56 protein-coding genes, 1 other RNA gene, 1 pseudogene and 1 other annotated feature (1 of these 59 running past the window's edge) are annotated in these 57671 nt (G+C 37.2%); of the genes and pseudogenes, 20 read left to right on the forward strand and 38 right to left on the reverse strand.

Features of this window, described 5'->3' with window-relative positions:
- Window positions 1-134: 134 nt before the first annotated feature.
- The 3 genes from AB3I72_RS10080 to AB3I72_RS10090 all read right to left on the reverse strand — a co-directional run bounded on the left by AB3I72_RS10080 (window position 135) and on the right by AB3I72_RS10090 (window position 3184).
- Window positions 135-1745 (reverse strand): CTP synthase, encoded by a 1611-nt coding sequence (locus tag AB3I72_RS10080; protein ID WP_002357995.1) that lies wholly within the window; start codon window positions 1743-1745, stop codon window positions 135-137.
- Window positions 1746-2052: 307 nt separating this feature from the next.
- Entirely contained in the window at window positions 2053-2670 is a 618-nt protein-coding gene (gene rpoE / locus AB3I72_RS10085) for a DNA-directed RNA polymerase subunit delta (protein WP_002357996.1), read from the reverse strand.
- Window positions 2671-2746: 76 nt separating this feature from the next.
- Window positions 2747-3184: a DUF1934 domain-containing protein gene (locus tag AB3I72_RS10090; RefSeq protein ID WP_002382132.1), complete on the reverse strand. Its 438-nt coding sequence runs from the start codon at window positions 3182-3184 to the stop codon at window positions 2747-2749.
- A gap of 331 nt (window positions 3185-3515) precedes the next feature.
- Between AB3I72_RS10090 and AB3I72_RS10095 the strand changes: the two genes are divergently transcribed.
- The 3 genes from AB3I72_RS10095 to yidA are packed head-to-tail and all read left to right on the forward strand — an operon-like array spanning window position 3516 to window position 6529.
- Window positions 3516-4331 carry a lipoate--protein ligase family protein gene (locus AB3I72_RS10095; RefSeq protein ID WP_002390086.1) on the forward strand — a complete coding sequence of 272 codons (816 nt, stop codon included), beginning with the start codon at window positions 3516-3518 and terminating at the stop codon, window positions 4329-4331.
- On the forward strand, window positions 4328-5698 hold the full coding sequence (locus tag AB3I72_RS10100) for a dNTPase (protein WP_002357999.1): 1371 nt from the start codon (window positions 4328-4330) through the stop codon (window positions 5696-5698). Before AB3I72_RS10095 ends, AB3I72_RS10100 begins: the two co-directional genes overlap by 4 nt.
- A gap of 18 nt (window positions 5699-5716) precedes the next feature.
- On the forward strand, window positions 5717-6529 hold the full coding sequence (yidA, locus tag AB3I72_RS10105; RefSeq protein WP_002361624.1) for a sugar-phosphatase: 813 nt from the start codon (window positions 5717-5719) through the stop codon (window positions 6527-6529).
- A 63-nt stretch (window positions 6530-6592) separates the two neighbouring features.
- Here yidA and AB3I72_RS10110 read toward each other — a convergent pair whose 3' ends face one another.
- Entirely contained in the window at window positions 6593-7039 is a 447-nt protein-coding gene (locus tag AB3I72_RS10110; protein WP_368023893.1) for an NUDIX hydrolase, read from the reverse strand.
- A 148-nt stretch (window positions 7040-7187) separates the two neighbouring features.
- On the opposite strand from AB3I72_RS10110, the gene AB3I72_RS10115 reads away from it, so the two are divergent.
- Window positions 7188-7562 carry a VOC family protein gene (locus AB3I72_RS10115; protein WP_002358003.1) on the forward strand — a complete coding sequence of 125 codons (375 nt, stop codon included), beginning with the start codon at window positions 7188-7190 and terminating at the stop codon, window positions 7560-7562.
- Between the two features lie 142 nt (window positions 7563-7704).
- On the forward strand, window positions 7705-8427 hold the full coding sequence (locus AB3I72_RS10120; protein WP_002397795.1) for a gamma-glutamyl-gamma-aminobutyrate hydrolase family protein: 723 nt from the start codon (window positions 7705-7707) through the stop codon (window positions 8425-8427).
- A gap of 50 nt (window positions 8428-8477) precedes the next feature.
- Here the strand turns inward: AB3I72_RS10120 and AB3I72_RS10125 are convergent, their stop codons facing one another.
- Both AB3I72_RS10125 and AB3I72_RS10130 read right to left on the reverse strand, forming a co-directional pair.
- Entirely contained in the window at window positions 8478-9350 is an 873-nt protein-coding gene (locus tag AB3I72_RS10125; RefSeq protein WP_308687231.1) for an aldo/keto reductase, read from the reverse strand.
- A 28-nt stretch (window positions 9351-9378) separates the two neighbouring features.
- Window positions 9379-9741: a hypothetical protein gene (locus AB3I72_RS10130; protein WP_181035315.1), complete on the reverse strand. Its 363-nt coding sequence runs from the start codon at window positions 9739-9741 to the stop codon at window positions 9379-9381.
- Window positions 9742-9910: 169 nt separating this feature from the next.
- On the opposite strand from AB3I72_RS10130, the gene AB3I72_RS10135 reads away from it, so the two are divergent.
- The gene (locus tag AB3I72_RS10135; protein ID WP_002382128.1) at window positions 9911-10831 is read left to right on the forward strand and encodes a mechanosensitive ion channel family protein; all 921 of its coding nucleotides are present in this window, start codon (window positions 9911-9913) and stop codon (window positions 10829-10831) included.
- Window positions 10832-10875: 44 nt separating this feature from the next.
- Here the strand turns inward: AB3I72_RS10135 and AB3I72_RS10140 are convergent, their stop codons facing one another.
- The 10 genes from AB3I72_RS10140 to ulaG form a co-directional block, all read right to left on the reverse strand.
- On the reverse strand, window positions 10876-12045 hold the full coding sequence (locus AB3I72_RS10140; RefSeq protein WP_002419856.1) for an N-acetyldiaminopimelate deacetylase: 1170 nt from the start codon (window positions 12043-12045) through the stop codon (window positions 10876-10878).
- Between the two features lie 36 nt (window positions 12046-12081).
- Window positions 12082-12783, reverse strand: a complete 702-nt coding sequence (gene dapD, locus AB3I72_RS10145; protein ID WP_002358012.1) for a 2,3,4,5-tetrahydropyridine-2,6-dicarboxylate N-acetyltransferase — start codon at window positions 12781-12783, stop codon at window positions 12082-12084.
- 80 nt (window positions 12784-12863) lie between these two features.
- Complete coding sequence (gene cbpB, locus AB3I72_RS10150) at window positions 12864-13352, reverse strand: cyclic-di-AMP-binding protein CbpB (RefSeq protein ID WP_002382126.1); 489 nt, start codon at window positions 13350-13352, stop codon at window positions 12864-12866.
- A gap of 257 nt (window positions 13353-13609) precedes the next feature.
- On the reverse strand, window positions 13610-14320 hold the full coding sequence (locus AB3I72_RS10155) for an L-ribulose-5-phosphate 4-epimerase (protein ID WP_002382125.1): 711 nt from the start codon (window positions 14318-14320) through the stop codon (window positions 13610-13612).
- Window positions 14310-15170 (reverse strand): L-ribulose-5-phosphate 3-epimerase, encoded by an 861-nt coding sequence (locus AB3I72_RS10160; RefSeq protein WP_002382124.1) that lies wholly within the window; start codon window positions 15168-15170, stop codon window positions 14310-14312. Before AB3I72_RS10160 ends, AB3I72_RS10155 begins: the two co-directional genes overlap by 11 nt.
- A 4-nt stretch (window positions 15171-15174) precedes the next feature.
- A complete protein-coding gene (locus tag AB3I72_RS10165; protein WP_002381985.1) occupies window positions 15175-15813 on the reverse strand; it encodes a 3-keto-L-gulonate-6-phosphate decarboxylase UlaD in 639 nt (212 codons plus the stop codon).
- A gap of 13 nt (window positions 15814-15826) precedes the next feature.
- The gene (locus AB3I72_RS10170) at window positions 15827-16126 is read right to left on the reverse strand and encodes a PTS sugar transporter subunit IIB (protein ID WP_002358018.1); all 300 of its coding nucleotides are present in this window, start codon (window positions 16124-16126) and stop codon (window positions 15827-15829) included.
- A gap of 14 nt (window positions 16127-16140) precedes the next feature.
- Window positions 16141-17628, reverse strand: coding sequence for a PTS ascorbate transporter subunit IIC (locus tag AB3I72_RS10175; protein WP_086317784.1), 1488 nt, complete (start codon window positions 17626-17628; stop codon window positions 16141-16143).
- A 12-nt stretch (window positions 17629-17640) separates the two neighbouring features.
- A complete protein-coding gene (locus AB3I72_RS10180) occupies window positions 17641-18099 on the reverse strand; it encodes a PTS sugar transporter subunit IIA (protein ID WP_002365501.1) in 459 nt (152 codons plus the stop codon).
- A 17-nt stretch (window positions 18100-18116) separates the two neighbouring features.
- Window positions 18117-19184, reverse strand: a complete 1068-nt coding sequence (ulaG, locus tag AB3I72_RS10185) for an L-ascorbate 6-phosphate lactonase (protein ID WP_368023894.1) — start codon at window positions 19182-19184, stop codon at window positions 18117-18119.
- Window positions 19185-19377: 193 nt separating this feature from the next.
- Here ulaG and AB3I72_RS10190 point away from each other — a divergent pair, with 193 nt between their 5' ends.
- Window positions 19378-20142, forward strand: a complete 765-nt coding sequence (locus AB3I72_RS10190; RefSeq protein WP_368023895.1) for a DeoR/GlpR family DNA-binding transcription regulator — start codon at window positions 19378-19380, stop codon at window positions 20140-20142.
- 93 nt (window positions 20143-20235) lie between these two features.
- Here AB3I72_RS10190 and AB3I72_RS10195 read toward each other — a convergent pair whose 3' ends face one another.
- Genes AB3I72_RS10195 through racE form a run of 3 tightly spaced genes read right to left on the reverse strand, consistent with a single transcriptional unit; the run spans window position 20236 to window position 22936 of the window.
- The gene (locus AB3I72_RS10195; RefSeq protein ID WP_002381991.1) at window positions 20236-20748 is read right to left on the reverse strand and encodes a metallophosphoesterase; all 513 of its coding nucleotides are present in this window, start codon (window positions 20746-20748) and stop codon (window positions 20236-20238) included.
- Window positions 20749-20760: 12 nt separating this feature from the next.
- Window positions 20761-22116, reverse strand: coding sequence for a ribonuclease PH (rph, locus tag AB3I72_RS10200; protein WP_002369622.1), 1356 nt, complete (start codon window positions 22114-22116; stop codon window positions 20761-20763).
- Window positions 22109-22936, reverse strand: coding sequence for a glutamate racemase (gene racE / locus AB3I72_RS10205; RefSeq protein WP_002358027.1), 828 nt, complete (start codon window positions 22934-22936; stop codon window positions 22109-22111). The genes rph and racE overlap by 8 nt, the downstream gene beginning before the upstream one ends.
- 264 nt (window positions 22937-23200) lie before the next feature.
- On the opposite strand from racE, the gene AB3I72_RS10210 reads away from it, so the two are divergent.
- From AB3I72_RS10210 to AB3I72_RS10225, 4 genes are read left to right on the forward strand one after another with little or no spacing between them, the layout of a single operon-like run.
- Window positions 23201-23932: an amino acid ABC transporter ATP-binding protein gene (locus AB3I72_RS10210; RefSeq protein WP_002377841.1), complete on the forward strand. Its 732-nt coding sequence runs from the start codon at window positions 23201-23203 to the stop codon at window positions 23930-23932.
- A gap of 34 nt (window positions 23933-23966) precedes the next feature.
- Window positions 23967-24794, forward strand: a complete 828-nt coding sequence (locus AB3I72_RS10215) for a transporter substrate-binding domain-containing protein (protein ID WP_002360586.1) — start codon at window positions 23967-23969, stop codon at window positions 24792-24794.
- Between the two features lie 45 nt (window positions 24795-24839).
- Window positions 24840-25553 (forward strand): amino acid ABC transporter permease, encoded by a 714-nt coding sequence (locus tag AB3I72_RS10220; protein WP_002366455.1) that lies wholly within the window; start codon window positions 24840-24842, stop codon window positions 25551-25553.
- A gap of 11 nt (window positions 25554-25564) precedes the next feature.
- The gene (locus AB3I72_RS10225; RefSeq protein WP_002384721.1) at window positions 25565-26230 is read left to right on the forward strand and encodes an amino acid ABC transporter permease; all 666 of its coding nucleotides are present in this window, start codon (window positions 25565-25567) and stop codon (window positions 26228-26230) included.
- A gap of 52 nt (window positions 26231-26282) precedes the next feature.
- On the opposite strand, the gene pheT is transcribed toward AB3I72_RS10225, so the two are convergent.
- From pheT to AB3I72_RS10270, 9 genes are all read right to left on the reverse strand, one after another.
- Window positions 26283-28706, reverse strand: a complete 2424-nt coding sequence (pheT, locus tag AB3I72_RS10230; RefSeq protein WP_002366454.1) for a phenylalanine--tRNA ligase subunit beta — start codon at window positions 28704-28706, stop codon at window positions 26283-26285.
- Between the two features lie 7 nt (window positions 28707-28713).
- The gene (gene pheS / locus AB3I72_RS10235) at window positions 28714-29760 is read right to left on the reverse strand and encodes a phenylalanine--tRNA ligase subunit alpha (protein WP_002358034.1); all 1047 of its coding nucleotides are present in this window, start codon (window positions 29758-29760) and stop codon (window positions 28714-28716) included.
- Between the two features lie 56 nt (window positions 29761-29816).
- Window positions 29817-30035, reverse strand: a binding site (T-box leader).
- Window positions 30036-30078: 43 nt separating this feature from the next.
- Window positions 30079-30423: a helix-turn-helix domain-containing protein gene (locus AB3I72_RS10240; protein WP_002358035.1), complete on the reverse strand. Its 345-nt coding sequence runs from the start codon at window positions 30421-30423 to the stop codon at window positions 30079-30081.
- 69 nt (window positions 30424-30492) lie between these two features.
- Entirely contained in the window at window positions 30493-34287 is a 3795-nt protein-coding gene (addA, locus tag AB3I72_RS10245) for a helicase-exonuclease AddAB subunit AddA (protein WP_368023896.1), read from the reverse strand.
- Complete coding sequence (locus AB3I72_RS10250; RefSeq protein WP_368023897.1) at window positions 34280-37870, reverse strand: PD-(D/E)XK nuclease family protein; 3591 nt, start codon at window positions 37868-37870, stop codon at window positions 34280-34282. The genes addA and AB3I72_RS10250 overlap by 8 nt, the downstream gene beginning before the upstream one ends.
- A 110-nt stretch (window positions 37871-37980) precedes the next feature.
- Window positions 37981-38529, reverse strand: coding sequence for a signal peptidase I (gene lepB, locus AB3I72_RS10255; protein ID WP_002358039.1), 549 nt, complete (start codon window positions 38527-38529; stop codon window positions 37981-37983).
- A gap of 220 nt (window positions 38530-38749) precedes the next feature.
- The gene (locus AB3I72_RS10260; RefSeq protein ID WP_002361597.1) at window positions 38750-39469 is read right to left on the reverse strand and encodes a lactate utilization protein C; all 720 of its coding nucleotides are present in this window, start codon (window positions 39467-39469) and stop codon (window positions 38750-38752) included.
- A complete protein-coding gene (locus AB3I72_RS10265) occupies window positions 39462-40934 on the reverse strand; it encodes a LutB/LldF family L-lactate oxidation iron-sulfur protein (protein ID WP_002419849.1) in 1473 nt (490 codons plus the stop codon). The genes AB3I72_RS10260 and AB3I72_RS10265 overlap by 8 nt, the downstream gene beginning before the upstream one ends.
- A gap of 12 nt (window positions 40935-40946) precedes the next feature.
- Window positions 40947-41708, reverse strand: coding sequence for a (Fe-S)-binding protein (locus tag AB3I72_RS10270; protein WP_002360596.1), 762 nt, complete (start codon window positions 41706-41708; stop codon window positions 40947-40949).
- Between the two features lie 369 nt (window positions 41709-42077).
- Between AB3I72_RS10270 and AB3I72_RS10275 the strand changes: the two genes are divergently transcribed.
- From AB3I72_RS10275 to AB3I72_RS10290, 4 genes are all read left to right on the forward strand, one after another.
- Window positions 42078-42365: a hypothetical protein gene (locus AB3I72_RS10275; protein WP_261998531.1), complete on the forward strand. Its 288-nt coding sequence runs from the start codon at window positions 42078-42080 to the stop codon at window positions 42363-42365.
- A 179-nt stretch (window positions 42366-42544) separates the two neighbouring features.
- The gene (locus tag AB3I72_RS10280) at window positions 42545-42730 is read left to right on the forward strand and encodes a hypothetical protein (RefSeq protein ID WP_002358046.1); all 186 of its coding nucleotides are present in this window, start codon (window positions 42545-42547) and stop codon (window positions 42728-42730) included.
- Window positions 42731-42900: 170 nt separating this feature from the next.
- Window positions 42901-44253, forward strand: coding sequence for an amino acid permease (locus tag AB3I72_RS10285; RefSeq protein WP_202578805.1), 1353 nt, complete (start codon window positions 42901-42903; stop codon window positions 44251-44253).
- 109 nt (window positions 44254-44362) lie between these two features.
- Window positions 44363-44764 (forward strand): YxeA family protein, encoded by a 402-nt coding sequence (locus tag AB3I72_RS10290; RefSeq protein ID WP_002358048.1) that lies wholly within the window; start codon window positions 44363-44365, stop codon window positions 44762-44764.
- Here the strand turns inward: AB3I72_RS10290 and AB3I72_RS10295 are convergent.
- From AB3I72_RS10295 to ace, 3 genes are all read right to left on the reverse strand, one after another.
- Window positions 44761-45495 carry a methyltransferase domain-containing protein gene (locus AB3I72_RS10295; RefSeq protein ID WP_368023898.1) on the reverse strand — a complete coding sequence of 245 codons (735 nt, stop codon included), beginning with the start codon at window positions 45493-45495 and terminating at the stop codon, window positions 44761-44763. The two genes, AB3I72_RS10290 and AB3I72_RS10295, sit on opposite strands and share 4 nt — an antisense overlap.
- A 69-nt stretch (window positions 45496-45564) precedes the next feature.
- Complete coding sequence (locus AB3I72_RS10300) at window positions 45565-47160, reverse strand: ATP-binding cassette domain-containing protein (RefSeq protein ID WP_368023899.1); 1596 nt, start codon at window positions 47158-47160, stop codon at window positions 45565-45567.
- A gap of 124 nt (window positions 47161-47284) precedes the next feature.
- Window positions 47285-49309, reverse strand: coding sequence for a collagen-binding MSCRAMM adhesin Ace (gene ace, locus AB3I72_RS10305; protein ID WP_368023900.1), 2025 nt, complete (start codon window positions 49307-49309; stop codon window positions 47285-47287).
- A 334-nt stretch (window positions 49310-49643) separates the two neighbouring features.
- On the opposite strand from ace, the gene AB3I72_RS10310 reads away from it, so the two are divergent.
- From AB3I72_RS10310 to AB3I72_RS10320, 3 genes are all read left to right on the forward strand, one after another.
- Complete coding sequence (locus AB3I72_RS10310; RefSeq protein WP_368023901.1) at window positions 49644-49949, forward strand: DUF898 family protein; 306 nt, start codon at window positions 49644-49646, stop codon at window positions 49947-49949.
- A 139-nt stretch (window positions 49950-50088) separates the two neighbouring features.
- Window positions 50089-50455, forward strand: a transfer-messenger RNA (tmRNA) gene (ssrA, locus tag AB3I72_RS10315).
- Between the two features lie 182 nt (window positions 50456-50637).
- Complete coding sequence (locus tag AB3I72_RS10320; protein WP_176944879.1) at window positions 50638-50928, forward strand: XRE family transcriptional regulator; 291 nt, start codon at window positions 50638-50640, stop codon at window positions 50926-50928.
- 258 nt (window positions 50929-51186) lie between these two features.
- Here the strand turns inward: AB3I72_RS10320 and AB3I72_RS10325 are convergent.
- From AB3I72_RS10325 to AB3I72_RS10340, 4 genes and pseudogenes are all read right to left on the reverse strand, one after another.
- Window positions 51187-51396 (reverse strand): annotated as a pseudogene (locus AB3I72_RS10325) (CatB-related O-acetyltransferase); the annotation flags it as partial.
- An 886-nt stretch (window positions 51397-52282) separates the two neighbouring features.
- Window positions 52283-52468, reverse strand: coding sequence for a hypothetical protein (locus tag AB3I72_RS10330; RefSeq protein WP_142957583.1), 186 nt, complete (start codon window positions 52466-52468; stop codon window positions 52283-52285).
- A complete protein-coding gene (entV, locus tag AB3I72_RS10335; protein ID WP_104806105.1) occupies window positions 52453-52965 on the reverse strand; it encodes an enterococcin EntV in 513 nt (170 codons plus the stop codon). Before entV ends, AB3I72_RS10330 begins: the two co-directional genes overlap by 16 nt.
- Window positions 52966-53323: 358 nt before the next feature.
- Window positions 53324-53527 carry a DUF378 domain-containing protein gene (locus tag AB3I72_RS10340; RefSeq protein WP_002381996.1) on the reverse strand — a complete coding sequence of 68 codons (204 nt, stop codon included), beginning with the start codon at window positions 53525-53527 and terminating at the stop codon, window positions 53324-53326.
- Between the two features lie 194 nt (window positions 53528-53721).
- Between AB3I72_RS10340 and AB3I72_RS10345 the strand changes: the two genes are divergently transcribed.
- The gene (locus AB3I72_RS10345) at window positions 53722-54015 is read left to right on the forward strand and encodes a hypothetical protein (protein ID WP_010817161.1); all 294 of its coding nucleotides are present in this window, start codon (window positions 53722-53724) and stop codon (window positions 54013-54015) included.
- Between the two features lie 13 nt (window positions 54016-54028).
- Window positions 54029-54307 (forward strand): hypothetical protein, encoded by a 279-nt coding sequence (locus tag AB3I72_RS10350; RefSeq protein ID WP_368023902.1) that lies wholly within the window; start codon window positions 54029-54031, stop codon window positions 54305-54307.
- A gap of 21 nt (window positions 54308-54328) precedes the next feature.
- Here the strand turns inward: AB3I72_RS10350 and srtC are convergent, their stop codons facing one another.
- From srtC to ebpB, 3 genes are all read right to left on the reverse strand, one after another.
- Window positions 54329-55186 (reverse strand): Ebp pilus assembly class C sortase, encoded by an 858-nt coding sequence (gene srtC / locus AB3I72_RS10355; RefSeq protein ID WP_033600800.1) that lies wholly within the window; start codon window positions 55184-55186, stop codon window positions 54329-54331.
- 234 nt (window positions 55187-55420) lie between these two features.
- Window positions 55421-57304, reverse strand: a complete 1884-nt coding sequence (gene ebpC, locus AB3I72_RS10360; protein WP_002382090.1) for an endocarditis and biofilm-associated pilus major subunit EbpC — start codon at window positions 57302-57304, stop codon at window positions 55421-55423.
- Window positions 57301-57671, reverse strand: the 3' portion of a protein-coding gene (gene ebpB, locus AB3I72_RS10365; RefSeq protein WP_016614403.1) for an endocarditis and biofilm-associated pilus minor subunit EbpB. The gene runs 1060 nt beyond the window's last position; only the last 371 of its 1431 coding nucleotides appear in the window; its start codon lies beyond the right edge, outside the window — the gene reads right to left on this strand; the stop codon is at window positions 57301-57303. Before ebpB ends, ebpC begins: the two co-directional genes overlap by 4 nt.

A 57671-nucleotide genomic window follows, 5' to 3' on the forward strand; every position in this document is an offset into this window, starting at 1 on the left:
GCCAATTTAAATACGCCCCCAAAGTTAGATTTTTTGGTCTAACTTTGGGGGCGCACTACAGGCTCATGATGAGCCCCGTACTTTTTTAGATTAAAAATGGACGAAGTGAACTGAATCACTTCGTCCATTTTTACTTATTTACTTTCTTTATTTGCCAAAGCTGCACCAACGAATCCTTTGATTAAGCGTTGTGGGCGATTTGGACGAGAAATTAATTCTGGGTGGAATTGACAAGCCACAAAGAATTGTTTTTCAGGAATTTCAACAATCTCAACTAAACGATTATCTGGTGAAACTCCAGAGAAGACTAAGCCATTTTCTTCAAATAATTGACGGTATTTGTTGTTAAATTCATAACGATGACGGTGACGTTCTTGGACAACATCTTCATTTCCGTATGCTGCCGCAGTTTTCGTTCCTTTTTTCAATTTACATGGATATAAACCTAAACGTAGTGTACCACCTAAATTCTCGATGTTTTCTTGATCTGCCATTAAATCAATAATGTTATTTGTCACGTCAGGATTAGTTTCTGCAGAACCAGCATCTTCTAAGCCCACAACGTTACGACCAAATTCTACACAGGCCATTTGCATACCTAAGCAAATGCCAAGGAATGGTACGTCATTTTCGCGAGCAAAACGAATCGCTTCAATTTTTCCTTCAATTCCACGATCACCAAAACCACCAGGAACCAAAATACCATCTGCTGAACCAATTCTTTCAGCGACATTTTCAGCAGTTAATTCTTGTGAATCAACCCAATCAATTTCGATATCTGAATCAAAATCAAACCCAGCATGTTTTAATGCTTCTACAACAGAAATATAGGCATCTGGTAATTCAACATATTTACCAACCAGCGCAATTTTTGTTTTCTTTTTCAAGTTAAGAACTTTTTCTTCTAATGCACGCCACTCAGTCATGTCTGCAGCCGGTGCGTCCAATTTTAAATGATCACAAACAATTTGATCCATGTTTTGTGCTTGAAGTGCTAATGGAATGGAATACAATGTTTCAACATCACGAGATTCAATTACCGCTTCTGGATTAACATCACAGAATTGTGCTAATTTGTTTTTAGTGTTTTGAGAAACAGGTAATTCCGTACGAACCACTAAAATATTTGGTTGAATCCCTAAACTTCTTAATTCTTTGACACTATGTTGTGTTGGTTTAGTTTTCATTTCGCCAGCCGCTTTTAAGTAAGGAATCAAGGTTGTATGGATGTACATTACGTTGTCACTACCCATATCAGCTTTCATTTGACGCAATGCTTCTAGGAAAGGTAATGATTCGATGTCGCCGACAGTACCACCTACTTCTGTGATAATCACATCGGCATCCGTCATTTTCGCTGCACGCATGATTTTTTCTTTGATTTCATTGGTAATGTGTGGAATAACTTGCACTGTTGCACCTAAGTATTCCCCTTTACGTTCTTTACGTAAGACTTCTGAATAAATTTTTCCAGTGGTTACGTTTGAGTATTTATTTAAGTTAATATCAATAAAACGTTCATAGTGACCTAAGTCCAAGTCTGTTTCGGCACCATCATCTGTGACAAAAACCTCTCCATGTTGGTAAGGACTCATTGTCCCCGGATCCACATTAATATATGGATCGAATTTTTGAATCGTTACTTTTAATCCACGATTTTTTAATAATCGTCCTAAAGATGCTGCGACAATCCCTTTTCCGATAGAAGAAACCACGCCACCTGTAACAAAGATGTATTTTGTCATAATAGTTAAAAACCCTTTCTTTGATAATATTTTGTAGAGAGAAGTAAAACAACTTTGAAACTCTTACGTTTCTCCAAATAAAAAAGAAACAAAAATAGAAAAGCTCCCTATCCATTACGAATAGGGAGCTTGTAAGTTCGTTCAAACTTCTGACCTTCTTAAAGGTGCCCAAGTAGTATAATACAAGCAAACGGACATCAGGTCAAGTACTTCTATTCAAGAAAATAATTTTTTCTATTTTCTCATTTTTCTTGGACATTCAACTAAAAAGCTTGACTCCTTCTTAGGAATCAAGCTTTTTGGTTTCTTACTCTTCAGAATATTCGTCATCAAAATCGTCTTCATCTTCAACATCATCGTCATCAATGATTGTTAAATCTTCTTCGATTTGTGGAATGTCTTCTTCATCATCGTCTGAATCTGCACCAATCTCTTGTAAGTCAGAGTTGTATGCTTTGATTTCTTCATCTTCATCTTCTTCATCATCGTACAAGATGTCTTCTTCATCATCATTTGTTAATTCAGCATCTTCTGGATCGTCATCGTTATAGTCAATTACATCTTCATCGTTTGGATTAGTGATGAAGGCATTTACTTTTTTACGTTTTCTACGACGTGGTGCATCTTCTTCGTCTTCTTCCAAGCCATGTGTAACTTCTTCATCGATTGAATCGATTGGATACCATGAACGTAAGCCCCAACGATTGTCTCCCAATGAGATAAAGCTACCGTCGATGTTTAAATCTGTATAAAATTGTGCTAATTGGTCACGAATTTCACTATCAGACTTGCCAAGATAATTTTGGATTTGGTTAACTAAATCAGAAAAATCCATTACATCTGCATGTTGTTCTAAAATAGCGTGTGCTACTTCAATCATGGATAATTCTTTTTTGTTTAACCCTTCAAATACATTAATTTCCAAGAGGTACACGTCCTTTCACAGTCTACTCCTTATCATACAAAAACATTGAAAAAAAATCAATTCTATTCTGCAATATTTATGCAGTAAATTCTAATTCTAAATGATATTCTCCGATTCGCTCTGTTTGAGAGTATAAATCATAATCAACTAAAATCTTACCAGACATTGGTTGGTCTTTTAAACTAACACGCAAATTATGGGTAAACGTACTAATCTGCAGCAAGCCATAAGGGGTTCGATAACTTGTATCTAATTTTTCCTGATAGCCAAATCTTAAACGCATCCGTAATTCGCCGGCACGAATCAGCTGAACATGCCCGTCTGGTTCAATTTTAATGGTTACGGGGGTTGGTTCTGTATCCTCTAATAATTCTTCTTTGTAACGAATGTATAATGTATCACCCATTTTTACTAATTGACCTTCTAAGTCAAAGAAAAAATCTTTTTGTTCGTTGCCTTGTTGGACAATCGTTTTTAGTTGAATCGATACAGGAACGCCTGTTGATAAATCCATAATGGTCACTCCTTTTCCAAAATATAACTTTCTTATTGTTGACTTTTTCAATGTATTTGTCAACTAAAGTCAATTTTTCCTTGCTTATGTACCTTTTCTTATTGTATAAGCTCTTTTCACGGGTTGCAAGCATTTGTTTCATCTATTTAATAAGAAAACCGTTTACTATTTTAGAGAATTCCTTCAGAATTCGTTTATATAACATGCTTTTTTGCGTTTTTTGTATATAATATAAGAGAGAGTAAGAAAATAAACGTATTAAATGACGTAATTATAAATAGACAGGACGTTTTTTATGAGCACAACTTTTCCCCTTCACACTGAATCCTTTATGCTCCTTGATTCAGGTTGTTTAACAAACAGTGACTATTTTTTACCTTTTGCTTTGACCGATGTTTTAACTACTTTTTCAGGAATGCAGCACCAACCAATCATTCATTTCTGGCAATTGGATCAAGCAATGATTCTTGGCATGAAAGATACCCGTGTACCACATCTAAAAGAAGGCATCGCTTCTCTGCAAGAAAACGATTATTCTGTAGTCGTTCGCAATGCCGGCGGTTTAGGGGTGATTGCCGATTCGGGTATTTTAAATGTTTCACTTATTTTACCAAATAATTCTGAACACAAATTAAGTATCGATGCGGCTTATGAATTAATGTGGGCTTGGCTCCGTCAGAGTTTTCCGGAGAAAGAGATTGACGCCTTTGAAATTACTACATCCTATTGTCCCGGTACTTATGATTTAAGTATTGGCGGTCAAAAGTTTGCAGGGATTGCCCAACGACGCGTCAAAGACGGTATTGCTGTCATGATTTACATCAGCGTTAACGGCAATCAACTTGCTCGTGGAGAAGTGGTTCGAGACTTTTACCTTGCTGGCTTACAAGAACAATTTGGTGAAAATGGCTATCCACCCGTTGATCCAGCAGTGATGGCAAATTTAGAAACGCTGATTGAGACTCCATTAACAATAGACGCCGTAAAAACCCGTTTAATCGAAGCATTACCTCAACAATTTGAAAAATCTATTGATCCAAACTTAACCGAACCAATTATAACCTCAGAATGGTTCCAAACAAATTTAACTGTCCAGCTGGAAAAAATGGCGCAACGAAACGCCTTAATTAAAGGAGAGATCGTATGACGATTCCGTATAAAGAGCAACGATTACCAATCGAAAAAGTTTTTCGTGATCCCGTCCATAATTATATTCATGTCCAACATCAAGTGATTTTAGACCTTATTAATTCTGCCGAAGTGCAACGATTACGTCGCATTAAGCAACTAGGCACTTCTTCTTTTACGTTTCACGGTGCCGAACATAGTCGTTTTTCCCATTCTTTGGGTGTTTACGAAATTACACGTCGGATTTGTGAGATTTTCCAACGTAACTACTCTGTGGAACGATTAGGTGAAAACGGCTGGAATGACGACGAGCGCCTGATTACGCTTTGCGCAGCTTTATTACATGATGTCGGTCATGGTCCTTATTCACATACATTCGAGCATATTTTTGATACAAACCATGAAGCAATCACGGTCCAAATCATCACCTCACCAGAAACGGAAGTTTATCAAATTTTAAATCGTGTTTCGGCAGATTTTCCTGAAAAAGTCGCCAGCGTTATTACTAAACAATACCCAAATCCTCAAGTGGTGCAAATGATTTCTAGTCAAATTGATGCCGATCGTATGGACTATCTGTTACGTGATGCTTACTTTACAGGGACTGAATACGGAACCTTCGATTTAACTAGAATTTTACGTGTGATTCGACCCTACAAAGGAGGCATTGCCTTTGCTATGAATGGGATGCATGCGGTGGAAGACTATATCGTTAGTCGTTACCAAATGTATGTCCAAGTCTATTTCCACCCTGTTTCTCGTGGGATGGAAGTGATTCTTGATCATTTATTGCATCGGGCGAAAGAATTATTTGAAAACCCTGAATTTGACTATGATTTACAAGCCTCTCTGCTTGTACCATTCTTTAAAGGGGACTTCACCTTACAAGAATATTTAAAATTGGATGATGGCGTCCTCTCTACGTACTTTACACAATGGATGGATGTGCCTGATTCAATTCTAGGTGATTTAGCCAAACGTTTCCTTATGCGTAAGCCTCTGAAGTCAGCCACCTTTACGAACGAAAAAGAGAGCGCAGCAACGATTGCTTATTTAAGGGAATTGATTGAAAAAGTTGGTTTCAACCCTAAATATTATACTGCCATTAATTCAAGCTATGATTTACCTTACGATTTTTATCGTCCAAATAAAGACCGTCATCGTACACAAATTGAATTGATGCAAAAAGATGGTTCATTAGTGGAATTGGCAACGGTCAGTCCCCTAGTTGCAGCACTTGCTGGTCAGAGTCAAGGAGATGAACGTTTCTATTTCCCTAAAGAAATGCTTGACCAAGGAAATAAAAAACATTACGATTTATTTGATGAGACGTATCGTGAGTTTTCAAGTTACATTCATAATGGTGCGTTAGTTTTAAAAAAATAGGTTTTCTAGGAGGATTCTATGTCAATTAAGTTAGTTGCTATTGATATCGACGGAACATTGCTAAATTCACAACACAAGATTACCCCACGGGTCAAAGAAGCGCTCCAAAAAGCAAATGATCAAGGCGTTCGTATTGTTTTATGTACAGGCCGTCCTTTGCCAGGCGTGAAAGAACAATTGGATGAATTAGCCTTATATGGTGAAAATGATTTCGTGATTACCTACAACGGTTCGCTTGTCCAAGCAACCAAAGATAATACGATTATTTCACGCTATACCTTGAGTTATGAGGATTTTTTAGAAATTGAAATGTATTCTCGTAAAGTCGGCGCTCACTTGCATACAATTGATGATTCCGCTATTTACACTGCCAATCGCAATATTGGTAAATATACGATTCACGAAGCATCTTTAGTGAACATGCCTTTGAAATATCGTACGGTGGATGAAATGACACCAGAGATGAACATTATTAAAATGATGATGATTGATGAGCCGGAAGTTTTAGATCCTGCCATTGCAAAATTACCATTACATTTTACTGAAAAATATACGACTGTTAAAAGTACGCCTTTTTACTATGAAATCATGAATAAAAATGCTAGCAAAGGCAATGCTCTAGCAAAATTGGCAGACCATTTAGGCTTAAATAAAGACGAAGTGATGGCCATTGGTGACAATGAAAATGACTTATCCATGATTGATTACGCTGGGATTGGTGTTGCGATGGGCAATGCGACAGAAAATGTTAAAACAATTGCCGATGTGCATACCACTAGTAATGACGAAGATGGTGTCGCTCAAATTATTGAAAAAATGGTTTTAATTTAAACATTCTTTTCAATAACAATAACCCTCAATCTAATCAACATAGATTGAGGGTTATTCGTTATTTTATGATGCTGCCGCTAGCCATTTTTCAACGGCCCAACGGTGGCTTCCTCTTTTTAATAAACGGACTGCTTCTTCTGGTGCAACCCAGTGTAAAGTATTGGTCCTTTCTAAGGGTTCGCTAAGTTGCCGCCAAGTATTCGCTACATAAAAATATCCAGGATTATAATAGGCAGTTTGGCGATGGTTCGAATAAAAATATTCATCAGCTTCCCCTAAATAACAGCCAATTTCTACACTAATTCCTAATTCTTCTAGCACTTCTCGATGGATCGCTTCTTCTTTCGTTTCGGTGCCTTCAATTTCGCCTCCTGGTAAAAAATAAGCTCCATTTGGCGCTTGTACCATAACCATTGTGTTATTTTCTGGCTTTGAAACAATAATGTATGCAGCATATCTTGTTTGATAGGTCAATGTCTCTTCTCTTTTTCCAAACGTTGGCGTTTTCATTGGCGCACCTCTTCTCTTTTCATCTATTTTACCTGAGAAATTCCTTTAGAACAAGTCAGAAACCAAGCGTTTTTCTCTACATTTCACGTTTATCTATGCTACTATTAACGTTGGAAATATAATTAAGTTTGAAAGGGAGTTTTTAACTATGAAAATGGCTCATACATGTGTGCGTGTAAAAGATTTAGAGGCATCATTAGATTTCTATCAAAAAGCCTTCAATTTTGAAGAAAGTCGCCGTCGTGATTTTCCAGAAAATAAATTTACTTTGGTTTATCTAACTTTACCAGGAGACGACTACGAACTAGAACTAACTTATAATTATGATCATGAAGCATACGATTTAGGAAACGGTTATGGTCATATCGCCATCAGTACAGATGATTTAGAAGGATTACACGAAAAACATCAAGCGGCTGGCTTAACTGTCACTGACTTAAAAGGCTTACCTGGAACTGCACCATCTTATTACTTTGTTGTCGACCCAGATGGTTATAAAATCGAAGTCATTCGTGAACGTTAAAAAGTTTCACTTGTTCACTTACTGAGCTTTTTGTGTTTGAGAGCTGTTCGAGACAAAACTTGTCTCGACTTCTTCTCAAACACTTTTTTCAGAAAAAGTGCTACAATAGAATGTATGAATTTATTGAGGATGTGATGTTATTATGACAAAAAAAATTATTGGAATCGCTGGCAATCAACTTTTGCAGGCAGCTGAAGTGTTTCACGGTAACCAAGTGACTTACACCCCACAAGGTTTTGTTAGCGCTGTTCAAGCCGCAGGTGGCGTTCCTCTCGTTTTGCCAATTGGCTCCAAAGAATTAGCCGCTACGTATATACAACAAATTGATAAACTACTTTTAGCAGGCGGTCAAGATGTTGCCCCTGAATTTTACGGACAAGAACCCCATATAAAATTAGAAGAAACGAATCGTGATCGTGACGAGTTTGAGTTAGCCCTAATTGAAGAAGCCTTAAAACAAAACAAACCTATTTTTGCGGTTTGCCGTGGAATGCAATTAGTCAATGTTGCTTTAGGTGGCACATTATATCAAGATTTATCGATGTATCCTCAATGGTCAGTTAAGCACGGACAACAACCCACTCAACCAATCTTTGCGACGCATCGTATTGATGTTGAACCAGACAGTCAATTATCAAACATATATGGTACAACTGGTCAAGTCAACTCGTACCATCACCAAGCACTACATACTTTAGGAAAAGATTTACGCGTTACTGCTTGGTCCTCTGATGGCCTTGCAGAAGCAGTGGAATCAACAAATGAACAGCAGCCTTTATTAGCTGTTCAATGGCATCCTGAACTAATGTACGCACGTGATGCCAAATCCCAAGCACTCTTTAACTACTTTGTTCAAAAATTATAGTAAAAACGGAGGGACGTCTTTCGCCCCTCCGTTTTTGCTTGCTATCATACTTAAAAATCAAAATTATCTGGATCTGCACCAAAACGATGATCCTTATTTAACTGATTAATTGCGATTATTTCTTCTGGCGTTAATTCAAAATCAAAGACAGCAAAATTTTCCTGAATTCTTTTTTCGTGAACAGATTTGGGAATCACGATAATATCATTTTGTAAGTGCCAACGAATAATCACTTGGGCCGCTGATTTACCATATTTTTCACCAATTTTCACTAGTACTGGTTCAGATAATAAATTACCTTGTCCTAGAGGAGACCAAGCCTCCACGGCAATCTTATTTTCGGCTAAATATTTTCGTAGCGGTTCTTGTGTTAACGTAGGATGTAATTCAATTTGATCCACCATTGGCACAACATTTGCTTCTGTTAATAAATCTTCCAAATGATGTTGATGAAAATTGGAAACGCCAATCGCTTTGGCACGACCACTTGCGTAAATTTCTTCTAATGCTTTCCATGATTCTTTATATTTACCAGCAACAGGCCAGTGAATTAAATATAAATCAACATAGTCTAGCCCTAATTTTTCTAAGCTTTTATCAAATGCTTTAATCGCATTTTCATAGCCTTGATCTTCATTCCATAATTTCGTCGTCACGAAAATTTCTTCGCGGGGAATACCCGATTGACGAATGCCTTCGCCCACCCCTGCTTCGTTTTTATAAACGGCTGCCGTATCAATCAAGCGATAACCCGCTTCTAAAGCCCATTTTACTGAATTTGTTGCTTCTGAGCCATCTTCTACACGCCAAACGCCTAAACCTAGGCGTGGCATTTCATTGCCATTTGCTAATTTTTTTGTTTTATCCAAAGTCATGTGTTTCTTCAGTCCCTTCATTTTCATTACTTTTAGTATACTACGCATTCTTCTTTCACGAAACAATCACGACTTGTCAGGTCATTTTCTTTATTTTTAATAAATAACGACGCCAATAAGTCAGCACTCCGATTAGTGCCACAACTACAATTGTCCGACCGCTAACGCTTCCAATCCACAGTTTAACTGCAAGTAACCAGATACAAAAGAGATAAACACAGGACCAATTAAAGGAAACTTTCAATGTACATGATTCCGCAATTTCGATTATCTGACTACTAAAAAAACGACTCCCTAATCGTAAAGCGACTGGATTATGGAAGATGAATGTTCGTCGCTTGTCAGCCGTCAAGCGAGTGGTACATCGTTCATCAATAAAAATTGTTACAGGTAATTTAGAAAGTAAATCATTTTTTGCCCATTCAATTGAAACTTTCACGCAGCACTCACAACCTTTAACAAAATTATAAAATATATTATTTATTTACAAAATTATAACATTCCTAAAAATACATGTTAAGTCTTTAAAAAAACTTTCTATTTTATTCCCCTTTCGCCGAGAGATTTAGTATACTAAAAGAAGAAATTTTAGAGAAAGTTGGATTTTTATGTTGATACTTGGTTTAGCCAGTACTGAAACAGTCGATTCTTCTGCTCCTGATTTAGCAGAAGCGACCGTAAAAAAAGTGAGCGCGCTACAACGCTTTTGGAACAATATTAATTGGGATGCCATTGTCGCTACCTTAATTGAAAAAAGTTTATCAATTTTATTTTTAATTTTTCTATTTTTTATTATTCAGCGAATCGGGAAATATTTAATTGATCGCACCTATGCAAATTATAGTAAAAAGCAACATTTTAGTGAAAGCCGTTTAAAAACGTTACACACTTTAATTATTAATGCATTTCAATATACGCTGTTCTTTTTCTTCATCTATTCTCTTTTGACCATTGTCGGTGTGCCTGTTGGCTCATTATTAGCCGGAGCGGGAATTGCCGGTGTTGCCATTGGTTTAGGGGCTCAAGGATTCATGAATGACTTAATTACCGGATTTTTCATTATTTTAGAACAACAAATGGATGTAGGCGATTATATTCGCTTATTGGCGTTAAATATTGAAGGAACTGTTACTTCTGTCGGATTACGAACCACTCAAATTAAAGCGGTTGATGGAACTGTTCATTTTATTCCAAACCGAAACATCACCACAATCAGTAACCTGTCTCGTGCCAATATGCAAGTATTAATTGATGTCCGCATCAATCCTGAAGAAGGTTATGAAAAAATTTGTGAAGTGATTACAGAAGTCAATGAAACGTTAAAAGAAAAGTATATCGAAAGTATTCAAACTGGGCCAGATATTTTTGGCATGGTCGATTTAGGCAATGGCAACTTTGCGGTGCGAACGACCATGTATGTACTAAACGGCAAACAATTTGCGGTCAAAGAAGAATTTCTAGCTCAATATATCAAAGCATTAACAGAGGCCGGCTTTACGATTCCCAATACGCCTATTATTGCAAAATAAAAAACAGCCACCAGATATTTATTAGTTATCTGGTGGCTGTTTTTCTAATTGTCCAATGATTTTAAAAAGCCACTAACTGCCTCCACTCCAAACAATAACGCCTCTTCGTTCGGTTCAAACTTGGCAGAATGAAGGCTATAGGGACTTGCCACGCCTAACCAAAACATCGTGCCTGGGACTTTAGACAATAGATAGCCAAAATCTTCACCTGTCATTGCAACCGGCGCTTGTTGAAATTGAACTGTTGCTTGTTTGCTCATGTATTCAATAAAATTCGTGGTACATGCGGGCTCATTCACTACAGGTAAATATCCTTTCTGATCAAGATGAACAGTTACTTCACATTGAAAAGATTGCGCAATACCTTCACTAATTTCGCGAATTCTTCGCTGCGTTTGTTCATTAGTTTCTGCTGTCAATGTGCGAATTGTACCAGATAAAGTTGCTTCTTCGGCAATCACATTGCAGGCAGTCCCTGCATGAAAAGTCCCAAAAGTAACGACTGCCCCAACCACAGGATCAACATTTCGACTAACGATCGTTTGTGCTTGCTGAATTAAATTTGTGGCCGCCAAGACCATATCATTTGCTTGATGTGGAAAAGCCGCATGTCCACCTTTTCCTTTTAAGGCAATGTTCACTTCACAAGTGGCAGCAAACAATGTGCCTACTCTGGTACTAATAGTTCCGACTGGCAAATCAGGATTAACATGAAGCGCATAAAATTCATCAGGTAACCACTCACCAAACGCATGATCTTCATACATCAGCATCCCCCCTGCTTCATTTTCTTCAGCAGGTTGAAATAAAAATAAAAAGTTATTGTCTGGTTGCTGTTGACTTAATTCTTTCAAAACCCCTAAACCGATTGTCATGTGAAAATCGTGCCCACAGGCATGCATAAACCCTGGTCGTTTTGATTGAAAAGCAGAAACCACTTCCTCTTGAATAGGCAAACCATCAATATCAGCACGCCAGCCGATGGTTTTCTGAGGATTTTTGCCTTCTATGAAGACTAAAATCCCCGTTTGCCATGTTCGAACTTGCAGATAAGGTTGCTTCATTTTATCAATTTCATTAAGTAAAAAGGCTTGTGTTTCCTTTTCTTCTAAACCGATTTCAGGTATTTGATGTAGTTGCCGTCTAATCGCAATTAATTCTTCTTGCTCCACAAAAGCCACTCCTTCATTTTTGGGGTAATCGAAAGCCGCCATGAAGAAGTTTCTTCATCGCGACTGACTAATTTATTTTTAGAGTTTACGTAATTCTTCTAAAATCTCTGTTTTACTCTTGGTTTTATCATCAATTTGTTTAATTACTTTTGCTGGCACGCCTGCGACAACGGTATGCGCTGGAACATCTTCCACAACTACTGCCCCAGCAGCCACAACGGCACCTTCACCAACACGAACCCCTTCTAGTACGACCGCATTCGCTCCAATAACAACCTCGTTTTCAATAACCACAGGTGCGGCACTTGGTGGTTCAATGACACCAGCTAAAACCGTTCCTGCGCCAATATGACAATGCTTCCCTACAGTTGCACGACCGCCTAAAACAGCGCCCATATCAATCATAGTCCCTGCACCAACGACGGCGCCAATATTTAGAATAGCCCCCATCATAATCACCGCTTGATCGCCAATTTCAACTTTTTCGCGAATCAAAGCACCTGGTTCAATCCGAGCATTAATGTCTTTCAGATCAAGAAAAGGAATTGCTGAGTTACGTGCATCGTTTTCTACAACATAATCCTCAATTTTTTCTTTGTTTGCTTCTAAAAAAGGTTTTACGTCAGCCCAATCGCCAAACAATGTCCCAGTTTTACAATTATTAAAGACCTTAATTGTTTCCGGAAAAGTGACTTCTTTTAATTGCCCTTTCAGTGTTACTTTAACAGGCGTTTGCTTTTTGGCATCGCCAATATACTGAATAATCTCATATGCGTCCAATCACAGCACTCCTTTACTTCGTGTTATCATACAGAATAACGCATTTATGAGAAAAAAGTAAAGAGTTTCTTGCGTTTTATTTAAATTACTTTCATTTCTTCTTCTGATTTAGGCAGAACAAGATGATGTTTTTCTAACTCATGTGCCATATGGTTGACCGCTTTTAAAATTTCTTTGCGTGTAATGATGCCCTTAAAGCGTTGATTATCATCAACCACTGGTAAAAAAGAAGCATCTACTAATAAATGTAACACTTCTTCTAAATCCCACGATTCACCAATTACAGGAACATTGACTTCCATTACATCGGCCACAGTAAATTCATTCAATTTTTCAAAATCCACTGAAGTCAAATCAAACATTTTATCTACAACGTCTGTCAAGCCGATTAAGCCAACAAAGCGATCTCCCTTATCTAACACAGGAATCTTGGAATAGCGAACTTTCGATAAGACTAATGCCGCGTGACTTAAAGGATTTAAACACATTACATTGGCGACATTTTCGGCAGGTACTAAAAACGTTTCTTGTTTTTCTAATAATAATTCTTTTACAGCAGTCCCTATCATGATTGGGTTGCCTCCATTTCTAATTCTTTAACACGTAACTTATTGTACCTAATTCTGCGAAAAAAGTCTTGGAATTCGCAAATTCTTCATAACTTAACAAACGAAAATTAACGTTTTGTTCTATTCTCCCCCAAAATAAGAGAACGCTTTCTTAAAAAAATAAAAACTTAGTTGTCCCATCACAGACAACTAAGTTTTTATAAAGGACCAATTAATCAGTCAATTATAGTTCTTGTTCACACGATTCATCACAGCCATCACTGACCATAATAAGCGGAAATCCCATGTTTTCTAAGATAATGTTTATCCAATAAAAAATGATCAATTGGTTCAACATCTGGGTTAATTGTTTCCGTCAAACGTGCCATTGAACAGATTTCATCTAAAATCAAACTGTTTTCAACTGCTTTTTCCGGAGTCATTCCCCAAGTAAATGGGCCATGTCCATAAACTAACACTCCTGGAACTGCTAAAGGATCTAGTTCTTGTTCATGAAATGTTTCAACAATGACTTTGCCAGTCTCTTCTTCATAGTTTTCTTTAATTTCACTTTCAGAGAGCGCTCTTGTGCAAGGTACAGCGCCATAAAAAGTATCCGCATGGGTGGTACCGTAAGGAGGTAAGGCTCGCCCTGCTTGAGCCCACGTAACACTATTCAGGGAGTGCGTGTGCGCAATCGCTCCAATTTCTGGCATTTTTTGATAAAGATAAAGATGCGTGGGTAAATCAGAAGACGGCTTTAAAGCATTGGTTTCCAATAGTTGTCCGTTTAAATCAGTCACTACCATCTGTTCCTTGGTCATTTCTTGATACTTGACGCCGCTTGGTTTAATTACGATAATCCCTAATGACCGATTGATTTCACTAACATTGCCCCACGTTAATTTGACTAAGCCCAGTTTTGGCAAAGCCAGATTCGCTTCATAAACACGTTGTTTCATTGCTTGGATGATCGCTTTATTGTTCATAATAACCCACCTCTGCTAATTTAGGATAGAGATACTGCTGCGCGGCTTGAATTTTTTCTTGAAAATTCAAATCCGTTTCATTCCACATTTCAATTAAAAAAGGACCACTATAGTTTAACCGCTTGAGTGTTTTCAATAAGCCTGTAAAATCAACACAGCCTTCTCCAAAAGTAACTTCCCGAAACTTGCCTTCAAATGTGTCTGTTACAGCGAAGGTATCTTTTAAGTGAATAGCAGCGATTTCAGCAATTCCCTTTTCAAGCTCAACCGCCGGATTATTTTCCGGCCAAGCAGACAAATTACCTAAATCAGGATAAACATGCAAAAAAGGAGACGGAATTTGTTCCTTAATTTCTAGAAATTTTTGTATGCTATTCATAAAAGGGTCATCCATAATCTCAACAGCCAGAATGACACCGTATTGTGCAGCTTCCTCAACGCCCTTTTTCAGACCTTGAAGAAAAAATTCCCTTGTTTCGGCAGTTTTTTCTTCGTAAAAGACGTCATAGCCAGCTATTTGAATCACCCGTATGTTTAATTGATGAGCCAAACGAATCGCTTGAGATAAAATTTCCCGTCCTTTTTCACGTGTTTCTTTATTTAAAGAGCCTAAAGGAAACCGCCGATGACCACTTAAGCACAAAGAATGGATAAAAAAATCTTCTTTCACCATTAATTGAGAAAGTTCTTGTAACTGGCTTGGTGTCCAAGCCAATCGTGCTAAACGTTCATCGGATTCATCAATTGACATTTCTAAAAAATCAAACCCTAACTTTTTGGCCCATGTTAATCGTTCTGCCCAAGTTAAATTTTGCGGGAGTGCTTTTTCATACAGTCCAATTCGTGCCATTTTATCACTTCCAAATCTGATCGATTTTTTTTTGAAAATCTTTGGCTGCTTGTTCAGGATTTTTTGATTCAGTAATCCCACGGCCCGCAATAAATGTTGCAACTGCCATTGTTTGAAACAATTCAAGCGTTTCGACAGTTAAACCACCTGTGACGGACACTTCAAAGCCTAAGTCAATTAGTTCTTGAACTTTATTCAAATCTTTCTCTCCCCAACTGCCGCCAGCTAAAAGAGCATCTCTACTTTGATGATAAATCACCTGATTAATCCCTAATTCTCGCCATTGTCGAGCTTGTTGCATTGTCCAATTTCCATATAGTTCTACTTGTAATTCTCGGACTTCTTTTTGAGCTGCAGCCATCGTTGGCAAGGTGGCGCAACAAATGACCGTCATGAAATCAGCGCCTGCTTGTGCGACATTACGAGCAACTGTACCGCCCGCATCAGCACATTTTGTATCAGCAACAATCGTTTTATTAGGAAACATGCGTTTTAAACAACGAATTGCTTTTTGGCCTTCTTGTAAACACAAAATAGTGCCAACTTCGATAATATCGACAATTTCTCCGACTTTCATACAATCTGCTAAAGCGTCTTCTAAGCTATTATGATCTAAAGCGATTTGTAAGTTTGGTCTTTTCATCTTTCCCATCCTTTTATTCAGATTTTTGATAACGATCTGAAGCCATATATTTTTCTTGAATTTCTTTTGCAGACATTACATTTTTAATGCCAATCACTGTGACTCCACGTTTTTCTGCTTGCTGAAACATTTGTAAAAAATTGACTGGAGTAAAAACAACGTCGTATTGGCTAGCAGAGCTTTTTCCTTCTGAAATGGCGCAATGATGAATTTTTGTAATCGGTACACCTAATTCTTTCATTGCTTTTTCAACACTCCGCATCATCATTAGACTCGTGCCAGAACCATTGGCACAGGAAACAAGTATTCTCATTTCAAATTCCTCCTTTAATTCTCTTGAAATTTTTTAGCATATTGTTCATAATCATTGACAATCATAAAGTAACCTTCTGGATTTTTCCGATACTGAAGTTGCGGAATTATTAGTAACCCAATCACCACCACTGCTACGCCAACATAGCCTAGAACTTTCATAATAATTGTAAATAACGGCCAAGCTGTCGCCCAATCGAACATGCCCAAATAACCGCCATATTGAGATAATCCAATCCATGTAGCAAATAAAGCTGAGCCACCTACTTGGATTAAACCTGAAAGGAAGGGGAATAAACAAGCAGCTTTTACTCCGCCACGATTATTTGCATAAACAGCTATGACAGCGTTATCAAAAAACAATGGGATAAAACCCGCAATAACGATTGTCGGAGACTTTAATAGAATCAGTAAGCCAATCATTAAAAACTGGCCTAATGCGCCAAAGAGAAACCCAATTGTTACTGCATTGGGCGAGCCAAACCCGAAAGTCGCTGCTACGTCAATCCCAGGAACAGCACCTGGTAAAATGGTATTTGAAATCCCTTGGAATGACTGCGTCAACTCGTCGACAAAGGTTCTAACGCCCAATTGTAAGATAGCTAAATAGACAGCAAAATTTAATGAAGTGGTCATGATATAAAAGAAGAAACTCTGCCCTTCTTGCATAAATTTAGCTTGAATTAAATAATCTTGTCCCAAAACAAGCAAGATAATGCCAAAGAAAAAGAGCATCAAAATGGACGTAGCAACCATATTTTCATTAAAAATGGATAGAAATCCTGGTAATTCGATATCTTCCAATTTTTTATCGGCCTTCTCTGAACGATGTTTCTTTTGATCACGTTTTTTCAACCATTCTGCTAATTTTGCAAAAATAAATATGCCAAACATTTGTTGATGGGCTACCGCAAAACCAGCACCTTCTGTTAATTCCTGCGTAATCCCTACCGTTAAATTTGAAGCAACTGCCCAATAACACCCAAGAATTAAGCCCATAAAAATTAGTACTTCGATCCTACCTAAGTTAGGAAAACAAAAGAGTAAAATCCAGAAAGCGGTAGCTGCTTGTTGAATCTGAACATTCCCTGTTGTAAAAACGGCTCTCAATTTTGTATATTTTTGAAAACGAACCAACAAAATATTCATAATAAATGCGATCAATAACAAAATCATCACATCACCAAAGGTTCGTCCAAAGGTTTTCATCAATCCTGCATCGACTGCATTTTGCCCGAAATATGGATCGGTAACCATCGCCTGTAAATTAAATCGCTCTTTCAAGCCTACTAGAATAGGGCGAAAATTATTAACCAAACCACCAGAACCAACACTCAAAATAAAATAACCAACTGTTGCTTTCAGAAAACCTGCTAAGCATTCATAAAAGGGCCTCCGTAACAAGAGATAACCTAATAACACGATGAAACCAATCAAATATGCTGGCTGTGTTAAAACGTTCGTAGCAAAATAAGTCCAACTATTTAACAAGAACTCCCCCATTGATTTTTCCCCCTATAATTGATATTTCTCCATAACTTCTTTAAAATCCATTGGCGTGTTTGTTTCTAACAAGTCAGCAATCACGCCATCCGTCATCAATAAATCCATCAATTGCTGGATATTTTCCAGATGTTCGGCGGGATTTTGGGCTGCCAATGTAAAAAATAATGTTGCTGTTTTTGCTTCTTGATCGCCAGCAAAAGTGACTGCTTGCTTAAATTTTGTAAAAGAAATGGCCGTTCCAAAAACGCCTGCGCTTTCCTCTGATGAATGTGGCATGGCTACTTCAGGAGCAATGATGATATAAGGTCCAAACGTTTCGACACACTGGATAATCTCATCGACGTAACTCTGATCGATGATGTGTTTTTGGAGTAAAATCAAACAACTTTCCTGAATCGCCTCTTGCCAACTAACCGGTTCTTTATCAGAGTAATGAATAAGCTCTTGCTCCCAAAAATAAGTTAACATTGTACATCCAGCCTTTCTTACAAGAATGAAGGAAATGGTGTATCATTTTCTTTAACAAAAACATCATCAAAGCCACGATCAAAGTTAAATTCTAAGTTGTCTTTGTCATCTGGATAAACAAATTTGCCACCCACTTGCCAAATATATGGTTTAAATTGATAATGTAAACGATCTTTTTTAAATTTCCAAATTTCCATGATTTCTTTTGGATCAGCCATAAAATTAGACCAAATATCATAATGAACAGGAATGACTACTTTCACATTTAAAGATTCTGCCATTCTCAACATATCAACAGAAGTAATTTTATCCGTGATACCGCGAGGATTTTCGCCATATGCTCCTAAGCAAACATCAATTGCATATTGATTACCATGTTTCGCAAACAAGTTAGAATAATGAGAGTCTCCGGCGTGATATACCGTACCACCTGAGGTTTCAAATAGATAATTGACAGCTAGTTCATTCATGTCCTGAGGCATTTTACCTTTAAATGTATTTTCAGGATCATCAGAAGTAATTAGCGCGGTTCGATCAAAAGCTTCCAAGGCCACTACATTCACATCATTCACTTTTATTTCTTGACCAGGCTCTATAACCCGTGTTTTTTCTGCCGGAACACCCCAACGCTGCCATGTTTTCACTACTTCTTTTGGACCAATAAATAGAGCCTTAGGACAATTTTGCTGAACAGCAGCAGCTGTGTGAATATCCAAATGGTCTGAATGAATATGTGTGACAACTAAAGCATCTACCTCTTTTATTTCAAAAGGATCAATCACAAAAGGTTGTGTTCTTAAATTAGGTTGCATTTTTTGGCAACCACTCATGCGCATCATTTGATGGCCATTTTTCATTAAGCCGTTCCCGTGCGTTTGTTTTCCTGTTCCACACCATAAATCACATAAAATATTCGTGTTCTCATGCGTTTTCAGCCAAATGCCTGTACAACCAAGCCACCAGAGGGCAACCGTTCCTTGAAGCACAGTTGTCTGATTAATTTCTTCGTTTAAATAAGTGCCCCATTCTGGAAATGTCGCCTTCAACCAACTTTCTTTTGTAATTTCATGAATCGATTTGCTCATGCTACCACTCCTCTTCTCAAATGATTGTGTTATGCTTTATAAGAAAATCATAGCCGCAAAAAATCACAATGAAAACCCTTTTATATGATTGTTTGCACTTTTAATGATTCTTTTACGTGTTTTGTTTTCCTATGAGTTATACTATTTCATGGGGGACCGTGTCCAAAAAAATAACTAAAGGAGGTTGTATTACTTGAAAAGTTCATTAGAAACCATTGAAAAAAGGCAACAAAACATTCTCGCGCTGCTGCAAAAAAACAAACAAATGACTACCTATAAATTAGCAGATGCTTTAAATGTTTCCTTAAGCACAATTCGTCGTGATTTAAATGTCTTAGAAACTAAGAATGACATCATTCGAAAATATGGGTATTGTATTTACAACGACCAAAATCAGAAAGACTTTGATCAATCAGGACCGGAGTTATTAAAACAAGCCATTGCTCGTGTTGCTTGTAGCTATCTAAGTGATTATGATACCGTTTTCATTAATTCAAGTTCCAGTGCTTTGAATATTCTCCATTATTTAAAAGCCGACCATCTGACCATCGTAACGAATAATTTAAAAATTGCCACCAAGCCTCATGTTTCTCAATACAATTATATTTTGACCGGAGGCGAATTACGTTTTCCCAAAGAAGTTCTGGTAGGAGATATTGCCATTAACACAATCACCGCAACGCATGCCGATGTTTGCGTAATTGGCTGTAGCGGGGTCAGTTTAGAACATGGCGTCACTACAAAAATTTTCAATGAAGCAAAAATTAATGAGCTTATGATAAAACAAACAACAAAAGTAAAAATTCTGGTCGCGGACCATCGAAAAATCGGCTTGACTTCTAAATTTAAAATTGCTGATATTACCGCTTTTGATTGTTTGATTACAGACAAACATTGCTCATCAACTTTAATTACAGAACTTCGTAAGACCGGCTTAAAGGTTATCCAAGTCGACTAAAAAAAGAGCGTAGGACAAAAATCCAAAAGAGATTTTTGTCCTACGCTCAAAATTTGATAAATAAAAAAGGAGCACTTATTTCTTAACATTCACTTACTTCGTAAACGTTGCCTTTAATCGTTCCAACGGTTGGTGCTCTTTGTTATAGTACTGAACGAGATATTGTTCAGGTGTACTTTCAATTATGGCATATGTTTTCTCTTGAACTGGTCCACGAGGTAAACGAATACTTCCCGGATTAACAAAGAGAATGTTATTGTGTCGCTCTGCACCGAGTACATGAGTGTGACCAAATAAGGCAATTGTCGCTCCTGCTTCTTCCGCTTGTAAAGCAAGTGTCGTGAGCCCCATTCTAACATTGGCCAAATGACCATGTGTCATATAAATAACTTGATCCCCCACTTTTTTAGTCACAGTTTTGGGAAATTCATCATAAAAATCACAATTTCCTTGAACTACAATTAATTTCTGCCAAAGCTCATCTGTCGGTTCTAATTCAGAATCACCACAGTGAAAGAGTGCATCGACTTGTCCTTCATAATGATTCACTAAGTCAACTAAACAGTCACGGTCGCCATGATTATCGCTTACTACCAAGATTTTCATACGTTTCAACTCCTATTTTTTTAGCCATTCTTCCCATTGTTCTTTTAATTTTGCCACTGCTTGTCCACGATGACTAACTTTATTTTTCTCTTCTCCAGACAATTCAGCTGCCGTCTTACCAAGCTCTGGGACATAGAAAAGTGAATCGTACCCAAAGCCTCCTTCACCACGAGGAATCGTGCCGACTTCTCCGGGCCATTCAGCTTCGACCACCAGACTTTCTTTCTTTGGTTCAGCAAAAACCAATGTACAATGGAAACGCGCTTGTCTTTTTTCTTTTGGCACGCCCGTTAACTCATGCAATAGTTTCGCATTATTTGAAGCATCGTTAGTTGGTTCACCAGCAAAACGAGCAGAATAGATTCCTGGCATTCCCCCTAACGCATCAACAATTAATCCTGAATCATCTGCTAATACTGGTTTCTGTAAAATTTCTGCAATTGTTTCAGCTTTTAGACGAGCATTTTCTTCAAATGTTCGACCAGTTTCTTCTACATCTGGCAAATTCGGATAATCTAATAACGTCTTAACCGTATATCCTTTTTCACCAAAAATTGAACTAAACTCTTTCGCTTTACCAGGATTTCTAGTTGCAATGACAATCACTTTCTCTTCTGAATCTTGCGAAGGGACTTCTTCAGAGGCTAAAGCATAAAGCGCTTCTTTCTGATACGCAATTAATTCCTCAATCCCTGTTTTTCCATAAAAGAGCATGGCATTTAACTCATCTCCTGAGAAGGTAGCTTCTTCACCCGTTCCTTGAATTTCCACAAATTCACCAGACTCGGTCATCACGATGTTCATATCCACTGCAGCATTCGAGTCCTCTGCGTAATCTAAGTCCAGCACACAATAACCATCGGGTAAAATACCCACGCTGACAGCAGCTAAATGCTCTTTAATTGGGTCTTCCGCTAGCGCACCAGTCATCAATAAATGATTGACTGCTAAGCGTAGAGCAACAAAAGCGCCTGTAATACTAGCAGTACGGGTTCCACCATCTGCTTGAATCACATCACAATCGACAACAATGCTCCGTTCCCCTAACTTTTCTAAGTCAACAACAGCTCGCAATGACCGCCCAATCAAACGTTGAATCTCCATTGTTCGCCCTGTTAATTTTCCTTTCGCACTTTCCCGAATATTTCTTGTGTTCGTCGCGCGAGGGAGCATGCTATATTCAGCTGCTACCCAACCTGTTCCCCCGCCTCGTAAAAATGGGGGAACCTTTTCTTCGACAGTGGCTGAGCAAATTACTTTGGTATCACCAAACGAAATAACCACCGAACCTTCTGGATGTTTAAAAACATTGGTTTCAATAGTGATCTTTCGCAATTCTTTTGGTGCACGACTATCATGTCTAATCATTTTCGTTTCCTCCTAAGTGAATCTGTTGTGCTTTTAAGTTCTCTATACCAAGCCAACTGCTTGCAATCTCTTCAAACATTTTTGCAGAACCAGTTGTATAAAATTCATGGGGCTGTGTAGGCGCTTCAGGCGTATGGGCAATGTCAAAATAATCGAGAAGCATGCTAACTTCGCCAACTGTTTCGGCTCCTGAGTCAATTAATGTCACATGACTCCCCATCACATTTTGAATCACCGGACGTAACAACGGGTAATGGGTACAACCTAAAATCAACGTATCAAGTCCTTTTAATTGTAGTGCTTGAAGTGTTTCTGCCACAATTTTTTTTGCTACGGAAGAACGATATTGATTACTTTCAACAATGGGGACAAATTTAGGGCAAGCTAAACTAGTCACCTCAATTGCTGGCGCCTTACTTTTAATGGCGATTTCATAGGAAGCACTTTTGATTGTCCCTAACGTACCTATGACACCAATTTTGTTATTTTTTGTGACTTTAACGGCTGCTCGTGCGCCAGGTAAAATAACACCGACAACTGGAATTGGCAAGGCAGCTTTAATTTCTTCTAATGCGACAGCCGTCGCGGTATTACATGCGATTACTAGCATTTTTATTCGTTTTTTCAATAAAAAATCGGCCATTTCCCAAGTAAACTGAACGACTTGTTCGGCTGGTCGTGGACCATATGGGCAACGGGCTGTATCTCCTAAATAAATTAATCGTTCATTTGGTAATTGCTTTAGCGCTTCCTTTAAAACAGTTAATCCACCAACGCCAGAATCAATTAATCCAATGGCTTCTTGATTGCTCATTCTCATCCTACCTTTGCCTTTTATTCACTGCCTTTATTTTCTACTTTTTAAGGACTATTGTCAATTTTTCCTGTTTTGCTCTCATTTATTTCTTTTTTTGAAGGAAATCTTTTTCGATTAAAAAACTAGTAATTCATTTTTTTGTATGTTATAATTCCTAACATTGAGAATACAATTAGAAATACATTTGGTTAATTTAATTTAAATAACACGTTTCTCACCGAATCCTCTGTTATCTTTTCTACCAAATGATTGCAAAGGAGACTGCCTATGATTTCTTTAGAACATGTAAATAAGTATTTTGGGGAGCATCACGTTTTAAAAGATATTACTTTAAATGTAGAACAAGGAGAAAAAATTGTCATTATCGGACCCTCTGGCTCTGGCAAAAGTACATTAATTCGGTGTATGAACCAATTGGAAAAAGTCAATGATGGTTCCGTCGTAATTGATAACATTGACATCACCAAACCGAAGGCACCCATTCAAAAGGTTCGCCAGAAAGTTGCCATGGTCTTTCAAAATTTTAACTTATATGCTCACAAAACGATTATTGATAATTTAACGTTAGCACCGATTAAAGTGATGGGCGTTTCCAAAGAAGAAGCGGTTCGTACTGGCATGGAGTATTTAGAACGGGTCGGCTTAGCTGATAAAGCTTCTGCTTATCCTTCGCAGCTTTCTGGCGGGCAGCAACAACGGGTCGCTATTGCTCGTGCCTTAAATATGCATCCTGAGATTATCCTTTTTGATGAACCGACTTCGGCACTTGATCCAGAAATGATTCAAGAAGTTTTAGATGTAATGGTCGATCTTTCCAAACAAAATATTACCATGGTTTGTGTCACACATGAGATGGGCTTTGCTCGTCAAGTGGCTGACCGTGTAATCTTTATGGATCAAGGAGAGATTATTGAACAAGGAACACCTGAACATTTCTTTACAAGCACTGAAAACCCTCGTGCAAAAGAATTTCTAAGCAAAATTATTCATAACGGGTAATGAATAAAAAAACAAAAAATTGGAGGAATGAACAATGAAAAAACAAAATAAATGGCTAGCTGGACTCTCCTTACTTGTATTAGCAGGCATCATTGTGGGCTGTGGTAGCGGCAACAATGACTCAACTTCCAAAAGTGCTTCATCAAACAAAACGGTCACAGTAGAACAATTAAAAAAAGCGGGGAAAATTAAAGTAGGTGTCAAAGAAGACATTCCTAATTTTGGCTATATGAATCCTGATACAAATAAAAATGAAGGAATGGAACCAGATATTGCACGCTTGATTGCGAAAGAAATTACCGGCAGCGAAGAGAATGTGGAATTTGTGGGCGTGACAGCGAAAACGCGCGGTCCCCTTTTAGACAATGGTGAACTAGATATGGTAATTGCTACATTTACAATTACTGATGAACGTAAAAAGACTTATAATTTTACAACTCCCTATTATACAGATGAGATTGGTTTCCTTGTGCGCAAAGAGGATAACTTCTCCAGTATGAAAGATTTAGACGGAAAAACAATCGGCGTTGCACAATCTGCTACGACAAAAGAAAACTTAGAGAAAAAAGCGCAAGAGGAAGGAATCAAATTTACTTATCAAGAATTAGGTTCCTATCCAGAATTAAAAACAGCGTTAACTTCTAAACGAATTGATGCATTTTCAGTGGATAAATCAATCCTATCTGGCTATGTGGATGGCAAGACAGAAATTTTAAAAGATGGTTTTTCGCCACAAGAATATGGAATTACCACAAAGAAAGCAAATACTGAATTAAATGATTATCTAAATGGTTTAATTGAAAAATGGGAAAAAGACGGCACACTAGAAAAAATTTATCAAGACTGGGGCTTAAAAAATTAATCATTCCTAAGACTTGAAGAATCAAAAATTTTAGGAGGGATTTTTATGTTTTTGTTAGCCAATATTTCCTGGCTTGAAGAAGGGCCATTTGCCTTATATCGTTGGGAGGCTTTATTTCAAGATTGGCGAATTTTTGGTCAGGCTTTTCTCTATACTATTCTGCTTTCTTTAGGAGCGATCTTAGTTGCCTTTGCTTTAGGTATTTTCTTTGGCAGTTTATCAGCGACCAAAAGTAAACTTTTACACGCAATTAGTCGTGTCTATGTAGAATTTTTTCAAAACACACCTTTGTTGATTCAATTTATCGTAGTCTATTATGGCTTTCCTCTGCTAAGCCCGCTGCTTTCATTTTCTATTACTACGATTGCCATTCTGTGTGTAGGCTTCTATCATGGCGCCTACATTTCTGAAGTGGTTCGCTCAGGAATCGGAGCTGTTCCAAGAGGGCAATTTGAAGCGGCTTACTCCCAAGGATTAACGTATGGTCAAACGATGCGGTATGTGATTTTACCACAAGCATGGCGGATTATGTTACCGCCTTTAACCAATCAAGTCGTGAACCTAATTAAAAATACGTCAACAGTTGCCATTATTTCTGGCGCTGACGTAATGTTTGCTGCCAATAGTTGGTCGTCTGTCAACTTGAACTACATTCCCGCCTTTGCGCTCGCTGGTTTCTTATATTTCATTCTTTGCTTCCCATTAGCGAATTTGGCTAGAAAAATGGAAGAAAAAAATAAGAAAGCATATAGTAGATAGGAGGAAAACAGATGCCTTTTTCAGAAGAAATGCGTCAATTACTGACAGCAAATAATTTTCAATTTCTATTTAACGGCTTAAAATTGACGCTCTATATTTCCTTCGTCTCAATTATTTTGAGTACGATTTTTGGCACCATTCTAGCCGTTTTGCGAAATCAAACCAATGGACCACTGAAGTTACTTGCCAGTATTTATGTAGAAGTAGTGCGTAATATTCCAAACTTATTGTGGATTTATGTTATTTTTTTGATTTTCAAAATCAAATCCACACCTGCTGGAATTGTGAGTTTTACTGTGTTTACCACCGCTGCTTTAGCGGAAATTATTCGTGGTGGTTTAAATGGGGTCGATAAAGGGCAAATTGAAGCGGCACGTTCTCAAGGGTTTTCAAATTGGCAAATTCTTTATCATATTGTTTTGCCTCAAGCCATTCGCAATGTTTTACCAGCGATCGTTTCTCAGTTTGTTACTGTCATCAAGGATACAAGTTTCTTGTATTCCGTAATTGCTTTACAAGAACTCTTTGGCAAATCTTATATCTTAATGGGGCGCTACGCACAAACAGGACAAGTATTCACTATTTACGGAATCGTCGCCCTTATTTATTTCATTATTAACTTTAGTATCTCACAATTTTCACGTTGGCTTTCACGAAATTGGGCGAAAAGTTATTAATGTAGTTAAAAACAGCGACAACTAAACATTTTTAGTTGTCGCTGTTTTTATTTTATCTTACTTCTACTTGATGTTTTTCAATTAGCGCTTTTTCAACTTTTTCCATTGAACGGTTAATTTCTTCATCCACTAATGTCGCTTCTGCATTAACGAAAGTTAAACTATACGCCATTGATTTTTTGCCAGCACCTAGTTTTTCACCTTGATATACATCAAATAAATGAATCTCTTTCAAATATTTACCTGCGTTATCTGAAATAGTTTTAACTAGTTCTTGATTGGTAACTGTTTCATCGACTAATAAAGCAATATCTCGAGAAACTGCTGGGAATTTAGACACTGCTTCATAAGTAACCCCGCCTGCTTCTGTGGCTACTAATTGTTGCAAGTTTAATTCAGCAACATATGTTTCAGGAATATCGTACGCTTTTGCTGTCGTTGGGTGAACTTGTCCGACAAAACCAACCACTTCATCTTCTAAATAAATCCATGCTGTCCGGCCTGGATGCATTTCTGGAATCGCCGTTGTCGCTTGGTAGCTGATTTTTTCTGTTAATCCTAAAACAGCTACAATACTTTCCACTAAGCCTTTTACTGTATAAAAATCAACGGCTGTTGCTTTTGTTTGCCAATCTTTAACCATTGTATTACCAGTTAAAGCAAGTGCTAAGTGATTTTCTTCTGTAGGTAAATTTTTTGTTGGATCTTCTGTTTGGTAGAAAACGCGTCCTACTTCGTAGAAGGCGATATTATTATTTTTACGTGCCACATTGTATGCGACATCATCTAATAAACCAGAAATTAAGTTCATACGTAACACAGAACGCTCTTCACTCATTGGCCATTGCAAACGTGTTGTTTGACTTTCTTTCATCATAAATTGACGGGATTTTTCTTCTGTTGTCAACGCATAGCTGATGGCTTCACTCGTACCATGACCTTCCAGTAAACTCTTTAATTGGCGCGTAACATGTTGTGCTTTGGTTAGACTTCCAGCAACTGTTTCTCCACTTGGCAATGTTGAAGGTAAATGATCATATCCATAAATGCGCGCCACTTCTTCAATAATATCTGCTTCAATCGCAATATCCCAACGTCTTGGTGGAATCGTAATTTCATAGGCGCCTTGATTTACTTCATAAGCAAAACCGAGTGCTTCAAAAATTTCATTCACCGTTGCTTCATCTAATGCAGTGCCTAAATATTGGTTGATTCGTTCTAAAGTCACAGCTACCTGTGCTTCTTTAACGGCCACTTCAGAACCAACTGCAGTGCCTGAGACCACTGTTCCGTTGGCTAACTCTGCAATCATCGCGGCTGCCACATCACAAGCTAGCCCAACTGTCGCTTGGTTGATGCCTTTTTCAAATCTACTTGAAGATTCACTCCGTAAATTGAATTGTTTAGACGTTTTGCGAATAGACAATGGATTGAACAATGCCGCTTCTAAAGCCACAGTTGTTGTTTCTTGACTGATTTCAGAATTAGCCCCACCCATTACACCGGCTAAGCCGACAGGCGTTTTTCCATTCGTAATGACGATATTTTCTTCTGTTAATTGACGTGTTTCACCATCTAATGTAATTAGTTCTTCTGCTGCTGTTGCTCGACGAACCAAGATTTCTTTACTATCTAATTTTTGGTAATCAAATGCATGCAATGGTTGACCAAATAATAATAAAATATAATTTGTCACGTCCACCACATTGTTAATCGGACGGATTCCTTCATTCATCAATCGATTTTGCAACCACTGAGGACTTTCTGCAATCGTCACATCTTTAATAACACGAATTTGATACGCTGGCGCATCTTGTGAATCTTCAACAGTTACTGTTACGTAATTTTCCACGTTATCTGAAGCATCTTCTTTGAGTTCGGGATCATTAAACTGAGGCGTTTGACGATAAATTGCGCCAACTTCATAGGCTACCCCTCTCATACTTAGTGCATCTGCACGGTTTGGTGTAATTGATAATTCAATAATCGCATCATCCATGTCTAAATAAGGGAAAACAGGTGTCCCATTCACTGCTTCTTGAGGTAAATAATAAATTCCTTCAGCGTAGGCTTTTGGTACGACATTATCTGAATATCCTAGCTCTTCTAACGAACAAATCATTCCGTTAGAAACTTCGCCACGCATTTTACCTTTTTTAATTTTTTGATTTCCTGCAATTCTTGAACCAGGTAACGCTACGATGACTTTAATTCCTGCTTTTACATTTGGCGCTCCACAAACAATTTGTGACAATTCTTCTTCACCGATGTCTACTTGGCAAATTGATAAGTGGTCAGAGTTTGGGTGAGGAACACATTCTTTTACTTCACCGACAACAATTTTCTTTAAGCCTTCTTCAGGTACAGCAACGCCCTCAACTTCGATACCTGTCACAGACATTTTGTCCGCTAATTCTTGCGGAGTAACGTTTGAAAGATTAACATATTCATTTAACCATTTATAAGAAACTAACATTTTTCAACTACTCCTTTACCTTGAATTGATTTAAGAAACGTAAATCATTTTGATAAAAATTACGGATATCATTTACACCATAACGTAACATAGCAACGCGATCTGGTCCTAAGCCAAAGGCAAAGCCTGAGTACTCTGTTGGATCAATCCCTGACATTTGTAACACATCTGGATGAACCATCCCCGCACCTAAAATTTCAATCCAACCTGTATGTTTGCAGACGTTACAACCTGCGCCGCCACATTTAAAACAGCTAACATCTACTTCGACTGAAGGTTCTGTAAAAGGGAAATAGCTAGGACGTAAACGAATTTTACGATCTTCACCAAACATTTTTTTCATCATGACTTCTAACGTCCCTTTTAAATCACCCATTGTGACATTTTTATCGACAACAAGGCCTTCAATCTGATGGAATTGGTGACTATGTGTCGCATCATCTGTATCACGACGGAATACTTTCCCAGGAGAAATCATTCGTAATGCACCTTTTGAAAAATCGTGTTTTTCCATTGTTCGAGCTTGAACTGGTGAAGTATGCGTACGAATTAACATCTCATCTGAAATATAAAACGTATCTTGCATGTCGCGTGCTGGATGATCTTTTGGTAGATTCATGCGTTCGAAATTATAGTGATCCGATTCTACTTCGTATCCTTCCACTACTTGATAACCCATGCCTAAGAAAATATCTTCAATCTCTTCCATAACTTGTGTCAAAATATGACGTGTACCTTGAGGCATTTGTTTTCCAGGTAAAGTTACATCTAAACTTTCTTCTTTTAGTGCCGCATTTAACGCTTCGTTTTCTAAAACAACTTTGCGCGCTTCAATTGCTTCGGTTAATAAATCACGAATTTCATTTGCAAAGCCCCCCACCACTGGTCGTTCTTCTGGTGAAAGGTTTTTCATGCCTCTTAGTACTTCGGTGATTGGCCCTTTTTTCCCTAATGTTTCTACGCGAATTTGGTTTAATTCTTTTAAAGTAGCAACTTGTGCGATTTCTTTGAGCGTATTGTCTCTAAGAGCTTCTAATTGCGCTTGTAATGTCATTATGCGTTCCCCTCTATCTTTTATTTAAACTAAAAAAAACGATAACCCATTCCTTTCAAAGGAACGAGCTATCGTGTTACCATCCTAATTCATAACAAATTGTTGTCATGCACTCATTTCATTTAACGGCAATTACCGGTTTGCTTTCTTCTTGAAAACAAACAAACTCAGGAAGTGAATTTCGCTTGGTGACTGTGTAAATCAGCTTCCAGTCTCTGGCTGACTCTCCCTAAAACACGTCAATTCAAACTACTTGTTTCCATCACTGTTTTTTTAGTTATTTAATTACGTTTAGTTTACAAGAAGTTTTGCTTGCGGTCAACTGCATTCTTCGTCTTTTACCCATTTTTCTGCCCAATGTTGAATTTGTTCCATTGCTAATTGCAAGTCTTCGCCTTTTTCGGTCAGGAAATATTCTAAGCGATTTCCTTCACCGCAACGAACAGCTTTGGTGATAATTCCTTCAGCTTCTAGTTCCTTCAATCGCTCTACTAAGACACGATCACTTAACATTGGAATTTTTTCTTTTAATTCGCCAAAACGTTGAGGACCTCGTTCTAATAAAACATCAATAATTAAACCATTCCATTTTTTACCAAGTATTGAAAATGATTTTTCAAATTTGGGACAAAGTACAAACGATTCTGTTTTTACTTTTTCCATCTTCCTCACCTCTTCAATGAGTATAGCACATCCCTTACAAAATGTAAGTGTTTCTGCTTCTAATTTTTTCTACTTTATAAAATCTACAACATTTCCTGTCTGCATGTCAATAATTACTCCTCCATTTAATAAAATTAAATAGACGTGCGACACCTCTTTATGCGTTGCCTCTTGTAGCGCTCTACGATAAAGATTCATCTGTCCGCGATACCGTTCGACAATTTCAGAAATCGCTTGGGGAGAGGTGCCTTTTACATGATCGGTTTTATAGTCATACAAAATGCATTGATTGTCTAATTCGATATAACCATCAATAATCCCATGAATTAATAAATCATCTTGTGTCGTTTCTGGATAATTTTGAATAAGCTTTTCTGCTTCAATCAGCATAGAAAAAGGTTGTTCCCTTCTAACGGTTTGATGGTGTTGAATCAATTGTTTTCCTAAGGCGGTGTCAAAGAAGGCCACGATTTGTTCCAGATTCATTTTTTCAGCAATTGCTGGTAAAATCAATTTATTTTCCACTAAACGTTCTTGAACAGCTCGCACTTCTTCATAAGAAGGTTGTGTACTTAAATCAATTAGTTGTAATAAATAATGAGTTGCTGTCCCAATTTCAGCTGCTGAGGGCGCTTGAACCGTATCTAAAAATTTAGGCTTACTTAAATCTCCTTCAATCATTCGATTGACAATCAACGGTTGCGCTTGAATAGTATTGTCTTCCCGAACCTCAATTTTACCAATTTCTTTGTTATCGGGGTCATCAAATACTCGCTTGATTTCAGAAACAGACTGATAACTGGTGGTCCGAGTAGCCACTTCAAACGGATAGTTGAAACTTAACCGTGCAAAGCCACGATTGATTTTGTCAGCAGATAATTGCGCTTTTTCGGCTAAATCCTCTGCTTGTCTTTCTGGCAATTGTAATTGCTGAATGGCTGCTCGTAGTTGTTCTTCGTTGAACCACTGAATATGAAAGTTAGCTGGGTGCTTTTTAACTTGCGGAACGTTACTTACCACTACTTCTTGCTGATATTCAGCGGCTTTTTGATGGCGTACCAATGTCATCCCAACCCAATTCATTAAACTACTTTTACTTTGCAAGCGATTTTCAGCTGGTAGCACCAGTGTTTCTACATCGCCAACTTTCAGCCACTCTTTCCACATCGCCGCTTGGTCTTTATAGGAGCCCACCAGAAAAAGTTTCTGTTCTGCACGTGTCAACGCCACATATAACTTCCGCATTTCTTCGGATAGTAATTTTCTCAATCGTACTTGTTTAATCGCCAAAAATGGTAAAGTATCGTACATAACTCGTTCTTCAGGTTGTAAATAACGAATGCCTACCCCTAAATTTTCTTCAAAGATATAGCGTTCATTCAAATCACTGACATTAAATTCTTTGGTCATATCTAAAACGAATACCACCGGAAATTCTAACCCTTTACTAGCGTGAATCGTCATGACGCGTACGGCATTCTCTTCACTTAAAACGACTGGTTCCGCTAAATCTTTGTCTTTTTCTTGCATTTTTTTGATGAAGCGAACAAATTGAAATAATCCGCGGAAGGTTGTTTTTTCATACGCCGCGGCCCGATCCACCAACGCATATAAATTGGCTTGGCGTTGTTTGCCAACAGGCAACCCGCCAACATAATCAAGGTAGGCCGTTTCCCGATAAATCGTCCACAGCAAGGTGCTAATCTGGTTGCGTCGAGCCTGTTCCCGCCATTTTTCTAATGATTCAGCAAAACGTATAGTTTTTTCCTGAACAACTGCTTCCTCCATGGTTGGTTCCATCTTTTGATTAAACGTTAAAAATGCTTCGTAGTAACTGGTTTCCTTATTAGCCAAACGAATAAGCACTAATTCGTTTTCTTTTAATCCAACAATTGGTGAACGTAACACAGCTGCCAAAGGAATGTCTTGATAGGGATTATCAATCAATTGAAGCAAGGCAATCATTGTACGAATTTCCGTTGCTTGGAAATAATTTTGAGCATCATTGACTTGAACTGGAATTTCTAATGATTTAAAAACATCTAAAATAGTTAAATTATTTTTCTTTGTAGGCGTTAATAAGACAATATCTTGATAAGTAATCGGTCGATCCGTTTTCAGCTTTTTATCATAAATTAAGAAATTTTGGTCAATTAATTCACGAATTTTCAAAGCAGTAACGTAAAGTTCCCCTTCTGTCTTATCTTCAATCAACAACTCAGGGGATTGTAATTCTGGAATTTCAACTGACTCTGTTGCTTTTTTTTCATAAATTAGCAATTCAGTTGAATAATCAGCCGCCTCCGAAAATTGATCAAAGCCATGAACCAAAGCGGCTGACTCATCGTAAGCAATTTGGCCCACTCGCTCATCCATTAATTGACTAAATACTAAATTCGTAAAGTCTAAAACGTCTTTGCGGGAACGAAAATTTTCAGCTAGAATAATTCGTTTACCCTCTTTGCCTTGCCTATACTGATTGTATTTTTCAATAAACAATGTAGGATCTGCCAAGCGGAAAGAATAAATAGACTGTTTCACATCTCCTACCATAAAAAGGTTTCCTTCTGTGCTAAGCGGACGGCGCAACCAATACAAAATAGATTCTTGTAATTGATTGATATCTTGGTATTCATCGACTAACACTTCATCAAATTTTTCGCGATAGTAAAGAGAGGCTTCTGATGCTTGCCAGCCATCTGCCTGATTTTTCGCTAAAATAGCTAACGTATAATGTTCTAAATCGTTAAAATCCACTAAATTTTTAAGCCGTTTTTCTGCGCCATAGGCCTCCATAAATTGTTTCCCCACGTGAGCCATTTCTTGAACAATGGGCGTGGCCTCTTTCAAGACTTGTTTCATGGCATCTGGAGAAAGTGTAAACAGTTGCTTTTTCAAATCATTTAACGCTTTTTTATTTTGTTCTCGTAACTGTTTGGCTTGTTCCGCGGTTGGTTTCAACTCTTCGGCACGAACTGTTGGATAGCGGTCAAAGCTTAACAATTCAGTCAAATTATAGGCGCTTTCTAAATCATTTCTCTCTAAAAATTGTAAAAATTGTTTTGTTTGTTCCTTTTCATTTTGAGCTAAATACCAAATCTTTTGAAGTTTCTCTTCGCCCTCTGTTAAGGTCACCATTTCTTCGTAACGCTGAAGAGTTCGTTGTAACGTCTCAACGGCTAGCGGTTTTAAATACGTCTGAAATAACGTTGATTCGCCTAGCTGATTCCCTACTTCGTAGGCTTGTGTTAAGCCATTAATCCACGCCTCTGGATCAGGATTGGCTTTGGCAAATTCATAAAAAGAAAAAATTAAGTTAGTGAGTCCATCATCACTACGGTCATTGGAAAAATTCGCTGTTAATTGGTAAAATTCTTCTTGATTTTCCGCATAAAATTGTTCACGTAATGCATCCCAAACATCTTCTTTTAATAACAATGTTTCTGTTTCATCTGTTAACATCCGAAAAACCGGATCTATGTCAATTAAATAATAAAAACGACGAATAACAGTTAAACAAAAGGCATGTAACGTGCTAATATTGGCTGTTGGCATAAGAGCAATTTGACGAGAAAAATGCCGTCTTCTTTCTGGATCTTGTTCTTCATTCATTGCCTTTTGTAAAGCCACTTGGATCCGTTCTTTCATCTCACGGGCGGCGGCTTCAGTGTACGTCACAATCAAGAGACGATCGATATCGACGCCGCTTTTGACTTTTTCAATGACACGGCGGACTAAAACGGTGGTTTTTCCTGAGCCAGCCGAAGCAGAAACTAAGATATTTTCATCGCCATCAAACACCGCTTGCCATTGACTGTCGGTGAATTGCTCATTGGCTGGACGTAGTGGAATTGTTTTACTCATCTTCGGTTGCTCCTTCCTCATCTTTGTTTAACAAGCGCGCCATAATTTCCTCTTTGGATAAATTCTCAATACGATGATAATTATTTTCTTTTAACATCACATCAAAATCACAGACACTTCGAAACGGACAATAGCGACAAGCAATCCGTTCCTTGCCTTGATAAGCGGGATTAAGTTGAACTTCGCCGCCAATAATTTGGTTCCCCGCTTCAATAAATTTATTTCGGTTATGGGAAAGCAACGCGCCTAATTCTGGTTCTGTCACAAATTTATCTTCTTGGCGACGACCAGGTTTAATTTGTTCTTTGGCGGATTCTTCAATTGGAAACAGCAACGAACTTTGTTTGGCTTGCAGACTCGTATCTAAATGATCCAATAAATCTGGGTCTTTCATCAAAAGACCATCAAACTGATATTTTTTAAGCATTTGTTGTTCAATGTCGTCTTTGCCTTCATAAGATAACGTAGGATTGTGTACATGCAGATAAAGTGAGCCAGCAGGTTTAGCTTCTTGACCAACTAATTGCACAGCATCCATTAAAGCCACATCCAAGTACGTCAGCATTTGCATGGCTAAGCCGTAATACGCTTCTGTCATATTAAATTTACGGTGACTCGATTTATAATCAATCACACCTAAATAGGTTGATTCGGGGGTAACCAATTGATCAATCCGGTCGATTTTTCCCCGAACATGAATCTTCCCTTGATTTTTTAATGGTAATTCCAAACCAGAAATTCCTTTTTTAGCGGCAATTTGGCCAAATAACACTTCCGTTTGAACAGTCGTCATGCCACTTCGTTGGCTTTGGCGTTTCAGCGCCCAACTGACTTTTTTAATTGTTTGACTCAATTGATAGCGAATATAGTTCATGCGACTAGAGGTCGTTAATACAGAAAAACGCGCATCCCCTAAGATGCTATTTAGTACTTCCTCCGCCAATAAATTGACTTCCTGATCGGTTAGCTCAGATAAGTTCCGTTGATTCATAATCAATAATTTAAAGAACTGATCCAATGCTTCATGGAAAAATTCCCCTGTAGCTGCTGGCGAAAGCTCAAAGACATCTCTTTCTTTCAACCGTAAGCCATAGCGAGAAAAGTATTGATATTGACACCGATAAAAACTCTCCATCCGAGAAACGGATGTATAAATATCTTTACCATATAAAGGTTCTGCTAAGACCTCATCAATCTTTTCAGGAATATTTTGATGCGTTAAACTTTCGAAAACTTGCTTGGCTAGCGGCGCAATTGATTGGTTCATTAGCGCTTTTTCCATATTTAACCAGAAAGGCAACAATCCTTCTTGTGTTTCTTTCCGTTGTCTTTTCAAACGCGTTAATTCACCGATTAACGTCCGATACGTACTAATATGGGCTAAACTGGTCGTTTCATCATCGAAAATGGTTGTTTCATTTTTTTCAAAAACGGGCAAGTTTAAATCTTTTTGGATATTTTTAAAATAAGGAGACGGTTTGACTTCTTGAGCGGTGTCTTTAACACTTGGATAGGTTAAATATAACCGTTCTCGCGCTGAAGAAAAGACGAGATACGCAACATAAGGTTCTTGCGCAATTTTGCGTCCGGTTGTCCCACGTAAATATTGGTTTTCCGTTAACGTATCATTGATTGTCTGCCGTTCTTCATCAGACAATAGTGTTTTATTTTCAATCTTTTGTGGAAAAATTTCTTCCGTCATCCCAATAGCAAAAGTAACCTTGGCAGCGCCAGGTCGAGTTAAATCCATTGCGCGAACTTGTACTTGGTCAATCGCTGTCGGCACTTTACTATAGTGCAAACCTTCCAAGCCACTAACAAATATTTCTTGAAACGTTGTAAAATCAAACGAACTTTCTCCGTAAACAGTGACGTATTCATCTAGTAACGACATCAATGCATCCCAAGTCTGTTCATGGTTACGAGCTGTTTCTAATTGACCGGCTTCGATAGCTTGTAAGCGCCACATTTTTAATTGTGTTGCCACACCACTTTGCAGTAAAAAGTGATAGAAGACGGTCGCTGCTTCCAAACCAGTTTTGGCACTTATCATTGCTTGAAAGTAACTAGGTAACAGCCGTTGAAGCGATTGACGAATCGCATTTGACTCTTCTTCCATCGTAGCGACATCTTCTTGCTCTTCCGCTTCAAAATCATACCGAATAAATTCCCAATCTTTTTCTTGCGACCAATAATAACCTTCATAGCCGTATGCCAGGACCACATTTTCGGTAATATCAACTTTTCTACGCCAAGCATTCCGTTGGTTTAACCAATCAGTCAAGCTTTCTTCAGAAGTAGCGAGTTGATTCATTGGCATAAATAATTCCGTTCTCAAAAAACGGAGCACATCGCGATAACGATAATTGTACGAATGAATAGCAAATAAAGATTCAATCCATTCGACTAAAGGGTGCCGATCCATAGCCATATCTCGGTCGACATAAACAGGAATCTCGTGTTCCGCAAAAATCGGTTCTAATAAATTTTCATAACAATCTAAATCACGAGTCAACACCTGAATTTCTTTGTACCGATACCCTTCTTCCACTACTAAACGGCGAATTTCGGTTGCAACATGTGTTAATTCTTCTTTAACGTTTTCTGCACGCCACAGAAATAAGCCATCGCCCCTCCAGTCAGATGTGCTTAATGGAGGCAGGTGTTCTTGTGATTGAATCCAATAATCGTTTAATCCTTGCAAGTCTGGATTTGTAATTAATACCTCTTTCTTTTCCACATAATCTGAAAGAATCGGGATTTGCTTCTGCCTTGCCAGTTGATAAAGCTGATGATAGGTTTGTCCCGCTTCATAAAATAACGACCGCGGATCAGGTAAGTCATGCGGATATTGTTTGTCCAATAAAAGGGCTACTTTCACAGAACCTGCTTGCGCCATTAGTACTTCAATCAACTTTAATTCTCTGGCGGTAAACTGCTGATAGCCTGAAATAACGAATTGAACATTCGACAAATCAACCGTTTGTAAATACTCGCTTAAATGTTGAATAATCTCCGCTGATTCATAGCCATACTGACTCATTTGTAATTGGAATCGCGTAAAAATTAACGTTAAATCTTGAAACTTAAGTTGTAAATCTTGTCCTTTAGGGTTCTCCGTTTGTTTTTCTAAAAATGGATAAAGCTCCGCAATTTCAATATTGCCTTCGCGCATTTCTTGATAAAGCTGAAATAGTTGCTGAATAAAGCCAGGCTTGTTAATTTCACCTCTAAAAATTTGTAACTCTTCTTCTGCTTCTACTAAAATTTTGCGAAAAATCATCGCAGCACCTGCGTCAGATAAAACATCTGCCGAGTAAAAAGGTGTATGTTGTAAATAGTACCAAGCCAAACGATAAAAACTAAAAACCTGCAGACGGGTACTGGTTATTGAATCAGACGTAGTTGTCTGTAATTGACGTAACTTTTGCAAGACTTGAATTTCTTGCTCAAACTTAATATGGTTCGGGACTAAATAGAATACTTCATGCTGTGCGTCTTCCTCTAGCCATTGTTTTGTCGCCTGTATAAGTGGCGCTTCTAAATCTGCCACAGCGGTTCCTCTAATAAACTGCACACTCATGGTTTCACATCCTTTTCCTTTGCACTGCCTTTATTTTACCACAAAAGAAGGACGGAAACATGTGTTTGTTTTTACACATTTCCGTCCTTCTCTTTTACTCATTGTCTCTTTTATTGTTTTGACACTTCTGGTATTGGACCAAACCGTGAGAAGGGCCACATCACAAATTTCACTTCACCCAAAATATCTTTTTTATGAATAAAACCAATGACACGACCGTCTTTTGAATTCCGTCGATTATCACCTAAAACAAAGTAGCTATCTGCTGGTACTTTTTCTTTTAATGAAAAATCGCCTGTCAAAGGTTGACCATCTGTTAAGGCTTTTTTAAATTCATCTAAATAGGGTTCGTCAACTTCTTTTCCATTGATGTACAACGTATCATCCTTGTACGCAATTGTATCTCCAGGTAAACCAATCACACGTTTAATATAATTTTTATCTGGTTCATCTGGCGCTGGGAAAGTAATAATATCGAAACGATTAATTTCTGTGTTTTTTAATGTAATTACCCGTTCACCATCTGCTAACGTTGGATCCATTGAATGACCTCTCACTACGACAGGCGTAAATACAAATTGTCTCAGTAAAAATAGACCCAAAGCTAAACAGGCAAAAAAGACTACTGTTTTAATTAATTCTTTTGATTTCAAACTCATTCCTCCAAAAACCTTATTATACTTATGTCTCATATTCTACCACAAAGTAAATCAATCCTATAGTGCTTAACACTCAATTAATTTTTATGTACGTTTTTTTACAAAATGATCAGAAAAAAAACGTATTTCTTTCAAATTTGATTCTTACTTTTTTGATTCTGCTCATAAAAAAAGCATAATCAATTCTAAAAAGGGCTGAATTGATTATGCTTCTAGCATTTTAGCGATCCATCACAACCACGTAACAAACTTCTAAAGGACCATGCAACCCGACAACCAGTTGCATTTCAATATCTCCTGAATTAGAAGGCCCTGAAATAAAGTGAATCGCTGAGCCGATTTTTTCGCCTTTTTCTATTTTTTCTGTATAAAAAGCTGCTGGCTGAGTCGAACGTGGAACGAGTTTGCTAAACGGTATAATTGAAATGTAATGCTTCGGTAAAAAGTGTAAAGCTCTGCCTTGCCCCGCATTGGACTCCACCACAATCGTTCCTGATTCAGCTAGTAAAAACTCAGCAAAGGCAATCGCGATATTTGCCTGAGCAGCTGTTTGAATATTCGCTTCTCGTTGCTCACTTCCAGGTTGCCATTGCTTAACAGAAACAGCCTCTAATGACTTAGCTAAATCAGCTAATCCATAAGCTTCAAAACGTGCATCTGTTGGCAATAAAAGATTGCCTCCACCGAACTCAGCAACAATTTGCTGAATCGTCGTCAGTAAATTTTCTTGTGTAGTTTCCACTAAGTTCGTGTGAATCGTTTCCACACGTTCTTTCACAATCGTTAATAGCTCTGCTGGTGTTTTATCTGCCAACTGTTCTTCTGGTAAATGATTAACTGGCTCAAATGGATGAGCCGAAACAGGCTGTTTTTCTACGCCTAATTTTTCTCGTAGATTTTGTAAAAAAGGTTCTCGATTTTGAATCGCTTCATTAGTCATTTTTTTCACCTTCTTGATGTTTTTTGAACCAACTTCTGAAGTTTTCTGAAGATTTTGGTGGTCTTGGCAAATCACGAACATCGGTCCAACCTTTTACTAACCCTGGTCCTTTATCAAGGTAGCCCCCATGATTGTACATGTTTTCAACAGTAATTTCTTTTTGTTTACTTAAAATGCCCGCTGCAGCATGATCGACTTTCATGGCTGCTTTAAACATTGCTGGTGAACCAGTGGCTTTGCCTACCATACGCATTTGGAAATCTTCAAATCCATGTTTCATTTTCAGATCATCGGTCATCACTTTACGATGTTCAATTAATAATTCGTGCAATGGAATTTTCACAGGACACGTTTCCGTACATGCCCCACAAAGACTAGACGCATAAGGCAATTCCCCAAACTGTTTATATCCACCCAAAATTGGAGAAAGCACAGCACCAATTGGGCCTGGATAAATAGAGCCATAACCGTGCCCACCAATATGGCGATAGACCGGACAAACGTTCAGACAAGACCCACAACGAATACACTGTAAGACTGGCTGAAAGGCTGTTCCTAACGCTTTTGAACGCCCGTTATCCAAAATGACCACGTGAAATTCTTCTGGACCATCGGATTCATCCGCATTTTTTTGCCCGGCAAACGTCACATACGTTGTTAAATTTTGACCAACGGCACTTCTGGCTAAAAGGTTATCTAAAACCTCTGCTTCACGCATTGTTGGTACGATTCTTTCCATTCCCATTAACACGATTTGTGTCTTAGGAATACTGATGGTCAGATCAGCATTTCCTTCATTTGTATTTAAGTTAATTAAGCCGCTATCCGCAATAGCGAAATTACAACCTGTAATGCCAATCTCCGCTTCCAAAAAGAATTTGCGCATCACTTCTCGTGCACAGCGTGCCAAATTTACCGGGTCATTATCCCCTTGATATCCTAATTTTTTCGCAAAAACCTGACGAATCTGTTCGCGATTTTTATGAATACTTGGGAAAACAATATGTGACGGTTCATCCCAGTCATCCATTTGTAAAATGAATTCCGCCAAGTCTGTTTCCATCACACTAACATCGTCTAATCCCAATAACATTGGATCTATATCGACTTCGGTCGTCACCATTGATTTAGATTTCACAATTTTTTTCGCCTTTTTTTCTAGAACCACTTGTTTCACATATTCATTGGCCTCTTCGGCGGTTTGAGCAAAAAAGACTTTGCCACCTCGTTTGGTAACGTTATCACTGAACTCTTCTAAATAGTCAGGCAGATACTTAATTGTATGTTGGCGAATTTGTTCTCCCAGTTCACGCCATTGTGGCCAATTGCCTAAAGCTTCCCGCGCACCTTCTCGTTTCTCCCATTGGGCATCTTGTGCTTTGGCGACAGCCTTTTGCATAAACACATCTTTTTTACTTTCTTCAATTCGTTCACTTAACGGCTTATTGCTCGTTGATAATCCCACAGTTCTTCCCCCTTACCCTACCGATATGATTTGTGGTTGGTCCATGCGTGCTTCATCCACTTCGTGATTAAGGACTTCTGCAATGTGCATAATCTTAATCTTTTTCCCATCACGATTGAATTTACCCCCGATATTCATCAGGCAACCCATATCCGCACTAATTAAAATTTCTGCGCCCGTATCAATCACATCGTTCATTTTTTCCGTCACCATTTGTTCAGAAATAGCTGGCATTTTCACTGAAAACGTTCCGCCAAATCCGCAACAATTTTCAAGATGTCCTAAAGGAATCATTTCTAATCCTTTCACATGATCCAACAAAACAAAGGGTGATTCTCGTTCATTTAAAATTCGCGTCATATGACAAGAACGATGATAAGTGGCTTTCCCATATAACGTTGCGCCAACATCTTTGACCCCTAAGACACGATAAAGAAACTGACTAAACTCGTAAGTTCGCTCAGCTAAACGTTGTGCTTTTGGCCCATAAATAGGATCATCTGCTAAAAATTTGTGGTATTCTTTCATCATGCCGACACAAGACCCCGCAGGTCCCACCACATAATCGGCACCGTCAAAACTATCAATTTGATTCTTAAGCGTTGTCGTGCTCTCTGTCACATAACCACTATTGTACGTTGGCTGACCACAACACGTTTGGCTTGTTGGTAAAACCGTTTCACAGCCATAACGTTCCAAAACCTCTACCATTGCTTGCCCTACATTTGGAAAAAGTAGATCCACCACGCATGTCGAAAATATACTCACTTTCACGCAAAATAACCTCCTCGTTTTCTACGAAAAGGCTCCATGAAATTAATTGGGCGGCTGTCATTAAAAGTCACTTGGCTGTCGTCTCTAACTACTTCACAGTGCCTTTTCAACAAATACGTTATTTGTAACAAAAATCGTTTTTTAAAATGATTCTTATACAATAATTATTTTACCAGTATCTGGTTTTAACAGCAAACGATTCCAGAAATTTTGTGCATTTTCACACAAAAAAGGAGGCTTTTTTATAAAAGTTTCTTTTAACCCCTTTGAAATTCGTTTTTTCTGAAGAAAAGAGTGACGAAATTTTGAAATTTTGGTAAACTAAGAAAAAACGAGAAATGAGGGCCATGCATGTTCATTTCATTTAACATGTTTATTCTATTAATTGTTGCAACGATCCTAATGATTTTTCTGATTATCTATTTGACAGTCACTGGAAATGATAAAAATAATAAAAAGAAACAAAAGAAAGAAACAAAAAGAACTACGCCAACTTTAAACAAAAAAACAGCTGTTCCCCCATCTCAGAAGCCAAATGTTGTGACTGATGTTGCAAAAAATAGCGAGCCGGAAAAGCAAGCCGTGCAACGTACACAGCAACCAACCACTAGAGAAGACGAGACTTCTCAATTTACACGAAGCCAACGTCATAAATGAAAATGGGACATAAGTCGAGATGACTTATGTCCCATTTTCTAATTCTTAAGATAATCAGCTGAACAAAAATCCGCTAGTTATTTCACTTTTTCTTTTAATTAATGATAGTTTATTCTTCTTTTCAGGTGTATACTAAATGATTGAAAAGAGACTTTAACTAATTAGGAAGAGGTGATTTTTTGTCTGCAAAGCGGTTTATTCAATTATTCATTTGTTATGCTATTTCAATGATTGTCGCAATACTTTTAACGGACTTATTTAATTTCTCGAGTCCTATAGCTTATTTAGTAGTGGCTAGTATCATCGGCTATGTAGTCATTACTGTTCCATTAACAATTATGACTCTATTAAAAAATAAAAATTAATAAAAAAATTGAGCGATTTTAATCACTTAAATTGCTCGATTTTTTTATTTTCATAATATTTTTCACTTATTTTTTCATTTTCATTGACAGAATAGTTGTAATTGTCAGAAAATTGTATATAATAAAGAAAGTTATTTTCATATTATTTTTTTCAATTAAAGGAGAATCCTATGAGTGAAACACAACAAACAACCTTAAAAAAACAATTAAGCTCGCGCCACATTACGATGTTAGCCTTAGGGGGAGCGATTGGCGCAGGTCTTTTTAAAGGAAGTGGCGAAGCAATTGGTATTGCTGGTCCTTCTGTTTTAATCGCCTTTCTAATTGGCGGTGCTGTTCTCTTCATCGTCATGAGTGGTTTAGGAAAACTCGTTTTAGATGGCGGAGACACACATCATGGTTTGTCTGGCTTAGTTCGACCATTTTTAGGTGCACATTCTGCTGATTTTATTGATTGGGTTTATTATTCCATGTGGACAATTAATATTATCGCAGAAGCGGTTGCCGCAGCTTCCTTTTTACAACTTTGGTTTCCTAATATTCCTGCTTGGTTTTTTGTTTTTATTTTAGCTATTTTAACGACGCTCATTAATCTTTACTCGGTTCGTTTATTTGCAGAAACAGAATATTGGTTGGCGTTTGCTAAAATTAGTGTCATCATTTTGTTAATTATTTTTGGTGTTTATCTGGTGGGACAACAAATGCTAGGCAGTGGTGTCTTCCCTACTTTACAAAGCATCACCGATCATGGTGGCTTCGCCCCACAGGGCATGAAAGGTATTGTTAATTCTTTATTAGTAGTTATTTATTCTTATGGCGGTTCAGAATTAATCGCGATTACTGTCAGTGAAGCAGATGATCCTAAAAAAGCCATTCCTAAAGCGATTCGTGGTGTGATGGGACGGATTATTTCCTTCTATATCATTCCATTATTCTTACTTTTGATTATTTTCCCTTGGAATACATTAGCAGGCACAACGGTGAGTCCATTTGTTATGGTTTTTGAAAAAATGAATATTCCTTTTGCTGCTGACATCGTAAATTTTGTGATTATTTTAGCCTTGTTTTCTTCTATTAATTCTGGGGTATACGCCTCTTCTCGCCTTTTATATTTTCGCTTAAAAGATAAAAAAGGACCTATGAGTAAACTTGCGGTTTTAAACAAGCACCAAGTACCTCAACGTTCAGTTTTCTTCTGCGCTAGTGTTTTATATCTGGGCGTTATTCTTTCTTACTTTGTTGGCGATGAATTATTTGGTTACTTAGCCGGTTCTCTCTCTTACACTGTCTTGCTAATTTGGATTTTAATTAGCGCTGCGGCGTTTGTTCTGTCTTTAAAACGAGGGTCTCTCTTTGAAAAAAGTATTAATCTCCTTGCTTTAATCATTTTAGGTCTCATCTTTATTGGCATCTTATTTACGAATTCGTTAGGCGTCACTCTTTTAACAGGCCTATTGTACTTTGTTATTTTCTTTAGTTATCGTAAGAAAAATGATTCCTTTCTACTCTCTGATGAAAGCTAAATAGACAAAAAAAACGAACAGTTTTGTAAGACAACTGTTCGTTTTTTCGATGTTCCATCTCCTTCTTCTTTTGCTATGCTATTTTTGTAAATTGTTAGGAGGAGAAAAAATGAAAAAAATCGGCGCTATTTTATTTATTGGCTTATTCATTGTTGGTGGTTATACAGGCTATCGTTATTATGCAGATACATATAAGGGTGAAAAAGCCTATGCACAAGTTCCTCTAGAAATTCCTGAACGAAAACAAACAGTAGATGACAATCAAAAAAGCATAGATGGCCAATATTCTTTACACTATCGACTAACTTTTGTTAAAAGTAATGGAAAAACACAAGTCATGGATTACGAACGGACAGACAAAAATCCTCAACCTTTGGAACCAAATGCTTACATAGAAGCAACCATTAGTAAAAAAAGAATCATCCAATCTCCTGTCAAAATTGATAAAAAAGAGATTCCAGAAAAAGCTTTCGCACAATTAAATAACCGAAAAACAACCAGCGATAATTAGTCATCGCTGGTTGTTTTTTTACATGGAATCGCAATTAATTCATAAATAATGGTACGCTGATTTTGCTTAATTTCATGAGAACCAAAAATTTCTTGTACGCGTTGTTCTAAAATTGGAACTGACCATTGTTCTTCAAAATAGTTGCGGAAAAAGTCTTTTGAAATAGTTTCTGATGCTTCAAAGAAAAATTTTTTTGTGAAAAAAGGTCGCTGTTCTTTTTTTAGAAATGCTTTGTATTGTGCCATCCAATTTAACTGCGGGTTGCTCTCTTGCTCAAAAGGAGAAAACAACGAATCTTGCTCTTCCACTAGCCGAAATATAAGACACCATTCCTCACTTAATTGGCACAATGCATTAACTTTTTCCGGCGTATCCAAAGCAGGATTCATGGCTGAAAAAACGACTTGAAATTTTTTCCCAGTCTCAATCAGTCTTTCTTGGCTTTGGTGAAGAAAAACAACGTTGCTTTGTGCTTTTGCTTCCGCAATCTCCAACATTCTCTGAGAAATATCGGCTAGCGTGTACTCCGTGACTTGCTCTTGAAAAAAAGGCAAATATCGTCCCGTCCCACCTGCGATATCCAGAAATATCTGACACGGAAAAATGCCTTCTTGGACCAAGAAATCACGTAATTCTCGAGCAATTGGAAATGGCGATTCTTGTTGAATTTCTTCATATTCTTCTGCAAATTCATCCCAAAATTCCGCTAATTCTTGCTCATTATTATTCATCAACAGTTGCCCCTTTCTCTCAATTCTTATAAAAAGTGTAGCAAAAGATGTGCCAAACAGCTAACAAGTTCACTCATTTAAATCAATAATTTCATCTACAAATCGCAGGGTTTTAGGTCGATGAGTAACCAAAATAGTCAACTTATTGTGGGTAAATTTTTGTACTTCTTGTAACACTTTTTCTTCGGTCTTTTCGTCCAATGCGGAAGTCGCCTCATCTAAAATAAGAATCTCTGTTTGTGTAAATGCTAAGCGTGTGAAAGCAATCCGTTGTTTTTCACCACCAGAAAAATTCATTCCTTTTTCACTCACAATAGTGTTTAAACCTTCCGGTAACCGTTCATAAAGTTCCCCTAACTGAAAACGATACATAGCTTCAATTACTTGTTCATCAGAAATTTCTTGATTCAATACAATATTTTCTTTCAACGTTCCTTGAAATATTGGCACATCTTGAGATAAATAAAAAACTTTTTCATAATAATCTTCCAAATTGAATTGTGTTAGAGGAAATTGATTCACATAAACTTTCCCCTCTGTCGGCTTCAATAATCCTAAAATCAATTTAATCAGGGTAGATTTGCCTGTCCCACTTTTTCCAATCAAGCCATAAGTTTTATTCATTGAAAATTGTCGATTTTGTTGGGACATAATCGTTTGACTATCTACGCTAAAACACACATCTTTTAATGAAATTGTTTGAATTTCAGGTAACGCTTTGCCTGAAACCGCTAAGTCAGGATCATCTTCTTTTTTATAAAAATCTTCCAAGCGCTGATAGGCTACTTTATCCAAATTATATTGAACAAATAAAACATTAAATATGGCTATCGGCGTATAAATTCGATCAATATACATCACTATCGCTACAAGTCCACCTAAACTTAACGTCACGACGTTAGTAAAACTAAGTACGACAATACTTACTTTGATAAGTGCGACTAACAAGGCAAAAAAGCCAAAGAAAAATTCATGGATCATAGTCATTTTTGTTATATTTTGACTATTTTCCTCTGCCATTAACGCGTAATTTTCAATCTCTTTTTTATATTTTCGATTAATTCTAAAAGTTACTAGTTCGGTCATCCCTCGTATCAAAGTAGCATTCATTGCTTCTTCAGAAATAAGTGTTTTTTCTTTCATTTTTTGTAGCGTTTTCAAAAGTATTTTGGTTAAAATAAATACAATCACATAACCAATTAGAATTGCTGGCAGTAATTTTTTATCAATCAACGCTATAAAAAATAAATTAAATAACGTCTCTGGAATTAGCTCTCGAAATAAGCGTCCATAAAAATTCAAGTGGATATTTCTCCCAGCTGCTGCACCAACTTCTACTTTTTGTAGTAAAGCTCCCGCTCCCAGTTTTAGATATTCTTCATAGGAAATCTTGCTCATTTTTATTAAACTTAATTTCTTCAAATAGAAATAGATGCCATTAGTTAAGTAAGCTTTCGGTTTCTGTTCACAGTAAGACAATAGCGGAATTAAAATAATTGTCGTTCCATACGCTACTAACAACCCTAGTTGGAAACTTTTTTGATAATGATCTAACAACTGTTGAAAAAAATAAATTGCTAAAGCACTACATAATGAAACAATCACACCAATCAAAATGTACCAAGTGAAGCTTTTCTGAAAGTGCGACCATATTTTTTTAGTCATTTACTCCCTCCTTTTCGAACAGTACATACCTTACTGTAGCATAGTTTTTGATTGGCGCCTATCAGCAATTTATCTCCAGATAATAGAAAAGCCCCCCAGCGAAAGCTGGATGGCTTTTCTATTGTTAATTCTTTCTGATTTGTAGATAACTTACACCTAAAACGGCAAATGTACTTGCCAGTGTTCCTGCTATTAGCATAAACGGTGTTTTTGTTGTGCCTGTTTTGGGAAGTTCTCGTTTCCCGTTTTCTTCATTTAATTTTTGAATTGGTTCACTAAGCAGTTGGGGAGCCAACTGTGGGCTTCCTTCATTTTTCAATGTGTTTAATGGAGCGTTTAGTATTTGTGGTTGATTTTTTGATGTAATAGTTTTATTTGTCTCCACAGTTGTTTCTGTGGATGGCTGTTTTTTCTCAGTTGTAGTAATTTCTTTTGTTGGCGAGACATGAACTTCTGGTTGACTGCTTTCTGCCGTTTCCGTTGCGCCATTCTCTTCAGTTGTCACACTTGGTTTTTCAGGTATGATTGGCTCAATCGTGCCTAGTGCTTCACTTTCATCTGGATTTTCTTCTTCTGTTGGTGAGACATGAACTTCTGGTTGGCTGCTTTCTGCGGTTTCTGTTGTGCCATTATCTTCAGTTGTTACGCTTGGTTTTTCAGGTATGATTGGTGCAATCGTGCCTAGTGTTTCACTTTCATCTGGATTTTCTTCTTCCGTTGGCGACACATGAACTTCTGGTTGACTGCTTTCTGCAGTTTCTGTTGCGCCATTCTCTTCAGTTGTCACACTTGGTTTTTCAGGTATGATTGGCTCAATCGTGCCTAGTGCTTCACTTTCATCTGGATTTTCTTCTTCTGTTGGTGAGACATGAACTTCTGGTTGGCTGCTTTCTGCAGTTTCTGTCGTGCCATTCTCTTCAGTTGTCACACTTGGTTTTTCAGGTATGATTGGTGCAATTGTACCTAACGTTTCACTTTCATCTGGATTTTCTTCTTCTGTTGGTGAGACATGAACTTCTGGTTGGCTGCTTTCTGCGGTTTCTGTTGCGCCATTCTCTTCAGTTGTTTCTGTTGCCTGTTCCGAAGTAGGTATCTTTGGTTCCCATTCTTCTATTGTCTCTAAAGGAATGTCTAGACTTTCTTCTGTTGGCGTTTCCACATTTTGATTGCCGCTTGCCTCACCGTCTACAAAAACATTTTTAACCTGTGATGTATTTTTTTCATTCGTTGCTTCTTGATTGTTTAGTCGATAATTGATGTCATAACTATTTTCAAATGTCGCTTGATGTTGCCCCGCTTTCGTGATTGTCGAAGTGTAACGGACGATAAAGGAAGTAAAGCGTGCTTTATCTCGATAAAAACGTAAATTAAAGTCATTATCCGTCACGAAGTCAATTTTGCCATAACCTTGTTGCTCAAACTCGGCAAGTGAAATATATTTAGTTTCTTTGTCATTCACAATATCAAATGTAAAACTCTCTTTGTTTAATTGTTGACCACTTCCTTGTCGATCCGCAATTGAAATATCTTCTGTGACATCGGATTTATTGAGGTTCACATTTAAAAACCAACGTACTTGATTTGACTCTCCAGCCAAATCGCCTACTTTATAAAAAAACGGATAGTCTCGCTCAATTTGGCCATTCTCTGTGCTAGTCATTCCTTCAATTGTCAAACGTTGAGTCGCCGTTGCAGTTCCGAAATCCGTTTCTATCACGTTCGGTTGCGAACTATTGGTGATAAGCGTTTTAATCCCGAAAGAAAAATGCCCGTTCACATTATGTAAAGATTCAACTTTTTCGTTAAATATTGCTACAACATGATCTTTATAGATGAAAACTTCCCCTAAACCATTTAAATTGATTTTTCGTGGTGAACCATCGTTCTCGGTCATTCCAACTAGTGCGTCTGGTAAAGTTAAAGTAATTGTATCTCCGGGTTTTATTTTCTGATTTTCTTTGTCACTAAAAGATACTTTAATGGAGGTCATCTCCCCTTGATATAAAGTAGTGTGATCTAATTCTACTTTGTCAACGATTGGACTTTTGCTCAATTCGGCGCCAAACGAAATTGGACCTATCAATAACGCCCCCGCAATTGGTAGAATCATTACCAACAGTAACACTAAAAATTTTACACTTTTTGTCATAAAAAATTATTCACCCTTCTTTTCTCTTATTTTTTCCACTTAGTGGTCTTTTTCAGAAGTTGACAATAGCAAAAAGATATGTCTCGTACAATATTAATGCTCATTTAAGTAGCCTTTTTTTTAAATTTCTAATTCACTTCCTAAGGAAAACGTTTTATTATGGTAGTTACATTAGATAACATTTGTTACAAAATATCTAGTGCTTCCAATATTGAGTTGTATAAATAACATATTTCGGATCAATAATGAATAAAAATACTTAATTCATCCACATTTTGTTTCCAAGGACATTTATTCTTGTTATAATAAAATTTATAAGATAAGGAGGAAAAGAATGAAAAATTCATATTTTGATGGTGGTTTAGCAACGTATATCGGGACTTCAATTTTAGCAACCTTGATTACTGTCTTTACATTAGGCATTTGCGCACCTTGGGGAATTTGTATGATGTACAACTGGAAAATCAAGCATACCGTTATTGATGGTAAACGTCTTTATTTTGACGGTACAGCTATGCAATTATTCGGACATTGGATTAAATGGTTTTTATTAACTATAATTACTTTAGGCATTTATGGTTTTTGGTTGAATATCCGTTTGCAACAATGGATTACAAAACATACCCACACACTTTCATAAAAAGGAGGAAGGATGAACTGAGTTGCGGTCCATCCTTCCTCTTTTTATGAATATCTGACAGAGTGTTATCCTACTCTTTGAAAAAACAAGGAATTTATGCTATACTTTGATAAGTATCAAGGGATACTTATGTTATTTCGGGGGCGTTACGGATTCGACAGGCATAGTTGAGCTTGAATTGCGTTTCGTAGGTTACGGCTACGTTAAAACGTTACAGTTAAATATAACTGCTAAAAACGAAAACAATTCTTTCGCTTTAGCTGCCTAAAAACCAGCTAGCGAAGATCCTCCCGGCATCGCCCATGTGCTCGGGTCAGGGTCCTAATCGAAGTGGGATACGCTAAATTTTTCCGTCTGTAAAATTTAGAAGAGCTTACCAGACTAGCAATACAGAATGCCTGTCACTCGGCACGCTGTAAAGCGAACCTTTAAATGAGTGTCTATGAACGTAGAGATTTAAGTGGCAATATGTTTGGACGCGGGTTCGACTCCCGCCGTCTCCATTTTTAGAAAAGTAGAGAAAAACAAAAAAGAGCTAAAACCTTATAAAATAAAGGTTTTAGCTCTTTTTATTTCTATAAGAAAAGGTAAGAAATGGGTACTAATGCAAAACTTTTTGCATTGATTTTGCATTTTATTCACTAAAAACTATTGTAGGCATATTAAGCAAAAGAAAGTAGTTGATTAAATGACTTACACTGAAAAAATCGAAAAATTAATACACTTGGATTTAACGAGCTATCGTATTGCAAAAGAAACTGGAATCAGCACGCAATACATTGACAAAATCAGAAGTGGAAAAACAGCTATTGAAAATATTGGACTTGGAAAAGCTGAAGCTTTGATGAAATATTTTGATGAATTAAACAATGATTCATCAAAATATATTACATTTGATACGAGTAATTTAACTGAGTTGAAGAGATTCAATGAATTGCCAGAACTTGAAGCAGTTTCCAGAGTAAAAAATATGCTTTAGACTACGAAGTTGCTCTTTTTCCTATTGTAAAAAAAGCGATATTTTTGAAAACTTTTTAGAATATAATTATACTTTGATCCTTTATGAAGATATTAAACGTCCGAACACAAAAAATAAGCCTACCTCTCGAAAATGAGAAGTAGGCTTTTAGTTTATTTGATAGACTAAACACACTATTATCTATTTATATTTAGCTATGAATTCTTCAATATTTTCGGATACAATGTCTAGTTTTCTATCATTTATGATTTTTGAACCCCAATTCCACCATTGGATTTCTAACAAATCTTTTATAATGTCATCTGGGAACCTGTACTTAATAACTTTTGCTGGCACTCCACCTACAATTGCGTACGGTGGGACATCTTTTGTTACCACTGCTCCTGAAGCAATTATAGCACCATCTCCTATAGTTATCCCTGGCATGATTGTAGTATTTGTTCCAATCCATACATCATTACCGATAATTGTTGGTTCGCTTGGATAGATAGAATTTCTTGGATTTGCTTCATCTTCTTCAAGAAATGGATAAGTAGACACAGCTTGATAATTATGTTGGCCTCTAATTAAAGTTGCATTTACAGCAATGCTACAGTATTTACCAACAATTAACCTTGTTACATCATTTTCCCAGTCTGTACCTGATACATGCACCAATCGTCCATAAGTCCCCTCACCATATTGAAAAGTCGTTTTTCGAATACGCAACGAATCAATTTTAACAATCGTTCCAGGATCAGGAAAATGATTAGCAGTTAATCCAATAATACTATCTTTAGGAACTTTAAATTCTGAATATCTACCCATGCAGTATGTAAGCTGATTAGCCTTAAAATAAGTAAAAGGAAAGGCTTTTAATACTTTATTTGTGTTAGTTTTAGCAAAAAAAGGATAGGCTTCTGTACTTTTACTAACTTTTAAAATAACAACTAAATCCACCTTTTCATTCGAAATTCCTTTTATAGGAAATCTTATCCATTTATCACGCGTAGACTCCAAAACATTCTCAGTTCTCATATATTCATTATCATTAATTTTTTTCCAGTAATATGAATCATATGTGGCATTTTCTAAATCTATTTTTGTATCCATACTGCAACTCCTTTTAATATTATAGTCAATAATAATAGTATAGATATAATCAATGAGAGTCAAGGTTAGGTATTATATTCATTAAAAAGATTAGTTAACTTCGGTCAATTATTAAAAAATCGACTCGCCATAACGATTTTGCCTATTTTTTGTGAACAATCCTGGATTTATTCTATTTCAGAGCATAATAAAATAAAAAAATAAAGAGAAGGCTCGTTACCTCCTCTTACACTTCCTATCACATTATCTTTCTAAAACCACTTCATTTTCTTTTTCTATTGGTGATTTTGGGTATTGCATAGAACATGGCTAAAAATATTATTGTTATCAAAAGAGTTTTTAAGACTTCAATTTCTCCTGAATCTATCCAAGTATACACAAAAGCGATGATAAAAGTAATTACTATTTCCGTAACATGATCTTTTAAATTCATTAGCTTAGCCCACATTGAACTGCCCATAAAGCTAGTTGTCCAGCTACAATAATAGCATTCGTCTTTAAACCATTGGCTTTAGCGAAGCGTAATACAGTCACTGCTAATTCTTTCCAGGCTTTCTTTTGTGCAGCTTTTACAATTGCACTGATACTAATCATTGCAAAAAACTCATCTTTGATTTTGTTAGCAACGCAACTTCCTAATGCATTCCAATTAAAACGTGCTTGAACTACTGTTGAAGCATCAGAAATATTTACATTTAACTCTTCCTCAACTGAAGAAATCTCTTGCTGAGGAAAATTATTTTTGACATAGTTTTTAAAGTTATCTTCCGTCACTCCATTCGCATACATTTCTTCCAGTCCTTTTGCTACAGCCTCAACTTCTGAATCCTCTAGCTGGTCAGATGCATAAACACTTGTTCCAGCGCTGATAAAAATACCTAATGTCATTAGTAATGCCATCGCCAAACAAAAAAATTTAGCCTTTTTTGTCACCTGTAATTCCATAAATAAATCCCTACTTTCTTTTCCTTGTTATAATCATAACAAGGAAAAAGATAATTTATCATCAAAATCCCTATTTGATGCTTATATTTTCCTATATATCCTAGAGCTGATTTTTCTCACTAGTGATCACATCAATTTGAACTAATGATTCAAAAAAAGACACAGGTTATTTGAGGTACGTTCGAGGTAATGCTAGGTTCTATTTTGAAAACAACACTGCTCTCTTGAAATATTTTTTGAGCTTGTCTAAACCTTCTGAAACGAATATAGAAAATAAAAAAAGAGTCCCCTTTTTCAAGGAAACTCTCAATTGCTAAGTCAAAATAACTTCACGTTATCTAAATCTTTTAAATTAATCCTATGGTTCGCGGAACAAAGGAGCTAAAAACTTAATAGAATAAATCGCACAAATTCCGACAATAATATAGATAATTTTTGCTAATGGTGTGGTTGCACCACCACTAATTGTTGCAACTAAATCAAAATTAAATGCACCAACTAATAACCAGTTTAAACCTCCGACAATCAATAAAATTAAAGCAATAATATCCAGATATTTCATTTTTAACACTCCTTTCAAATTTGATAAGCCAAGAGTAACACGTTTATTCTTTATTTACGAAAATAATGATTCAGGAAAAAAACTTTTTTCAATTATTTTCTCGAATCATTTTTTCATTATTAATAATTTTATGATATAACTAAAGAGTAGACAAAAACAGAGTCATTATCTCTGATAAGAAATGGTGGTTTATTATGCGTGCTAAGTTATTTTTAATTTTGCGGAATCGAGTGTTATCACGTGTTGTCTTTGTCATTCTATTTTTACATGTGTTTTTTACCACAAATGATTTCACGGTGTTGCTGCTCCTCTTACTATTGAATTATTTACTCACGCTTGAAGATAGCGCGAAAAAAAACAGAAAAATCCAAACTTGGCAGGAATTTAAACAGTCGATTGATTGGCCCTTTGTTGCTTTTTATTCAGGGCTTGCTCTTTTAGTTATTTCGTTAATACTTCTGTTTCTCTGGTTCAATTATGCACGATAAGGAGGATTAAAAATTGAAAAGCTATTTTTTTACTCTTTTTTTTAGTATGTTTAGCCTTTTCGTCATACTACTTTGGTTTTCTGGATATGATAGTAAGGGATTTCTATTGACCCTTACAGATTTTCTAGGTTTTTCTATTATTCACCAAACGCCTGTGCTGGATACTTATTATTCCCAGCAGCCTTTAACAACCAGAATGTTGATTTCTTCTGGACTTCATTTTTGTACTTATTTTTGCTTAGGTTTGGTCATTGATTTACTACGTAAAGGGTTTAAAAAAATAAAAACATAGTCACTTTTATTATACGAATCGTTAATTTCCATGCTTTCTGGTCGTCTTTTTCCGTCGCTTGTACCAGATAATGAAGCCGCTAATAATTAACGCACAGGCAATTAAAAGTAATGTCCATAATAGTAAATTTTGTTGTTGTGCCACTTTTTTCATCCCCGCTGCTGCTTTTTCTGGTTGATATGGGATACGATGTCCTCGAACTAATAACCGATGACTGTTTATCATATACGGTGTGCAAGTTAATAAAGTGACGAGATCTTGGCCAGACTCAATGTGTAAATCTTTTGTATCAGTTGGTTCAACGGTTTTTATTTGATCCACTTGATAAGCGAGCGTCTTCCCATTGACTTCGATATAAAATTCATTGCCTTTTTTTAATTCTGGCAAATCTGTAAATAATTTGGCTTGAGGGAGACCACGATGGCCTGAAATGACCGCATGTGTATTCGCACCACCTGTAGGATAGGAGGTTCCTTCTAACAAGGAGCTTCCTTTTTCCAATAGCAATGCATTCGTTTTATCAAAAATTGGTAAACGGACATTTATTTTTGGAATGGTTAAAACACCAATCGTATGACTTTCAAAATAGGATTTGTCTGGTTTTTTCGTTGTTTTTTGCGTTTCAGAAAAAGGATCTAATCCAGGATTGCTGCCTTTTTTCGCTAATTCTTGGTTTTTCTTTTCCATTTTTTCTTGAAGTTCAGCCATTTCTTTGGTGTTTTCTTGGCTTGCTTTTGCTTGATAATGAGCGATAATTTGTTGATCCAGATAGTTATTTAATGCATCGCTAACAAAAGGATACGCAAATGCACCTATTCCAATAATCAGTAAAAGAATCATAAAACCATCAATGATACGACGTTTCTTTTTTGACTTCATTGCTTCCTCCTTAAAAATAAAGCATGAAAGCCTGGGACAGTGATTGGCCCAGGCTTAAAAACTGATAAACGGCGGAAACAGAATCAACACTACGCGTTGCTCCGATCTCAACAACTTCTAAGGTGTTTTCTCGTCAAAGACTCGTCGCAGTTTTGTCCTTGAGAGTTCTCGGAGCTAAACACTTCTGTTCCGACCTCTTTGTTTTTCTAAAAATTTCTTCGGTGACGCTAGAAATTAAGCATTTTCTTTTCTACGTCTAGCAAAGTAGACTCCTGCAATAAGTAGCAAGACTGCGCCACTTCCTAAGTAAACGTAGATTCCTTTGCCACCTGTTGAAGGTAAGGTACCTTTGTGTTTGTTTGGTACTTTTTCTGGTGAAACTAGGTTTTCTGTTGTGCCATATGATTGTTCATTGACCACAAATTCAATCCGATTTGTTAACAAGACATAATCATCAGGAGCTACAGTTTCTTCTAAATAATAGGTACCGTATTTAAGCCCTGTGATATCAACTAATCCATCAGCCGTTGTTGTAAAAGTAGTTGCTTCGGCTTTTGTTTTCACCCAAGTTGCTGCTTTCGTTGTTTCATCGATTTTCAAATAATTTGCTGTGTCACTGTTTTGATCACGAACGACAAAGGAAGCTCCCGCCAAGGCTTGTGTCGCTGTCACATCGCCATCGACTTTAATGAAACGTTTCCCACCTGTCACAACTTCAACAGTTGGTGGTGTTTGGTCGTCGGTATGACCGTTATCAACATTCGCCTCATTTTTAAAGCCTTTCGTAGGATCTGCTTTTTCATTTAAATGCATAAAGTAAACGAATTTTAGTGTGCCGCCTGGCGTTAACGTAGGAATATATTCTGGATTAACGGCGACAGTGAAGCCATTTGCTTGTTCAGTCACTTGATAATTTTCAGGAGCAATCACTGTATCCCCATCATATAACGCATAGGCATACTCTCCAGAAGTCACGTTATCAAAAGTTAAGGCTGCATCATGTTTATCAACTAAATTGAATTTGACGTATTTATTAGCGTCGCCTTCTTTGTCTGCAATCCCCAATGGAATATTTACAGAAATTTGATATTTAATTTTTTCGCCAATTGCCACATCTTTACCATCTAAGTTTGGTGTTGTTTTATCAACTTTAGAGGTATCATTTTTGACTGTTTTTTCAACAGGTGTTTGATTGTTTGCTTCAATTGTAAATGGTGTTTTTGTTTGATTTTCAATTAATTCTGCATTATTTGGCGCTTTTACTTCTTCTAAAATATACGAACCAACCTCAAGATTTTTAACTGTTAATTCTCCCGTTCCATTCTCTGCTTCTGTGAAATCATTTTCGCCAATTTCATAACTTTTCCCAGTAATAAAGCGTTTTGCTTGTTCTTTATCCGTTGTCCATGTATATAATCCATCTTTGACTCCTTGGATATATTTTACTGTGCCTGGTGAGCCTTCGCTTTTGGAAATAACAAATTCTGCGCCATTTAATCCTTCATTTTCAGCAGTTCCTACTTTTTTCACATGTAAACTACCATCATTGGCTACCACATTTTTAGGATAAATATGAACAACCGCTAATTCTTCTGTTCCATATTTATAGGAACCATCTGCTTGCTTGATCATTTCGTAAACTGGGAACGCCACCACCATATTCGTAGCAGCAACTACACCCTCTTTTGGTTCTTCTTTAATGGTATACACTGCATCTTTACCATTTTGTTTTTTAGGTAACTGAACAGTGACATTCCCATTTGCATCGGTGGTTCCTTGAGCAACAGGTTTCCCAGGAGTTAAACTTTGGACAGCTTGTTTAGCTGCATCGACGCTTGCGCCTGCCGCTCGTTGCTCGTAAAATTCGCTCGTCACGTTATAAATACTAAACGTCACATCTGCCAGTCCTTGATATTTATCAAACTCGCTCATTTCTTTCCCGCTATTTTGAATAAGCGGATCTGGTAAATCCGTCATTTTCTTTTTGTGAATCACGAGCTGTGCGCTCTCCCCATTTTCTTCTGCAAATGCAGTTGTTGTCCCTAATACACTCGTGAAAAGTGGCAAAATTAGTAACAAGGTACTAACGGTGTACCAAACTTTTTTTAATTGCTTCATTTTCTCTCTCCTCTTTTTTGTTTTTGATAAAATAGCCAAATGGCTACCAGCCCAATGATTAGCAGGCCTGCAATCGTCAACCAAATAGAACGTTCTTCATTTGTTTTTGGTAAGAAGCCTGACTCTTTTACTTTTTTATTGATTACATGTAACGGTGCTGTTCGTTGTCCGTTCGTTGCATAAGAATTTTTTTCCACCGTAAAAGGAATTTCTGTTTGATTCAAAAGATAACCTTTTGGTGCAGAGATTTCTTCTAAGAAGTACTGGCCATCTTTTAAGCCTTTAACTGAAAATTCACCGGCTTGATTAGACGTGATTTTTTTAGCTAATGCTTTTTCTTTTTGCCAACGATACCCGTTTGCTGTTT

The sequence above is a fragment of the Enterococcus sp. GC34 genome (genome assembly GCF_040886645.1).
Taxonomy (GTDB): domain Bacteria; phylum Bacillota; class Bacilli; order Lactobacillales; family Enterococcaceae; genus Enterococcus; species Enterococcus faecalis.

Excerpts from the sequence above, each read along its gene's own strand:
- AB3I72_RS10080 (WP_002357995.1), bottom strand. The coding sequence starts at position 1,745 with ATGACAAAATACATCTTTGTTACAGGTGGCGTGGTTTCTTCTATCGGA.
- AB3I72_RS10090 (WP_002382132.1), bottom strand. The coding sequence starts at position 3,184 with ATGGATTTATCAACAGGCGTTCCTGTATCGATTCAACTAAAAACGATT.
- AB3I72_RS10095 (WP_002390086.1), top strand. The coding sequence starts at position 3,516 with ATGCTCCTTGATTCAGGTTGTTTAACAAACAGTGACTATTTTTTACCT.
- AB3I72_RS10100 (WP_002357999.1), top strand. The coding sequence starts at position 4,328 with ATGACGATTCCGTATAAAGAGCAACGATTACCAATCGAAAAAGTTTTT.
- yidA (WP_002361624.1), top strand. The coding sequence starts at position 5,717 with ATGTCAATTAAGTTAGTTGCTATTGATATCGACGGAACATTGCTAAAT.
- AB3I72_RS10110 (WP_368023893.1), bottom strand. The coding sequence starts at position 7,039 with ATGAAAACGCCAACGTTTGGAAAAAGAGAAGAGACATTGACCTATCAA.
- AB3I72_RS10115 (WP_002358003.1), top strand. The coding sequence starts at position 7,188 with ATGAAAATGGCTCATACATGTGTGCGTGTAAAAGATTTAGAGGCATCA.
- AB3I72_RS10120 (WP_002397795.1), top strand. The coding sequence starts at position 7,705 with ATGACAAAAAAAATTATTGGAATCGCTGGCAATCAACTTTTGCAGGCA.
- AB3I72_RS10125 (WP_308687231.1), bottom strand. The coding sequence starts at position 9,350 with ATGCGTAGTATACTAAAAGTAATGAAAATGAAGGGACTGAAGAAACAC.
- AB3I72_RS10135 (WP_002382128.1), top strand. The coding sequence starts at position 9,911 with ATGTTGATACTTGGTTTAGCCAGTACTGAAACAGTCGATTCTTCTGCT.
- AB3I72_RS10140 (WP_002419856.1), bottom strand. The coding sequence starts at position 12,045 with ATGGCGGCTTTCGATTACCCCAAAAATGAAGGAGTGGCTTTTGTGGAG.
- cbpB (WP_002382126.1), bottom strand. The coding sequence starts at position 13,352 with ATGATAGGGACTGCTGTAAAAGAATTATTATTAGAAAAACAAGAAACG.
- AB3I72_RS10155 (WP_002382125.1), bottom strand. The coding sequence starts at position 14,320 with ATGAACAATAAAGCGATCATCCAAGCAATGAAACAACGTGTTTATGAA.
- AB3I72_RS10160 (WP_002382124.1), bottom strand. The coding sequence starts at position 15,170 with ATGGCACGAATTGGACTGTATGAAAAAGCACTCCCGCAAAATTTAACT.
- AB3I72_RS10165 (WP_002381985.1), bottom strand. The coding sequence starts at position 15,813 with ATGAAAAGACCAAACTTACAAATCGCTTTAGATCATAATAGCTTAGAA.
- AB3I72_RS10170 (WP_002358018.1), bottom strand. The coding sequence starts at position 16,126 with ATGAGAATACTTGTTTCCTGTGCCAATGGTTCTGGCACGAGTCTAATG.
- AB3I72_RS10175 (WP_086317784.1), bottom strand. The coding sequence starts at position 17,628 with ATGGGGGAGTTCTTGTTAAATAGTTGGACTTATTTTGCTACGAACGTT.
- AB3I72_RS10180 (WP_002365501.1), bottom strand. The coding sequence starts at position 18,099 with ATGTTAACTTATTTTTGGGAGCAAGAGCTTATTCATTACTCTGATAAA.
- ulaG (WP_368023894.1), bottom strand. The coding sequence starts at position 19,184 with ATGAGCAAATCGATTCATGAAATTACAAAAGAAAGTTGGTTGAAGGCG.
- AB3I72_RS10195 (WP_002381991.1), bottom strand. The coding sequence starts at position 20,748 with ATGAAAATCTTGGTAGTAAGCGATAATCATGGCGACCGTGACTGTTTA.
- rph (WP_002369622.1), bottom strand. The coding sequence starts at position 22,116 with ATGATTAGACATGATAGTCGTGCACCAAAAGAATTGCGAAAGATCACT.
- racE (WP_002358027.1), bottom strand. The coding sequence starts at position 22,936 with ATGAGAATGAGCAATCAAGAAGCCATTGGATTAATTGATTCTGGCGTT.
- AB3I72_RS10210 (WP_002377841.1), top strand. The coding sequence starts at position 23,201 with ATGATTTCTTTAGAACATGTAAATAAGTATTTTGGGGAGCATCACGTT.
- AB3I72_RS10215 (WP_002360586.1), top strand. The coding sequence starts at position 23,967 with ATGAAAAAACAAAATAAATGGCTAGCTGGACTCTCCTTACTTGTATTA.
- AB3I72_RS10220 (WP_002366455.1), top strand. The coding sequence starts at position 24,840 with ATGTTTTTGTTAGCCAATATTTCCTGGCTTGAAGAAGGGCCATTTGCC.
- AB3I72_RS10225 (WP_002384721.1), top strand. The coding sequence starts at position 25,565 with ATGCCTTTTTCAGAAGAAATGCGTCAATTACTGACAGCAAATAATTTT.
- pheT (WP_002366454.1), bottom strand. The coding sequence starts at position 28,706 with ATGTTAGTTTCTTATAAATGGTTAAATGAATATGTTAATCTTTCAAAC.
- pheS (WP_002358034.1), bottom strand. The coding sequence starts at position 29,760 with ATGACATTACAAGCGCAATTAGAAGCTCTTAGAGACAATACGCTCAAA.
- AB3I72_RS10240 (WP_002358035.1), bottom strand. The coding sequence starts at position 30,423 with ATGGAAAAAGTAAAAACAGAATCGTTTGTACTTTGTCCCAAATTTGAA.
- addA (WP_368023896.1), bottom strand. The coding sequence starts at position 34,287 with ATGAGTAAAACAATTCCACTACGTCCAGCCAATGAGCAATTCACCGAC.
- AB3I72_RS10250 (WP_368023897.1), bottom strand. The coding sequence starts at position 37,870 with ATGAGTGTGCAGTTTATTAGAGGAACCGCTGTGGCAGATTTAGAAGCG.
- lepB (WP_002358039.1), bottom strand. The coding sequence starts at position 38,529 with ATGAGTTTGAAATCAAAAGAATTAATTAAAACAGTAGTCTTTTTTGCC.
- AB3I72_RS10260 (WP_002361597.1), bottom strand. The coding sequence starts at position 39,469 with ATGACTAATGAAGCGATTCAAAATCGAGAACCTTTTTTACAAAATCTA.
- AB3I72_RS10275 (WP_261998531.1), top strand. The coding sequence starts at position 42,078 with ATGTTTATTCTATTAATTGTTGCAACGATCCTAATGATTTTTCTGATT.
- AB3I72_RS10285 (WP_202578805.1), top strand. The coding sequence starts at position 42,901 with ATGAGTGAAACACAACAAACAACCTTAAAAAAACAATTAAGCTCGCGC.
- AB3I72_RS10290 (WP_002358048.1), top strand. The coding sequence starts at position 44,363 with ATGAAAAAAATCGGCGCTATTTTATTTATTGGCTTATTCATTGTTGGT.
- AB3I72_RS10295 (WP_368023898.1), bottom strand. The coding sequence starts at position 45,495 with ATGAATAATAATGAGCAAGAATTAGCGGAATTTTGGGATGAATTTGCA.
- AB3I72_RS10300 (WP_368023899.1), bottom strand. The coding sequence starts at position 47,160 with ATGACTAAAAAAATATGGTCGCACTTTCAGAAAAGCTTCACTTGGTAC.
- ace (WP_368023900.1), bottom strand. The coding sequence starts at position 49,309 with ATGACAAAAAGTGTAAAATTTTTAGTGTTACTGTTGGTAATGATTCTA.
- AB3I72_RS10310 (WP_368023901.1), top strand. The coding sequence starts at position 49,644 with ATGAAAAATTCATATTTTGATGGTGGTTTAGCAACGTATATCGGGACT.
- AB3I72_RS10320 (WP_176944879.1), top strand. The coding sequence starts at position 50,638 with ATGACTTACACTGAAAAAATCGAAAAATTAATACACTTGGATTTAACG.
- AB3I72_RS10330 (WP_142957583.1), bottom strand. The coding sequence starts at position 52,468 with ATGTGGGCTAAGCTAATGAATTTAAAAGATCATGTTACGGAAATAGTA.
- entV (WP_104806105.1), bottom strand. The coding sequence starts at position 52,965 with ATGGAATTACAGGTGACAAAAAAGGCTAAATTTTTTTGTTTGGCGATG.
- AB3I72_RS10340 (WP_002381996.1), bottom strand. The coding sequence starts at position 53,527 with ATGAAATATCTGGATATTATTGCTTTAATTTTATTGATTGTCGGAGGT.
- AB3I72_RS10345 (WP_010817161.1), top strand. The coding sequence starts at position 53,722 with ATGCGTGCTAAGTTATTTTTAATTTTGCGGAATCGAGTGTTATCACGT.
- srtC (WP_033600800.1), bottom strand. The coding sequence starts at position 55,186 with ATGAAGTCAAAAAAGAAACGTCGTATCATTGATGGTTTTATGATTCTT.
- ebpC (WP_002382090.1), bottom strand. The coding sequence starts at position 57,304 with ATGAAGCAATTAAAAAAAGTTTGGTACACCGTTAGTACCTTGTTACTA.